The sequence below is a fragment of the Mesorhizobium kamtschaticum genome, from assembly GCF_056174585.1.
In genome coordinates this window covers 1-56702 of record NZ_CM149691.1, presented here as the reverse complement: position 1 = coordinate 56702, position 56702 = coordinate 1, and the positions used below count along the sequence as shown (strand labels likewise).

At 63.5% G+C, this 56702-nt stretch carries 48 protein-coding genes and 6 pseudogenes (1 of these 54 running past the window's edge); 39 read left to right on the top strand and 15 right to left on the bottom strand.

The window, feature by feature from the left end:
- The 7 genes and pseudogenes from AC0V7N_RS00270 to AC0V7N_RS00240 all read left to right on the top strand — a co-directional run.
- Positions 1-1095, top strand: partial view of an ABC transporter substrate-binding protein gene (locus tag AC0V7N_RS00270; protein ID WP_475453702.1) — the 3' portion only. Its footprint begins 549 nt before the window's first position; the window shows 1095 of its 1644 coding nt (coding positions 550-1644); its start codon lies beyond the left edge, outside the window; the stop codon is at positions 1093-1095.
- Between the two features lie 18 nt (positions 1096-1113).
- Positions 1114-2174: pseudogene (locus tag AC0V7N_RS00265) on the top strand (ABC transporter permease).
- Positions 2171-3090: pseudogene (gene nikC / locus AC0V7N_RS00260) on the top strand (nickel transporter permease). Before AC0V7N_RS00265 ends, nikC begins: the two co-directional pseudogenes overlap by 4 nt.
- Complete coding sequence (locus AC0V7N_RS00255) at positions 3087-3932, top strand: ABC transporter ATP-binding protein (RefSeq protein WP_475453698.1); 846 nt, start codon at positions 3087-3089, stop codon at positions 3930-3932. Before nikC ends, AC0V7N_RS00255 begins: the two are co-directional and overlap by 4 nt.
- Positions 3929-4678, top strand: a complete 750-nt coding sequence (locus AC0V7N_RS00250; RefSeq protein WP_475453696.1) for an ABC transporter ATP-binding protein — start codon at positions 3929-3931, stop codon at positions 4676-4678. The genes AC0V7N_RS00255 and AC0V7N_RS00250 overlap by 4 nt, the downstream gene beginning before the upstream one ends.
- 44 nt (positions 4679-4722) lie before the next feature.
- Complete coding sequence (locus AC0V7N_RS00245) at positions 4723-5037, top strand: hypothetical protein (RefSeq protein WP_475453694.1); 315 nt, start codon at positions 4723-4725, stop codon at positions 5035-5037.
- 89 nt (positions 5038-5126) lie between these two features.
- Positions 5127-5471 carry a VOC family protein gene (locus AC0V7N_RS00240; RefSeq protein ID WP_475453692.1) on the top strand — a complete coding sequence of 115 codons (345 nt, stop codon included), beginning with the start codon at positions 5127-5129 and terminating at the stop codon, positions 5469-5471.
- Positions 5472-5486: 15 nt separating this feature from the next.
- Here AC0V7N_RS00240 and AC0V7N_RS00235 read toward each other — a convergent pair whose 3' ends face one another.
- From AC0V7N_RS00235 to AC0V7N_RS00225, 3 genes are read right to left on the bottom strand one after another with little or no spacing between them, the layout of a single operon-like run.
- On the bottom strand, positions 5487-8588 hold the full coding sequence (locus AC0V7N_RS00235) for an efflux RND transporter permease subunit (RefSeq protein ID WP_475453690.1): 3102 nt from the start codon (positions 8586-8588) through the stop codon (positions 5487-5489).
- Complete coding sequence (locus AC0V7N_RS00230) at positions 8588-9664, bottom strand: efflux RND transporter periplasmic adaptor subunit (RefSeq protein ID WP_475453688.1); 1077 nt, start codon at positions 9662-9664, stop codon at positions 8588-8590. Before AC0V7N_RS00230 ends, AC0V7N_RS00235 begins: the two co-directional genes overlap by 1 nt.
- The gene (locus tag AC0V7N_RS00225; protein WP_475453686.1) at positions 9661-10800 is read right to left on the bottom strand and encodes an efflux RND transporter periplasmic adaptor subunit; all 1140 of its coding nucleotides are present in this window, start codon (positions 10798-10800) and stop codon (positions 9661-9663) included. The genes AC0V7N_RS00230 and AC0V7N_RS00225 overlap by 4 nt, the downstream gene beginning before the upstream one ends.
- A gap of 232 nt (positions 10801-11032) precedes the next feature.
- Here AC0V7N_RS00225 and AC0V7N_RS00220 point away from each other — a divergent pair, with 232 nt between their 5' ends.
- The gene (locus AC0V7N_RS00220) at positions 11033-12310 is read left to right on the top strand and encodes a 4-aminobutyrate--2-oxoglutarate transaminase (RefSeq protein ID WP_027043559.1); all 1278 of its coding nucleotides are present in this window, start codon (positions 11033-11035) and stop codon (positions 12308-12310) included.
- A 119-nt stretch (positions 12311-12429) separates the two neighbouring features.
- On the opposite strand, the gene AC0V7N_RS00215 is transcribed toward AC0V7N_RS00220, so the two are convergent.
- Positions 12430-13683: an NAD(P)/FAD-dependent oxidoreductase gene (locus tag AC0V7N_RS00215; RefSeq protein WP_475453684.1), complete on the bottom strand. Its 1254-nt coding sequence runs from the start codon at positions 13681-13683 to the stop codon at positions 12430-12432.
- A 433-nt stretch (positions 13684-14116) separates the two neighbouring features.
- Between AC0V7N_RS00215 and AC0V7N_RS00210 the strand changes: the two genes are divergently transcribed.
- The 18 genes and pseudogenes from AC0V7N_RS00210 (at position 14117) to trmB (ending at position 31341) form a co-directional block, all read left to right on the top strand.
- Complete coding sequence (locus tag AC0V7N_RS00210; protein WP_475453682.1) at positions 14117-15406, top strand: imelysin family protein; 1290 nt, start codon at positions 14117-14119, stop codon at positions 15404-15406.
- Positions 15407-15470: 64 nt separating this feature from the next.
- Positions 15471-15782 carry a (2Fe-2S)-binding protein gene (locus tag AC0V7N_RS00205; protein ID WP_475453680.1) on the top strand — a complete coding sequence of 104 codons (312 nt, stop codon included), beginning with the start codon at positions 15471-15473 and terminating at the stop codon, positions 15780-15782.
- Positions 15748-16233, top strand: a complete 486-nt coding sequence (bfr, locus tag AC0V7N_RS00200; protein ID WP_475453678.1) for a bacterioferritin — start codon at positions 15748-15750, stop codon at positions 16231-16233. The genes AC0V7N_RS00205 and bfr overlap by 35 nt, the downstream gene beginning before the upstream one ends.
- A 12-nt stretch (positions 16234-16245) precedes the next feature.
- On the top strand, positions 16246-17841 hold the full coding sequence (locus AC0V7N_RS00195) for a di-heme oxidoreductase family protein (protein ID WP_475453676.1): 1596 nt from the start codon (positions 16246-16248) through the stop codon (positions 17839-17841).
- On the top strand, positions 17841-18920 hold the full coding sequence (locus AC0V7N_RS00190) for an imelysin family protein (protein WP_475453674.1): 1080 nt from the start codon (positions 17841-17843) through the stop codon (positions 18918-18920). The genes AC0V7N_RS00195 and AC0V7N_RS00190 overlap by 1 nt, the downstream gene beginning before the upstream one ends.
- Before the next feature lie 2 nt (positions 18921-18922).
- On the top strand, positions 18923-20026 hold the full coding sequence (locus AC0V7N_RS00185) for a DUF1513 domain-containing protein (RefSeq protein ID WP_475453672.1): 1104 nt from the start codon (positions 18923-18925) through the stop codon (positions 20024-20026).
- Between the two features lie 96 nt (positions 20027-20122).
- The gene (gene tsaB, locus AC0V7N_RS00180) at positions 20123-20800 is read left to right on the top strand and encodes a tRNA (adenosine(37)-N6)-threonylcarbamoyltransferase complex dimerization subunit type 1 TsaB (protein ID WP_475453670.1); all 678 of its coding nucleotides are present in this window, start codon (positions 20123-20125) and stop codon (positions 20798-20800) included.
- A gap of 61 nt (positions 20801-20861) precedes the next feature.
- Positions 20862-21356: a ribosomal protein S18-alanine N-acetyltransferase gene (rimI, locus tag AC0V7N_RS00175; RefSeq protein WP_027043551.1), complete on the top strand. Its 495-nt coding sequence runs from the start codon at positions 20862-20864 to the stop codon at positions 21354-21356.
- A gap of 27 nt (positions 21357-21383) precedes the next feature.
- Complete coding sequence (olsA, locus tag AC0V7N_RS00170) at positions 21384-22184, top strand: lyso-ornithine lipid O-acyltransferase (protein WP_475453668.1); 801 nt, start codon at positions 21384-21386, stop codon at positions 22182-22184.
- Positions 22185-22259: 75 nt separating this feature from the next.
- Positions 22260-23669: a tRNA (N6-isopentenyl adenosine(37)-C2)-methylthiotransferase MiaB gene (gene miaB / locus AC0V7N_RS00165; protein ID WP_496627636.1), complete on the top strand. Its 1410-nt coding sequence runs from the start codon at positions 22260-22262 to the stop codon at positions 23667-23669.
- 83 nt (positions 23670-23752) lie between these two features.
- A pseudogene (locus AC0V7N_RS00160) lies at positions 23753-24744 on the top strand (PhoH family protein).
- 18 nt (positions 24745-24762) lie between these two features.
- On the top strand, positions 24763-25263 hold the full coding sequence (gene ybeY, locus AC0V7N_RS00155) for an rRNA maturation RNase YbeY (protein WP_475453666.1): 501 nt from the start codon (positions 24763-24765) through the stop codon (positions 25261-25263).
- Between the two features lie 27 nt (positions 25264-25290).
- Positions 25291-26384, top strand: a pseudogene (locus tag AC0V7N_RS00150) (hemolysin family protein).
- A 16-nt stretch (positions 26385-26400) separates the two neighbouring features.
- Positions 26401-26871 (top strand): VOC family protein, encoded by a 471-nt coding sequence (locus AC0V7N_RS00145; RefSeq protein ID WP_475453664.1) that lies wholly within the window; start codon positions 26401-26403, stop codon positions 26869-26871.
- Between the two features lie 162 nt (positions 26872-27033).
- The gene (lnt, locus tag AC0V7N_RS00140) at positions 27034-28623 is read left to right on the top strand and encodes an apolipoprotein N-acyltransferase (protein ID WP_475453662.1); all 1590 of its coding nucleotides are present in this window, start codon (positions 27034-27036) and stop codon (positions 28621-28623) included.
- A 139-nt stretch (positions 28624-28762) separates the two neighbouring features.
- The gene (locus AC0V7N_RS00135) at positions 28763-29182 is read left to right on the top strand and encodes a helix-turn-helix domain-containing protein (protein WP_027032979.1); all 420 of its coding nucleotides are present in this window, start codon (positions 28763-28765) and stop codon (positions 29180-29182) included.
- A 168-nt stretch (positions 29183-29350) separates the two neighbouring features.
- A complete protein-coding gene (gene metK / locus AC0V7N_RS00130) occupies positions 29351-30616 on the top strand; it encodes a methionine adenosyltransferase (protein ID WP_258585952.1) in 1266 nt (421 codons plus the stop codon).
- Positions 30617-30640: 24 nt separating this feature from the next.
- Positions 30641-31341, top strand: a pseudogene (gene trmB, locus AC0V7N_RS00125) (tRNA (guanine(46)-N(7))-methyltransferase TrmB).
- A gap of 28 nt (positions 31342-31369) precedes the next feature.
- Here trmB and AC0V7N_RS00120 read toward each other — a convergent pair.
- Positions 31370-31534: a hypothetical protein gene (locus tag AC0V7N_RS00120; protein ID WP_475453658.1), complete on the bottom strand. Its 165-nt coding sequence runs from the start codon at positions 31532-31534 to the stop codon at positions 31370-31372.
- Between the two features lie 289 nt (positions 31535-31823).
- On the opposite strand from AC0V7N_RS00120, the gene rimP reads away from it, so the two are divergent.
- The 10 genes from rimP to AC0V7N_RS00070 all read left to right on the top strand — a co-directional run bounded on the left by rimP (position 31824) and on the right by AC0V7N_RS00070 (position 44088).
- On the top strand, positions 31824-32471 hold the full coding sequence (gene rimP / locus AC0V7N_RS00115; RefSeq protein WP_475453656.1) for a ribosome maturation factor RimP: 648 nt from the start codon (positions 31824-31826) through the stop codon (positions 32469-32471).
- Between the two features lie 49 nt (positions 32472-32520).
- Positions 32521-34116: a transcription termination factor NusA gene (gene nusA, locus AC0V7N_RS00110; protein ID WP_475453654.1), complete on the top strand. Its 1596-nt coding sequence runs from the start codon at positions 32521-32523 to the stop codon at positions 34114-34116.
- Positions 34117-34154: 38 nt separating this feature from the next.
- Positions 34155-34805 carry an RNA-binding protein gene (locus AC0V7N_RS00105; RefSeq protein ID WP_475453652.1) on the top strand — a complete coding sequence of 217 codons (651 nt, stop codon included), beginning with the start codon at positions 34155-34157 and terminating at the stop codon, positions 34803-34805.
- Positions 34802-37384: a translation initiation factor IF-2 gene (gene infB, locus AC0V7N_RS00100; RefSeq protein WP_475453650.1), complete on the top strand. Its 2583-nt coding sequence runs from the start codon at positions 34802-34804 to the stop codon at positions 37382-37384. The genes AC0V7N_RS00105 and infB overlap by 4 nt, the downstream gene beginning before the upstream one ends.
- A gap of 173 nt (positions 37385-37557) precedes the next feature.
- Positions 37558-38010, top strand: coding sequence for a 30S ribosome-binding factor RbfA (gene rbfA, locus AC0V7N_RS00095; RefSeq protein ID WP_475453648.1), 453 nt, complete (start codon positions 37558-37560; stop codon positions 38008-38010).
- Between the two features lie 48 nt (positions 38011-38058).
- On the top strand, positions 38059-38988 hold the full coding sequence (gene truB, locus AC0V7N_RS00090; RefSeq protein ID WP_496627635.1) for a tRNA pseudouridine(55) synthase TruB: 930 nt from the start codon (positions 38059-38061) through the stop codon (positions 38986-38988).
- A gap of 44 nt (positions 38989-39032) precedes the next feature.
- A complete protein-coding gene (gene corA, locus AC0V7N_RS00085; protein ID WP_475453644.1) occupies positions 39033-40127 on the top strand; it encodes a magnesium/cobalt transporter CorA in 1095 nt (364 codons plus the stop codon).
- 183 nt (positions 40128-40310) lie between these two features.
- Positions 40311-40580, top strand: coding sequence for a 30S ribosomal protein S15 (gene rpsO, locus AC0V7N_RS00080; RefSeq protein WP_006202929.1), 270 nt, complete (start codon positions 40311-40313; stop codon positions 40578-40580).
- Between the two features lie 280 nt (positions 40581-40860).
- Entirely contained in the window at positions 40861-43008 is a 2148-nt protein-coding gene (gene pnp / locus AC0V7N_RS00075) for a polyribonucleotide nucleotidyltransferase (protein ID WP_172219814.1), read from the top strand.
- 69 nt (positions 43009-43077) lie between these two features.
- Positions 43078-44088 carry a class I SAM-dependent methyltransferase gene (locus AC0V7N_RS00070; protein WP_475453640.1) on the top strand — a complete coding sequence of 337 codons (1011 nt, stop codon included), beginning with the start codon at positions 43078-43080 and terminating at the stop codon, positions 44086-44088.
- A 15-nt stretch (positions 44089-44103) separates the two neighbouring features.
- On the opposite strand, the gene AC0V7N_RS00065 is transcribed toward AC0V7N_RS00070, so the two are convergent.
- From AC0V7N_RS00065 to fabA, 4 genes are all read right to left on the bottom strand, one after another.
- Positions 44104-45648, bottom strand: coding sequence for a putative bifunctional diguanylate cyclase/phosphodiesterase (locus AC0V7N_RS00065; RefSeq protein WP_475453638.1), 1545 nt, complete (start codon positions 45646-45648; stop codon positions 44104-44106).
- Between the two features lie 163 nt (positions 45649-45811).
- Positions 45812-46615, bottom strand: a complete 804-nt coding sequence (gene fabI, locus AC0V7N_RS00060; protein WP_475453636.1) for an enoyl-ACP reductase FabI — start codon at positions 46613-46615, stop codon at positions 45812-45814.
- A 33-nt stretch (positions 46616-46648) separates the two neighbouring features.
- A complete protein-coding gene (fabB, locus tag AC0V7N_RS00055) occupies positions 46649-47869 on the bottom strand; it encodes a beta-ketoacyl-ACP synthase I (protein ID WP_475453634.1) in 1221 nt (406 codons plus the stop codon).
- Positions 47870-47918: 49 nt separating this feature from the next.
- Complete coding sequence (gene fabA / locus AC0V7N_RS00050; RefSeq protein ID WP_475453632.1) at positions 47919-48434, bottom strand: 3-hydroxyacyl-[acyl-carrier-protein] dehydratase FabA; 516 nt, start codon at positions 48432-48434, stop codon at positions 47919-47921.
- Positions 48435-48676: 242 nt separating this feature from the next.
- On the opposite strand from fabA, the gene irrA reads away from it, so the two are divergent.
- Entirely contained in the window at positions 48677-49126 is a 450-nt protein-coding gene (irrA, locus tag AC0V7N_RS00045; protein WP_475460675.1) for an iron response transcriptional regulator IrrA, read from the top strand.
- 10 nt (positions 49127-49136) lie between these two features.
- The gene (locus AC0V7N_RS00040; protein WP_475453631.1) at positions 49137-49517 is read left to right on the top strand and encodes a DUF4260 domain-containing protein; all 381 of its coding nucleotides are present in this window, start codon (positions 49137-49139) and stop codon (positions 49515-49517) included.
- Here AC0V7N_RS00040 and AC0V7N_RS00035 read toward each other — a convergent pair.
- Positions 49507-50066 (bottom strand): annotated as a pseudogene (locus tag AC0V7N_RS00035) (SH3 domain-containing protein). The gene AC0V7N_RS00040 and the pseudogene AC0V7N_RS00035 overlap by 11 nt on opposite strands.
- A 171-nt stretch (positions 50067-50237) precedes the next feature.
- Here AC0V7N_RS00035 and AC0V7N_RS00030 point away from each other — a divergent pair.
- Positions 50238-51215, top strand: a complete 978-nt coding sequence (locus AC0V7N_RS00030; protein ID WP_496627634.1) for an NAD(P)-dependent oxidoreductase — start codon at positions 50238-50240, stop codon at positions 51213-51215.
- Here the strand turns inward: AC0V7N_RS00030 and AC0V7N_RS00025 are convergent.
- From AC0V7N_RS00025 to dnaA, 5 genes are all read right to left on the bottom strand, one after another.
- Positions 51176-51718: a GNAT family N-acetyltransferase gene (locus AC0V7N_RS00025; RefSeq protein ID WP_496627633.1), complete on the bottom strand. Its 543-nt coding sequence runs from the start codon at positions 51716-51718 to the stop codon at positions 51176-51178. The genes AC0V7N_RS00030 and AC0V7N_RS00025 overlap by 40 nt on opposite strands.
- Before the next feature lie 14 nt (positions 51719-51732).
- Positions 51733-52485, bottom strand: coding sequence for a molybdopterin-synthase adenylyltransferase MoeB (locus tag AC0V7N_RS00020; RefSeq protein ID WP_475453625.1), 753 nt, complete (start codon positions 52483-52485; stop codon positions 51733-51735).
- A 31-nt stretch (positions 52486-52516) separates the two neighbouring features.
- Positions 52517-53656, bottom strand: coding sequence for a DNA replication/repair protein RecF (gene recF, locus AC0V7N_RS00015; RefSeq protein WP_475453623.1), 1140 nt, complete (start codon positions 53654-53656; stop codon positions 52517-52519).
- Positions 53657-53733: 77 nt separating this feature from the next.
- Positions 53734-54852, bottom strand: coding sequence for a DNA polymerase III subunit beta (gene dnaN / locus AC0V7N_RS00010; protein WP_475453621.1), 1119 nt, complete (start codon positions 54850-54852; stop codon positions 53734-53736).
- Between the two features lie 305 nt (positions 54853-55157).
- Complete coding sequence (gene dnaA, locus AC0V7N_RS00005) at positions 55158-56702, bottom strand: chromosomal replication initiator protein DnaA (protein WP_496627632.1); 1545 nt, start codon at positions 56700-56702, stop codon at positions 55158-55160.

Sequence of the window (56702 nt, the reverse complement as noted above, 5' to 3'; positions counted from 1 at the left end):
GTGGTCGACGCCAAGCTGGTCAAGGAACACGTCGCGGCGGTAACGCCGAGCGCCGACTACAAATGGGACAATGATTTCGGCAATGCCTGGCTGAAGACCGGCTATGCCGGCTCCGGCGTTTACAAGCTGCGCGAATGGCGCGCCAACGAAGCCGTCGTCATGGAGCGCAACGACAATTATTATGGCGAGAAGGCCAAGCTCGCCCGCGTCATCTACCGCAACATGAAGGAAAGCTCGGGCCAGCGCCTGGCGCTCGAAGCAGGCGACATCGACGTTGCCCGCAACCTCGAGCCGAACGATCTCGACGCCATTGCCAAGAACGCCGACCTCACCACCACCAGTGCGCCGAAGGGCACGGTCTATTACATCAGCCTCAACCAGAAGAACCCGAACCTGGCCAAGCCCGAGGTCCGGCAAGCCTTCAAATATCTGGTCGACTACGATGCGCTGAGCACGACCATCCTCAAGGGCATCGGTGAAATCCACCAGTCCTTCCTGCCCAAGGGCGACCTGGGCACCGTGGACGACAACCCGTTCAAGCTCGACGTCGCCAAGGCCAAGGAACTGCTCGCCAAGGCCGGCCTGCCCGACGGCTTCAGCGTCACCATGGACGTGCGAACGGGACAGCCGACGACAGGCATGGCGGAATCGATCCAGCAGACGCTGGGACAGGCCGGCATCAAGCTGGAGATCATTCCTGGCGACGGCAAGCAGACGCTGACCAAATACCGCGCCCGCAATCACGACATCTATATCGGCAATTGGGGCCAGGATTATTTCGATCCGAACTCCAACGCCCAGACCTTTGCGTCGAACCCCGATAATTCGGATGCCGGCAAGTCGCACACGCTCGCCTGGCGCAACAGCTGGGACATTCCGGACCTGACCAAGGAAACGGAAGCGGCTCTGCTGGAGAAGGATTCCGGCAAACGCGCCGACATGTACAAGGATCTGCAGAAGAAGATCCTCGACACCAGCCCCTTCGTCATCATTCACCAGCAGTTGGAAGTGGTTGGCCTGCGCAAGAACCTCAAGGGCCTCGTGCTCGGCCCGAGCTTCGACACCAATTTCGTCGGGTCGGTCTCCAAGGAATAATGCGGTCGGACGCGCCGCATGAGCGCGGTTGAAAACGAGAGCGGGCGCGGCAGCGCCCGCGCCGTCGCCCTTGCATCGGCGATCGGCCGCTTCCTGGTCATCGCGGTCACGACCTATCTTGGTCTGCTCGCGGTCACCTTCTTCATTGGCCGGGTCATCCCGATCGATCCGGTGCTGGCGGTGCTCGGTGATCGCGCGCCTCTCAATGTCGTCGAACGCACGCGCCGCGAGATGGGTCTCGACCTGCCGCTGATCGAGCAGTTCTACATCTATGTGAAAAATGCCCTGAACGGTGATTTCGGCACCTCGGTGCTGACCACCAATCCGGTCATGAGCGACATCCGCCGCGCGCTTCCGGCAACGACGGAACTGGCGACGCTGGGACACTGATCGGCGCGCTGTTTGGCGTACCGCTCGGCGTGCTGGCCGCGGTCAAGCGCGGCAGCCTCATCGACCAGGTCGTGCGTGTCATTGGCCTGATCGGTTACTCGGTACCCATCTTCTGGCTCGGCCTGCTGGGCTTGGTGCTGTTCTACGCCAAGCTGCAATGGGTGGCCTTCCCGGCCCGGCTCGACGTCGTCTACGAATACACCTTCACGCCGATCACCGGCTTCTACCTTCTCGATTCGGCGATGCAGGGTCAGTGGGATGTCTTTTACGACGCCTTCCGGCACATCATCCTGCCGGCCTCGCTGCTCGGCTATTTTTCGCTCGCCTATATCAGCCGCATGACGCGCTCGTTCATGCTCAACGAACTGACGCAGGAATACATCGTCGCGGCGCGCGCCAAGGGCCTGTCGGAAACCCGCATCATCTGGGGCCACGCGCTGCGCAATGCCGCGGTGCCGATGGTCACGGTGATCGCGCTTTCCTATGCTGGGCTGCTCGAAGGTTCCGTGCTGACCGAGACCGTCTTCTCCTGGCCGGGCATCGGCCTCTACATCACCAACTCGCTGCAGAACGCCGACATGAACGCCGTGCTCGGCGGCACCATCGTCATCGGCTCGGTGTTCATCGGCATCAATCTCCTGTCCGACCTGCTTTACCGCGTGCTCGATCCAAGGACGAAATCCGCATGAGCGCCGAAGCGATCCAGAGCCGTCGCGATTGGCTGCTCAGTGAGCGGCCGGCCTCGCGCATGCAGGCGAGGCTTGGCCGCGCCTATGTCGCGTGGCGGCGTTTCTCCGCCAACCGGCTGGCCTTTCTCGGCCTGCTGATCATCATCGCCCTGCTGGTCATCGCCGCCCTTGCCGGCGTGCTGGCACCCTATTCGCCGACATTCGGCGATCTCAGAATTCACGGCTGCTGGCGCCGAGCGCCGAACACTGGTTCGGCACCGACGATCTCGGCCGCGATATCCTGTCGCGCATCCTCTACGGCTCGCGCTGGACGCTCTACGTGGTCATCCTGGTCGCCATCATCGCCGCACCCATCGGCCTGCTGGTCGGCACCGTCGCCGGCTATGCCGGCGGCTGGACCGATGCCATCCTGATGCGCATCACCGACATCTTCCTCGCCTTCCCCAAGCTGATCCTGGCGCTGGCGTTCGTCGCCGCTCTCGGTCCGGGCATCGAGAACGCCGTGCTCGCCATCGCCATCACCTCCTGGCCGCCTTACGCCCGCATCGCGCGCGCTGAAACGCTGACGGTGCGCAATTCCGATTACATCAAGGCCGTGCAATTGATGGGCGCCTCGCCCTTCCGCATCGTGCTGCGCCACATCATGCCGCTCTGCATCTCCTCGCTGATCGTCAGGGTGACGCTCGACATGGCCGGCATCATCCTGACCGCCGCCGGCCTTGGTTTCCTCGGCCTCGGCGCGCAGCCGCCGCTGCCCGAATGGGGCACCATGATCGCGTCGGGCCGCCGCTTTGTGCTCGACCAGTGGTGGGTCGCCGGCGCGCCGGGCTTCGCCATCCTGATCGTCAGCCTCGGCTTCAACCTGCTTGGCGACGGCCTGCGCGACGCGCTTGATCCCCGGAGCGGCGACCAATGAGCAGGGAGACGAAGACACTTCTCGACGTTGACGATCTGCGGGTCACCTTCCCGACCCGCACCGGGCTGATCGAAGCGGTGCGCGGCGTCTCCTTTTCGCTCGGCCGCGAACGGCTCGGCATCGTCGGCGAGTCCGGCTCGGGCAAGTCGCAGACCGGCCGCGCCATCATGGGTCTGACGCCACCGCAGGCCAGGATATCGGCCAACAAACTGGCCTTCGACGGCATCGACCTGCTCAGCGCTTCGCCACGTGAGCGCCGGGCGCTGCGGGGCAACCGCATCGCCATGATCCTGCAGGATCCGAAATACTCGCTCGACCCGGTGATGAGCATCGGCCGCCAGATCGTCGAAACGCTACGCACGCATGAAAGAGTCTCCAAGGCGGAGGCACGCGAGCGCGCGCTGGCCATGCTGGAGGCGGTGCAGATCCGCGATCCCAAGCGCGTCTACGACCTGCATCCGCACGAAGTCTCCGGCGGCATGGGTCAGCGCGCCATGATCGCCATGATGCTGATCGCCGGGCCGGAGATGATGATCGCCGACGAACCGACCTCGGCGCTCGACGTCACGGTGCAGCTCGACGTGCTCGGCATTCTCGACCGGCTGGTCAGCCAGCGCGGCATGGGGCTGATCTTCATCTCGCACGATCTGCGCCTGGTCTCATCCTTCTGCGATCGCGTCATCGTCATGTATGCCGGCAAGGTGGTCGAGCAGCTCAAGGCCTCCGAACTCGGCCAGGCCCAGCACCCCTACACGCGCGGCCTGCTCAACTGCATGCCTAGGATCGGCTTCGAACGCCATCCGCTGCCGGTGCTCGACCGCAAGCCGGAGTGGGCGGCATGACAGCTGCGATCACCGTCGACGGGCTGGAAGTGATCTACGACCGCTTTCGCGCGCTGAAAGGCGTCAGCCTCGAAGTCAGGTCAGGCGAATCCTTCGGCCTGGTCGGCGAATCCGGCTCCGGCAAATCGACGCTGCTCAGGGCGATCGCCGGCCTCGCGCCCGTCGCCTCGGGCAGCATCACCGTCAATGGCAAGAAGCTTGGCGCGCGCCGCGACAAGGCCTTTTACCGCGAGGTGCAGATGGTCTTCCAGGACCCGTACGGCTCGCTGCACCCGCGCCAGACCGTCGACCGTCTGCTGCAGGAACCGCTGGCCATCCATGGCTTTGCCGACGGCGAAAAGCGCATCCAGCAGGCGCTTGACGAGGTTGGCCTCGGCAACGGCTTTCGCTTCCGCTACTCGCACCAATTGTCGGGTGGTCAGCGCCAGCGGGTCGCCATTGCCCGCGCGTTGATCCTCGAACCATCGATCCTGCTGCTCGACGAGCCGACCTCGGCGCTCGATGCCTCGGTGCAGGCCGAAGTGCTCAACCTGCTGGAAGAGGTCCGCCGGCGGCGCAAGCTGACCTTCCTGATGGTCAGCCACGACCTCGCCATCATCACCCACATGTGCGAGCGCCTGATGGTGATGCAAAGCGGCGAGGCGGTCGAGAACCTCACGGCGGCCCAACTTGTCGCGCACCGCGTGACAGAGGATTATACGCGCAACCTGCTCAGGGCCAGCGAGGGGTTTGTGAGAACCGCGTGAAACCTTCTGGCAGCCCACATAACCAACTGGTTCAGGGAATTCCCATGGAGGAATGGAAGTTTGCAGATCCACCCAATGTCGCGGTGTTTGTAGATCGGGGCATAGTTACCCGAGGCGATTGGATCGCATACGTCTCACATGACGATGACGACGGTAGCTGGCAATTTCACAACAGCGAAACTGGACCTGTCGGCGAAGGCGACATAATGATCATCAGCTTGCAAAACGTTGTGAAGCGGGATGAAAGCATTTCGGCCTTGGCCGACTTGCCGGAAGGCTGGCACGCCTGGCGCAGCTCAAAATCGTCGCCTTGGCAACGCGCCAAATCACGCCCTGTACCCTCCAACGACAACGAGTGATCCGCGGCGACCAAAATCATTTGGAGGAAGCGTCATGCTCGATCATATCTTTCTCTCGGTCAGCGATATTGACCGTTCGATTGCCTTCTATGAGAAGGCGCTGGCGCCCCCTCGGGATAACGCAACGGCTGGACTATGATGGGAAGGACGGCCCTCCCGGTCACCCGGACCTGAAAGGGTTTGGCGCGAAGAACCGCCTCTTCTTCTGGCTTCGCGAGGGCGTGGTCGAAGGCAGGGCTATTCATGTCGGCTTCGTCGCGGATTCGCGCGAGCAGGTCGATGCAGCTTACGCCGCTGCTCTGTCAATGGGAGCTACCGACAACGGCCCTCCCGGCATCCGGTCCTATTATGATCCGCGATATTATGCGGGCAACGTGATCGATCCTGATGGCTACAGTCTCGAATTCGTCTTCAAGAACTGGCAGCACGCGTAGTCTAAGTGGTCCAAATTACACGTGCCCCTCGAGCGGTTCGCCCTGCCCGGCGCTGCAGTCGCTCTCCGCCGCCGCCTTCGGCTCCTTGATCCGGAACCACGTCACATAAAGCGCCGGCAGGAACAGCAGCGTGATCGCTGTACCCGCGATGATGCCTCCCATCATGGCATAGGCCATTGGCCCCCAGAACACTTCGCGGGCGATCGGGATCAGCGCCAGGCTGGCGGCGGCCGCGGTCAACGCGATCGGCCGCATGCGGTGTTCTGTCGCCTCGATGACGGCCGCCCAGCGGTCCTTGCCCTCCCTGACAAGGTCCTCGATCTGGACGATCAGGATGACCGAGTTGCGGATCAGGATGCCGATCAGCGCCAGCACGCCGAGGATGGCGACGAAGCCGAGCGGTGCGCCGCTCGGCACCAGGGCCGCCACCACGCCGATCAGCCCGAGCGGCGCCACCGCCACCACCAGGAACAGGCGCTGGAAGCTTTGCAACTGCACCATCAGGATGGTCGCCATGACGAACAGCATCAACGGCACCACGGCGGCGATCGGTCCCTGGCTTTTGCCGCTTTCCTCGACCGAGCCGGCGGTCTCGACCGAATAGCCCGGCGGCAGCTTGGCGATGAAGGCACCGACCGATGGCTTCAGCTCGTTGACGACCGTGGCCGGCAGTACGTCGCCGACCAGGCCGGCGCGCACGGTGATCGTCGGAATGCGGTCACGCCGCCACACCGTCGGCTGCTCGAGGTCGTAGCGGAAGTTGGCGACGGCCGCGAGCGGAATGGCCTCGCCGGTGCTGGTCGGCAACTGCATGTTCTGCAGCGTGCCGATCGAACCGCGCTCGGCCTCGCGTGAGCGCGCCACGACATTGATCAGATAGGTGGCGTCGCGCACTTGCGTGATGGTGGCGCCGCCGACCGTGCTGTTGAGCGCGCTGGCGATGTCGGATGAGGTGATGCCGAGCTGGCGCGCCTTGTCCTGCAGCACGTCGACCCTCAACACGCGCTGCGGCTCGTTCCAGTCGAAGGTCGGTGCGGCAAGCTTTGGGTTGGCGGAGATGACGCCGGCGAATTGCTGCGCCAGCTCGCGCACCTTTTGGATATCGGGTCCGCCGACGCGGTACTGCACCGGGCGGCCGACCGGCGGCCCGAGCTCCAGCGGCTTGACGAAAGCGTCGGTGCCAACGAATTCCGCGCGCAGCAGCTTTTCCAAAGCCGGCTTCACCTTGTTGCGGGCCTCGATGCTCTTGGTGACGATGACCGTCTGACCGAAATAGGGGTTGGCCGGCTGCACGTCATAGGCCAGCACGAAGCGCACCGCGCCCTGGCCGATATAGGACGAGAAATGGTCGATGTCGGGATTGCCGACCAGCGCCCGCTGCTCGAACCGCTCCATCTGGTCGCGCGTGTCGGCGATCGAGGAATTCTGTGGCAGGTTCCAGTCGACGATCAGCTCCGGCCGGTCGGACGGTGGGAAGAACTGCTGTTGCACCAGGCCGAAGCCGGCGATCGAGCCGGCAAACAACAAAACCGTGACGATGATGGTCAGCCAGTGATGGCGCACCGAGCCGACAAGCACGCGCCGGAATAGCGCGGTGAAGCGGCCGGGCTGGTCGTGATGCTTTGCCTTCATCGTCGCCGGCAGGATGGTGACGCCGAGCAGCGGCGCAAACAGCACCGCTACGATCCACGACACCAGCAGCGACACGGCGATGACGACAAACAGGGTGAAGGTGTATTCGCCGGCAGCGCTCGAGTTGAGGCCGATCGGAATGAAGCCGGCGACCGTCACCAGCGTGCCGGTCAGCATCGGAAAGGCGGTCGATGTGTAGACATAGGTCGCCGCCTTGCGCAGATTGTCGCCGACCTCCAGCCGCGCCACCATCATCTCGACCGCGATCATCGCGTCGTCAACCAGCAGGCCGAGCGCGATGATCAGCGCGCCGAGCGAAATGCGCTGCAGCGAGATGCCGAGATAGGCCATGACCGTGAAGGTGATGGCCAGAACCAGCGGGATCGACAGCGCCACGACGAAGCCGGCGCGCATGCCGAGGCTGATGAAGGACACCGCGAGCACGATGGCGACCGCCTCGGCCAGCGCCCGGGTGAAGCCCGAAACCGCTTCCTCGACGATGACAGGTTGGTCGGCGACCAGATGCACTCCGACGCCGACCGGTAGGTCGCTCAGCACCTCTTTCATTTCCTTTTCCAGCGCCGCGCCAAATTCGAGCAGATTGGCGTTGGGCTTCATGCCGATGGCCAGCCCGATCGCATCCTGGCCGTTGAAGCGAAACAGCGCCGTCGGCGGATCGACATAGCCGCGCGTGATCGTCGCCACGTCGCTCAGCCGGAAGAAGCGATCGTTGACGCGCAGATTGATGGCGCGAAGGCTGTCCTCGGAGGTGAACTGGCCGCCGACGCGCACACTGATTCGCTCCGGTCCGGACTGGATGACACCGGACGGTGTGATCGCGTTCTGCGCCTGCAGGCTTGCCACGATCGCTTGCTGGTTGAGGCCAAGGGCGGCGATCTGGCGGGTCGAGAATTCGAGATAGATGGCTTCGTCCTGCGCGCCGACGAGATCGACCTTGCCGGCATTCGGCACGGTCAGGATCTTGGTGCGGACATCCTCGACATAGTCGCGCAATTGGCGCGGCGTCAGCCCGTCCGATGTGAAGGCGTAGATGTTGCCGTAGACATCGCCGAAGCGGTCATTGAAGAACGGTCCCTGCACGCCTTGCGGAAACTGCGTCTTGATGTCGTTGACCATGTTGCGCACCTGAATCCAGTTCGGCACGACATCGCGCGCCTTGGTGGTGTCCTTCAGGTTGACGAAGATGACGGTCTGGCCGGCGGTGGTGACGGATTTGGTGTAGTCGAGACTGTCGAGCTCCTCGAGCTTCTTCTCGATGCGATCGGTAACCTGTTGCAATGTCTCCTTGACCGACGCGCCCGGCCAGTTGGCCTGGATGATCATCGTCTTGATGGTGAAGTTGGGGTCTTCCTCACGGCCGAGATTGAGGTAGGAGAAGATGCCGGCCACCACGAAGACCAGCATGAAATACCAGACCATGGAGCGGTGGCTGAGCGCCCAGTCGGAGAGATTGAAACCCTTCATCAGACGCCGCCTTCCGGCACTTTGACCTTCTGGCCTTCGCTCAGGCTGTGGACGCCCGCGGTGACGACGCGCATGCCGGCCTCCAGCCCCTCGGTGACGGTGAAGGTTGCGGCACCCTTGGCGGCCACCTTGATCTCTTTCGCGCTCACGCTCGAGGTTTGTGGGTCGACGATCCACACCTTGTCCGCACCGTTCTTTTCGAGCAGCGCCGAGATGGGTAGTTCGATCGTCGGCGCCACCTTGGTCACGCGGGTCGCCGTCACCGTCGAGCCGAGCCGGAAGGCCTGCGGCGGATCGGTGAGTGTCAGCTTGACGCGCCGCGTGCGCGTCGAGCCCTCGGCTTGTGGCGCGATCTCGCGCAGCTTGGCCTCGGTCTGGATCGTCGGCAGCGATTGCAGGATGACCTGGAACGGCGTGCCGGCGGTGAGATCGCCGGTTAGCTGGTCGGGAATATCGACCACCGCTTCGCGCAGATCGGAGCGCGCCACGGTGACGACCGTCTGGCCGGCCGAGACGGTCTGCCCGACCTCGGCGCCGACAGCGGTGACGACACCGTCGAAGTCCGAGAACAGCCTGGCATAGCCAAGCTGCTCCTGCGATTTGGCAAGCGCGGCCTTGGCCCGCTCGACACTCGCTTCTGCTGCTTTGCGCGCCTGCTGGGCGGTATCGAAGACGGCCTGCGTGGTGTTGGCGGAGGCAAGCAGCTGGCGCTGCCGCTCCTCGCTCGCGGCGGCATTGGCGAACTGTGCCTCGGCATTGGAGAGTTCGGCATTGGCCGCCTGGACGGCCAGCTCCAGCGCGGTCGGGTCTAGTGCGGCGATCGTCGTGCCCTTGCTGACGATGTCGCCGACCTTGACGTCGCGAGAGACAACCCGGCCGAGCAGGCGGAAGGCGAGGTCGGCGCTGACCTGCGGCTCGACCGAGCCGGCAAAGCCATAGATCTGCGTGGTGCGCGGCTCGATGACCACCGACAGCACCGGCCGGATGACCTCCGGCGGCGTTTCATCCGATTTCGAGCAGGCGGCGAGCGCGCCAAGCGCGAACAGGCCAAGCAGCATGCGCGACAGCCGGTTCATTGCCCCGCCCCCGATATCTCGACCGTCTGCCCGGGACTGAGCAATTGTCCGCCTGCGGTCACGACGCTTTGGCCCTCGTTCAGCCCGCCGGCGATGACGACCGTGCCCGAATCGTAGGCCAGCACCTCGACCGGCGTCGTCGCCACCGCCTTGGTCGACGGATCGACGATCCAGACCGCCGTTTTGCCGGCGCTGGACGTCAGCGCCTGCCAGGGCAACAGGATCGCCTTCGCCGGCTTGGCGCTGACCGAGCCGATGACGGCCGCCCCCAGCGGCATGCCGGCCGGTGTATCGGGAATGCCGATCTTGACCCGGATCGAACCGGAGGCCTGGTCGACCGCCGGCGCGATTTCGCGCACCGTGCCTTTTGCCCGGACCTGCGGGTCGGACAACAGCGTGATCGTCACCGCCGGCGAGGGCGGCGTCTTGGCGACCAGCGTCTCCTGGACGTTGAACACCGCGTCGCGGTCGCCGTCCTCGGCGACGGTGAAGACGGTTTGCGCGGCCTGCACCACCTGTCCGGCTTCGACCTGGCGGGCGGTGATGACGCCGGGGGCGCCGGCCTTGAGCTCGGTGAAGGACAGGTTTTGCTGGGCATTGGCGAATGCGCTCTGCGCGGCGTCGACACTGCCTTGCGCCACCTTCAGCGCCTGGTCGGCGGCGTCATAGTCGCGCCTGGTGGTGAAGCCCTGGGCAAGCAGCGTCTTCTGCCGTTCGAAGGCGGCGGCGGACTGGGTCAACTGGGCCTGCGCAGCGTCAAGATCGGCCTGTGCCGATCGCAAATCGGATTGCTGCTCCTGCGGATCGATGCGCGCAAGCACCGCGCCCTGGTCGACATGCTGGCCGACATCGACAAGCCGCTCGGCCACCCGGCCGCCGACACGGAACGACAGATTGTTCAGCGTGCGCGCCGCGATCACCCCGGTCAGCGAGGTTCGCGGCGCATAGTCGGCCATCGCCACCGTTTCGGTGCGCACCATGACCGGCAGTTTCTTGTCGGCCGCTTCCTGCTTCTGGCAGCCAGCCAGCAGCAATGCGGCTGTGCAGACGCACACTGCCGATACGGTTGGAAAGGACAAAAGGCTGGAGGTTCTGACGGATGGTAGCGAGACGGACGATGTCACGTTCCTGCTCATGGGCTCCCCCAGCCGCAGGTCGCTCGCTGATCGCGATGCCTAGCGGATATCGGGAGGATAATCGATCTCCGGAAAAAGGGAACCTGTCTCGTACGCGTATCGGACGACTGGTTAAGGAGGCACCGAGGTCAGGCCCAATCGCCTGCCGGTGGTGCCGACTTGAGGAAAACGTGAAATAAGGTCAGAAGACATCTGATCAACTAGAACGGGCGCCGGCCCGATGAGGGATATCATGAAGAATTCAGCCATTTCCGAACGCAAGAACCAGTCGATCTCGCGCGGCGTCGGCATGACCACGCAGATTTATGCCGACCGGGCTGAAAATTCGGAAATCTGGGATGTCGAAGGCCGCCGCTACATCGACTTCTCCTCCGGCATCGCCGTCGTCAACACCGGCCACCGCCATCCCAGGGTAATCGAGGCGGTCAAGGCGCAGCTCGACCGTTTTACCCACACCTGCCACCAGGTCGTGCCCTATGAGAGCTATGTGCGGCTGGCCGAACGGCTGAACGCCATGCTGCCCGGCAAGTTCGAGAAGAAGACGATCTTCGTCACCACCGGCGCCGAGGCGGTCGAGAACGCCATCAAGATCGCCCGCAACGCCACCGGCCGCCAGGCCGTCATCGCTTTCGCCGGCGGTTTCCACGGCCGCACCTTCATGGGCATGGCGCTGACCGGCAAGGTCGTGCCCTACAAGGTCGGCTTCGGCGCCATGCCGGGCGACGTCTACCACGCGCCGTTCCCGGTGCCGCTGCATGGCGTATCGGTCGCCGATTCGCTGGCCGCGCTCGACCGGCTGTTCAAGGCCGATGTCGATCCGGCCCGCGTTGCCGCCATCATCATCGAGCCGGTCCAGGGCGAGGGCGGTTTCTACGACGCGCCACGCGAATTCCTGACGGCACTTCGCAAGCTCTGCGACCAGCACGGCATGCTGCTCATCGCCGACGAGGTACAGACCGGCTTTGCCCGCACCGGCAAGATGTTCGCGATGGATCATCATGAAGTCGCGGCCGACATCACCACCATGGCCAAGAGCCTGGCCGGCGGTTTCCCGCTGGCGGCGGTCACCGGCCGCGCCGAGATCATGGATGCGCCAGGCCCCGGCGGTCTCGGCGGCACCTATGGCGGCAGCCCGATCGGCGTCGCCGCCGCGCACGCGGTGCTCGATGTGATCGAGGACGAAAAGCTGTGCGACCGCGCCAACACGCTGGGTGCGCGGCTGAAGCAGCGCCTGCAGTCGATCCGCGACGACGTGCCCGAGATCGTCGACATAAGGGGCCTCGGCTTCATGAACGCGGTCGAATTCAACGACGTCAAGAAGGGCCTGCCGTCGGCCGAGATCGCCAATGCCATCCGGCTGAAGGCGCTCGACAAGGGCCTGATCCTGCTGACCTGCGGCGTCTACGGCAACGTCATCCGCTTCCTGGCGCCGATCACCATCCAGGACGAGATCATGAACGAAGCGCTCGACATCCTGGAAAGCTCGATCCGCGAAGTCTGCGCTGCCTGAGCGTTCTACCTCCCCCTTGTGGGGAGGTCGGACCGAAGGTCCGGGTGGGGGGCTTGGCGCTGACCCCCACCCCGCTGCTTTGCAGCGACCCTCCCCACAAGGGGGGAGGGTAAGCGTATCTAGCCCGCAGCCCTTGCCGGCTCATCCTGCTGAAACGCTGCCAGCGCCGCTTTCAATCCTTCGGGACCCATTGCCACCGTTTCCGGCGTCGGCGAGAAGCCGGCGCCGAGCATCTTGCGGCCGAGCATGTGGTCGCCGGGGCGGTTGACCGATTCGATGCCGAGCAGCCGGTCGCCGGCATAGTGGTAGATCGAGAACTTGTTGTCGGGCAGGTCACCCAGCACGACATGGCTGTCGCCGCCGGCGGTCAGTCCGACCATCTGCAGCTTCATGTCGCCAATGTCGGACCAAAACCATGGCACCGCCGAATAGGCATCGGCGTGGCCGGTGATGGTGCGGGCGGCAAGACGCGCCTGGTCGGTGGCATTCTGCACCGATTCCAGCCGCACGTCGCCGCCGGTGAACCAGTGCCGGTAGGAGGCAGCGTCGCCGATGGCCAGGATTTCCGGCACCGAACTGCGCATATGGTGGTCGACGCGGATGCCATTGGCGATGGTGAGGCCGGCTTGCTGAGCCAGTTCGACATTGGGCACGGCGCCGATGCCGACGATGACCATGCGCGCCGGCAACCTTTCGCCTGACGAGGTGACCGCAGCCACGACATGGCCGTTTTCGCCTTCGAGTTTTGAAATCGAGGTGCCAGTCAGGATGCGCACGCCGGTCGCTTCCAGCCTTTGCCGGACATGGCTCGCTACCACCGGCGCCACGGCGCGGCCGAGCAGCCGGTCGACCGCTTCCACCACCGTCACCGTGCGGCCGGCCGCGCGTAGCGTCGCGGCGATCTCCAGCCCGATGAAGCCGCCGCCGAGGATGACGACATCTTCGCTCTGCGCGTTCAGCTCCCGGATCCGTCGCGCATCGGCCAGCGACCGCAACGACAAAACGCCGGACAGATCCGCGCCCGGCAGCGGCAATACGCGTGGGCGCGATCCAGTCGCCAGGATCAGATGGTCGAAGGCAAGCGTGCCGCCGCCGGCGATGTCGAGGCGGCGTCCGCCGGCATCGATGCGGTCGATCCGGATGCCCGGCCGGTAGTCGATGGCGTTGCCGGTGTAGAAGGCCTCGCCACGCAAGGGTTGCGGTTTGGCCTCGGCATCCTTGATGAAGGTCTTCGACAGCGGCGGCTTGTGGTAGGGCAGTTCGTTCTCGTCACCGATGAGGATCACCGGGCCGTCATAGCCGTCCTCGCGCAGACTGGCGGCCGCCTGCACGCCCGCATGACCCGCACCGACAATGACCACACCGTTCTTCATCGCATTCCGATCCTGATTCGATCCTAGGACGTCTCGCCAAGTGGCAATTGTCTGGCGCCGCCACAGGACAGCGTTTGCGGGTCGCACCCGGGATGGCGGCTGTCAATCGTACAGTTCCGCGGCGAGGTCGGTGCAGCAAGGGTGTAAAGTTGAGCGTTGTAGTTTAGAATAATTCTAAACTGTTGTTTCGATTGGCTTTTCCCGTCGATTTTCATTGACTTCCACCGATGTCGAAGCTTTATGGAAGCCTGCGCATTGGCGCATCCCTTTGATGTCTGGGCCTTGAACCCGTTCGATTGGAGGCATTTTGGTGTCTTTCTTCCCTGAACCGCGCCATGGCGCGGCAAGTCTTGGCGCATTTGGCATCGACGTGGCCTGGCGCCGGCAGCCGCGCGCGCCTTTTATGGAATTTCCGAGAAACTGGAGAGCGATAATGACAGCACGATACGGCGGCAGGCTTGCGGCGATTGGTGCCACGGCGCTGCTGACTGCGGCGGTGTTTGTGCTGCCTGCCAAGGCCGAAACCGACGCAAAGGCCGTTATCAAGACCTATGTCGACATCGGGCTCGCCAAATACGAGGATTCGCTGACCACGGCGCAGGCCCTCGACAAGGCGGTCGACGCGCTGCTCGCTAAGCCTTCGGCGGAAGCGCTCGATGCCGCCCGCCAGGCCTGGAAGGCCGCGCGCGTGCCCTACCAGCAGACCGAGGTCTACCGCTTCGGCAACAAGATCGTCGACGATTGGGAGGGCGAGGTGAATTCCTGGCCGCTGGATGAAGGCCTGATCGACTATGTCGCCAAGAGCTACGGTACGGAATCGGACGCGAATTCGCTCTATACGGCCAATGTGATCGCCAACAAGGAGATCGAGATCAACGGCAAGAAGGTCGACGCTTCGAAGCTGACGCCTGAATTCCTCTCCGGCACCTTGCAGCAAGCCGGCGGCATCGAGGCCAATGTCGCCACCGGCTATCACGCCATCGAATTCCTGCTCTGGGGCCAGGACCTGCACGGCACCGGCCCGGGCGCCGGCGAGCGTCCCTACACCGACTATGATCTCAAGAACTGCACCGGCGGCAATTGCGACCGCCGTGCCGAATATCTGAAGTCCGCCACCACCCTTCTGGTTTCGGACCTGCAGAAAATGGTCAACGACTGGAAGGAGGACGGCGCCGCACGCAAGAACCTGGTCGATGGCGAGCCGAACACGGCCATCTCGATCATCTTTACCGGCATGGGCTCGCTGTCCTACGGCGAACTAGCAGGTGAACGCATGAAGCTCGGCCTGCTGCTGCATGATCCGGAGGAGGAGCAAGACTGCTTCTCCGACAACACCTACAATTCGCATCTCTACGACGCCATCGGCATCCGCGCCGCCTACCTCGCCAGCTATGTCAGGCTCGACGGCACCGTCGTTTCTGGACCTTCGGTGCACGACATGGTCAAGGTGGCCGATCCGGCGATCGACAAGGAACTGTCTGACAAGCTCGATGTCACTGTCGCCAAGATGGAGGCAATCAAGGCGCGGGCACTGGCCGGCGAGGCTTATGACCAGCAGATCGCCGAAGGCAATACGGCAGGCAACGCCACGGTGCAGGCGGCAATCGACGCGCTGATCGACCAGACCAAATCGATCGAACGCGCCGTTGGCACCCTCAAGCTTAACGCCATCGCCTTCGAGGGCTCCGACAGCCTCGACGCACCAGACAAGGTATTCAAGTAAGCGCCGTCAGGGTAAATACCAGCCAAACGGCGCGGGAGGCGCCGTCAGCCATCTGAGCAAACGTATGCTGATCTGCCATTGCAACATCATTACCGAGAGGGAGATCGAGCAGACGATCGTCGGCCTGCTGGACCAGGATCCCTGGCAACTCATCGTGCCGGCCAAGGTTTACCACGCCATGCAAAAGCGCGGCCGGTGTTGCGGCTGCTTCCCAAATGTGGTCGAAACGATCATTCGGGTCACCGAGAATTACCACGCCCGTTCGGAGGCGAGCGACGTGGATATCGTTTCACATCTGGATCGCGTCAGAGGCCTGCGCGTCCAATACGGGAGCAGAACCCATGAAAGGCGAAAGTCAGATCATCGAGCGGCTTAACGAGGCTCTTTTCCTGGAGCTCGGAGCCGTCAATCAATATTGGGTGCATTTCCGTCTGCTCGAGGATTGGGGGTACACCAAACTGGCCAAGAAGGAGCGGGCCGAATCGATCGAGGAGATGCACCACGCCGACAGGCTCATCGCCCGCATCATCTTCCTTGAAGGCCATCCGAACCTGCAGTCCGTGGCGCCGCTGCGCATCGGGCAGAACGTCAAGGAAGTGCTCGAATCCGACCTTGCCGGCGAATATGACGCGCGCACTGCCTACAAGCGTTCGCGCGAGATATGCCACGAGATTGGTGATTACGTGACGATGAAACTGTTCGAGGATCTGCTGGCTGACGAGGAAGGTCATATCGACTTCCTCGAGACGCAGCTCGACCTGCTCGCCTCGATCGGCGAGGAGAAGTATGGCCAGCTCAACGCCGACGCGGCCAACGAGGCGGAGTAAAGGCATGCGGGAATGCGGCGCCTCTTAGAACTCCTGCGCCGCTCGCGGCGGGCCGCTGGCTCGCCGCTTCTCCTGAAAAGACCAGCCGGACTGGCGCGTCGCACCGTTCTTGTGTTGGCGCTGACATCGTCGGCGATTGCCGGCGACCTTCAGCCAGCCGGGCTAGCCACCATACGCGGCGACCTGAATCAGAAAGACCAGGCGCGCGTCATCGCCGTCACCAGGCCGACCACGGATTTCTCCAAACCCGAGCCGTTCGAGTTGATGCAAGGTGGCGCCGGCACCTCTGAGAAGGACGTCGATCGCGACGCCTTCTCGCAATCCTCGGCCAACATCACCTTCGAAGAAGAGGGCACTTTCAAGCTCGGCAACGCTTTGTTCCGCAAGAACTGGGTCTCGTCGCCATCCTCGACGCAGGCGTCCGACGGGCTTGGTCCGCTGTTCAACGAACGCGCCTGCCAGAACTGCCATTTGAAAGATGGCCGCGGCCGTCCGCCGCAAGGCGATACCGGCACCACCTCGATGTTCCTGCGGTTGGCGCGCGACGCCAGCAACGCCGAGGAGAAAGCAGCCCTTGCCAGCCACCAATTGCTCAATTTCCCCGACCCGGTCTATGGCACGCAGTTGCAGGAGCTCGCGGTGCCTGGCTTGCGCGGCGAAGGCCGGATGCGTGTCGATTATCAGGAACGTAAGGTGGAACTGACGGACGGCACCGTGGTTTCCCTGCGCAAGCCCAGTTACTCCGTTACCGATCTCGCCTATGGGCCGCTCGATCCGCACACCACGCTGTCGCCGCGCCTGACCCCGCCGATGATCGGCCTTGGCCCGATCGAGCAGATCGCGCCGGCTGACATTCTGGCCAATGCCGATCCAGACGATCGAAACGGCGATGGCATTTCCGGCAGGCCGAACATCGTGCGCGACGGCCAGAGCGGGGAGCTGACGCTTGGCCGCTTCGGTTGGAAGGCGCAGACCGCATCGATCCGCCAGCAGGCGGCGGACGCCTTTGCCGGCGACATCGGCATCTCGACGCCGGAAGAACCAAGACACTGGGGCGACTGCACCGCGGCGCAAGCAAAATGCCTCGCAATGCCGAATGGCGTCCAGGCGCGGCTCGGCCCGGTCGAGGCGCCGCCGCCGGTGATGGATCTCGTCACCTTCTATTCGCAGAACCTCGCCGTGCCGGCGCGCCGCGATCTCGCTGCGCCTGCTGTGCTCGCCGGCAAGAAGATCTTCTATGAAATCGGCTGTGTTTCCTGCCACACGCCGAAATTCGTCACCCGCCGCGACGCGCCCAACAAGGCGCAGGCCTTCCAGCTGATCTGGCCCTATTCCGACTTCCTGCTGCACGACATGGGTCCCGATCTGGCCGACGGCCAGGTTGTGGGCGATGCGACAGGCAGCGAGTGGCGCACCCCGCCGCTGTGGGGTATTGGCCTCACCGAGACCGTCAACGGCAACTCTTTCTTCCTGCACGATGGCCGCGCGCGCAGCCTGACCGAAGCGATCCTGTGGCATGGTGGCGAGGCGCAAAAGGCGCGCGACCGCTTCGCCGCCGCCAACGCGACCGAGCGCGATGCCCTGGTCAAATTCCTGGAGTCACTGTGATGCTGAAGCGCTCTGCCCTGGTTCTCGTTCTTCCGCTGGTTCTGCTGGGCGTTTTCCCGGCATCGGCGGCGGTGAAAGCCTCCGACATCATCCAGCGGGCGATCGACGGCTTTGTCCGCCCGGCCTATGCCGACCTGCACCAGCATGCGGAAGCCTTGACGCAAGCGATGCACAAGCTCTGCGAAGCGCCTTCGCAAGCGGAACTCGACGCGGCGCGGTCCGAATTTTCCGCCACAGTCCATGCCTGGTCGTCAGCAGAGATCATCGGCTTTGGGCCGATCAAGGAGAACAACCGGCAGGAGCGCATGCTCTACTGGCCGGATCGCAAGAGCCTCGGCCTGAAACAGGTGCAGACGGCACTATCCGCCAAGGACCCGACCGCCACCGATCAGGCGCAGCTCGCCGGCAAGAGCATTGCTCTGCAAGGGCTGGGAGCACTGGAATTCGTGCTTTTCGGCGATGGCGCCGACGCGCTGACGGTCAAGGACGAGCCCTATCGCTGTGCTTATGGCGCGGCCGTTGCCGGCAATATCGAAACCATGGCCGGTGAAGTCAGCGCAGCTTGGAACAAGCCGGACGGCTTTGCCGCGCTGTGGGCCAATCCGGGGCCGCAGAACGCCCTTTACCGCGATGGCAACGAAGCGGTGACCGAACTGGTCGGGGTCTTCGTCAAAGAGTTGGAAATGGTGAGGGATGTCCGCCTGAAAGGCTTCCTCGGCGGCAAGCCCGAGGCGGACAAACCGAAACAGGCGATCTACTGGCGGTCGCAAAACACCGCCAATTCGCTGGCCGGAAATCTCGCCGGCATCGACGCGCTGTTCCAGGTCTCGAAGCTTGGCGATGCCTTGCCGTCCGATGCGCGCTGGGTGGCTGAATCGATCCATATCCAACTGGCCAATGGCGTCGCCACCGCGAAGTCCATTAATGGCCCGATCGACAAGGCGCTCGCCGACCCGGCGCTGCGCGAAAAGCTCGAGCATTTCGCCCTGGTCACCTCCAGCCTGTCGACTTTGATCGGCACCAAGCTGACCACTGAATTCGGCCTGACCGCTGGGTTCTCCTCGCTGGACGGGGATTGATCATGCGTACGCCGCTCATCGACCGCCGGGATTTCCTCAGAGCTGCAGGCATCGGCTTTGCCGTTGCAATGACGCCGTCGGCCTGGGCGAAGACGCTTGCTGCCGACGCCGTTTTCGCCACCGCTTTCGTCAAGCGCGATGGCCGTTTTGGCGCCGCCGTCCTGTCCGAGGCCGGCAAGGTGCTGCATGCGATCGACCTGCCCGATCGCGGCCATGATGTCACCTTTGATCCCATATCGAAGCGCTCGGTGGTCTTCGCCCGCCAGCCCGGCACCTTCGCCGTGGTGTTCGATCACACCGGCCGCGACGCCCCGCTGACCATCGCCAGCATCACCGGCCGGCATTTCTTCGGCCATGGCGTCTTCTCGCCCGATGGCGCCCTGCTCTATGCCACCGAGAACGATTTCGACAACGCCGCCGGCGTCGTCGGCGTCTATGATGCACGGGCGAAATTCAGCCGCATCGGCGAATTCCCGACCTACGGCATGGGGCCGCACGAGCTTCTGCTGCTTGGCGACGGCAGGACGATCGCGGTCGCCAATGGCGGCATCGAGACCCATCCGGACTACGGCCGCGCCGAGCTCAACATCGCGACCATGAAGCCGTCCTATGTGCTCATCGACCGCGTCTCTGGCGACTTGATCGAAAAGCACGAATTGCCAGCTTCCCTGCACCAGCTGTCGATCCGCCACATGGACACTGACCCATCGGGCACCGTCTGGTTTGGCTGCCAGTACCGGGGGCCGGGCACCGATCGTCCGCTGCTGGTCGGCCGCGCCGCGCGCGGCAAGGAGTTGCAGCTTCTCGACATGCCGCAGGACGTATTGTCCGGCTTTCGCAACTATATCGGTTCGGTCGCCGCCAATCCGATAGCCGGCACCGTCGCCGTCTCTTCGCCGGAAGGCAATTCGCTTGTGGTGATCGATGCGGCCGGCGGGCGGGTCGTCTCGTTCAGCGCGCTGGTCGAGGTCTGCGGCCTGGCCCCGGACGGATCGGGCTTCATGGCCACCACGGGCGCCGGCGAGATCATCGGCGGCAGCGGCGCGACACGGGTAGAGCCGGACTATGTCTGGGACAACCACATGCTGCGCATCGAACAGGTTTGACATCGGCCCTGGGAACCGAAGCCGCTTAACAAATTATGCTTGCGGTGGCGCGCTGTGGCGGGCACAGGGGAGGTGTTTCTCGGAACCGGTCGTTTCATGAAAGTGCTTGCCATCGACTGTGCCGCCAGCCTCTGTGCAGCCTGCGTCTACGACGCGGCGGCTGGGCGGGAGCTTGGCCGCTCGGTGCTCGATCTCGGCAAGGGCCATGCCGAGCACCTGATGGCCGTCATCGCCGAAGCGCTGACGGCGGCCGAAACCGACTATGCCGGCCTTGGCGCCATTGCCGTCTCTGTCGGCCCCGGTTCCTTCACCGGCCTGCGCGTCGGCGTGTCGACAGCGCGTGGCCTGGCGCTGGCGTTGAAAATTCCGGCGATCGGTGTGACAACGCTCGAAGCACTCGCGGCTGAAGCAGCGGCGGCATTTCCCGGCCGTGCAGTCCTGGCGGCGCTCGATGCCGGGCGCGAGGAAATCCATGCCGCCCTATACGACAAAACGTTAGTTTTGACTTACGGTCCCGCGGTGACCACATTGCCGGAAGCTACTGCCTTGGCGATGGAGAACTCTGCGGTGCTTGCCGGCACCGCGGCGGTGCAGATCGCCGCTTCGGCCGGGCGTGGTTTCGATATTGGGCCAGAAATGGCCACCGCCGACATTCTCACCTACGCTCGTCTAGCCGCCGCCAAAGGCGAGGGCGAAAGGCCGAAACCACTTTATTTGCGCGGCGCGGATGCAAAGCCGCAAGCCGGATTTATTCTTTCAAGGCTCAGACCATGATCCCGAAAAGTGGAAGCCGGTTTTCGGAAAAGATCATGGTCAAACAAGAAAACGAAAATTAATGCGCATACCTTTTCTCCAGCCGCGCCGCCGGGACTATGCTCTCGAGCCGCTCAGGATCACCGACAGCCCGGCGGTCTCGTTGCTGCATCGAGAGGATTTCGTCCGCCCGTGGACCGATGGCGAGTTCGCCGCCTTGCTCGAGCAGGACACCGTGTTCGGCTACGCCGCGCGCGAAACCGGGCAGGGCGCCAAACCGCCTGTCGGCTTCGTGCTGGCGAGGCTGGCGGCAGGCGAGGGCGAGATCCTGACCGTCGCGGTGGCGCGATCGCATCGCCGTCAGGGACTGGGCTGGCAGTTGATGGACGCGGTGCTGCGCGAACTGCATGTGCAGCGCGCCGAAGCGCTGTTCCTCGAGGTCGACGAGACCAATGTCGCCGCGATCGCCCTCTATCGCCGGCTGGGCTTCCGCGAAGTCGGCAAGCGCCCGGATTACTACAAGTCGCCCGATCGTGGGCCGACCGGCGCGCTTGTCATGCGCCGCGATCTTCGTTAGCGAGAGATCGGGTAGGACCAGGACGGTATGATCGGAAAAATCAGGATTTTCCTGGCCCTGGGCCTTGTCGTCGCCGGTTCGCTGGTCCTGGTGCCATTGCAGATCCTGTCGATGAAGACCGGCTGGTGGCCGGAAACCGTCATTCTCAAGATCTGGCACAGGCTGATCCTCAGGGCGCTCGGCATGCGCGTCCATGTCAAGGGGGCGCTGTCCGACAAACGGCCCTTGCTGGTTGCCTCGAACCACATCTCCTGGACCGACATCATGGTGCTGGGCTCTTTTGCCGATGTGAAGTTCATCGCCAGGGCCGATATGGAAGGCTGGCCGCTGATCGGCATGCTGTCCAAGTTGCAGCGCACCGTTTTCATCGAGCGCGAACGCAAGCGTTCTTCGGGCGATCAGGCCAGCGAGATCGCCAGTCGCATGGCCAAGGGCGACGCCATGGTGCTGTTCGCCGAGGGCTCGACCGGTGACGGCAACGCCGTCCTGCCGTTCAAGAGCACGCTGTTCGGCGCTGCCTCGATGGCGATTTCCGAGGGTGCTGCCGAGCAGGTCTTCATCCAGCCGGTGGCGATCGCCTATACACGCCTGCACGGCGTGCCGCTCGGCCGCCGCCACCGACCGATCTCGGCCTGGATTGGTGACGAGGATTTGATGCCGCATCTGAAAGTGCTGATGGCGGAAGGCGCGCTCGACGTCGAGGTGCATTTTGGCGAGCCGATCGCCTTTGCCAAGGGCTCGAACCGCAAGGAAACGGCCCGGTTGATGGAAAGCCAGGTGCGCGAGATGATGCAGGCGGCACTCGCCGATCCGCGCCCGAGCCGCTGACCGGGCCGCGCGCCCAAGCGGCGCATACCGAGAATCGTCTGTTTTTTGTCATCGAAAGGCGTTAGAAGCCGCCGGATGGACTTGAACACGATTGAAAGCGACGACATCGGTACCGTGGCCGGACAGCCGGCTGTGCGCGCCACGGCAGCGAAAAAGGTCTTCATCAAGACCTATGGCTGCCAGATGAACGTCTATGATTCACAGCGCATGGGCGATGCGCTGGCCGCCGACGGCTATACCGCGACCGACGCCATCGACGAGGCCGATCTGGTGCTGCTCAACACCTGCCACATCAGGGAAAAGGCGGCGGAAAAGGTCTATTCCGAACTCGGCCGCATCCGCGACATGAAGGCGGAGCGCGCCATTGCCGGCCGCGAATTGCTGATCGGCGTCGCCGGCTGCGTGGCGCAGGCCGAAGGTGCGGAGATCATCCGCCGTTCGCCGGCCGTCGATCTGGTCATCGGGCCGCAGACCTATCACCGTCTGCCCGACGTGCTGGCGAGAGTCCGCAACGGCGAAAAGATCGTCGAGACCGACTACGCCATTGAAGACAAGTTCGAGCATTTGCCGCAGCCGAAGCGCGCCGAGGTCATCAAGCGCGGCGTCACCGCCTTCCTCACCGTGCAGGAAGGCTGCGATAAATTTTGCACCTTCTGCGTCGTGCCCTATACCAGAGGCTCGGAAGTGTCGCGGCCGGTGGCGCAGATCGTCGCCGAGGCCGAGCGTCTGGCCGATGCCGGCGTGCGCGAGGTGACGCTGCTTGGCCAGAACGTCAATGCCTGGCACGGCCAGGGCGAAAATGGCGAGGAATGGGGCCTTGGCCGCCTGCTGTTCCGGCTAGCCGAAATCCCCGGACTGGCGCGGCTGCGCTACACCACCAGCCATCCGCGCGACATGGACGATGAGTTGATCGCAGCCCACCGCGACCTGCCGGCTCTGATGCCGTACCTGCATCTGCCGGTGCAATCGGGGTCCGACCGCATCCTCAAGGCGATGAACCGCAGACACACGGCCAGGGATTATCTGGCGCTGCTCGACCGCATCCGCGCGGCACGGCCGGACATCGCGCTGTCCGGCGATTTCATTGTCGGCTTCCCCGGCGAGACGGAAGCCGATTTCGAGGCGACCATGGAATTGGTGCGCCAGGTGAACTACGCCTCGGCCTTTTCGTTCAAATATTCGCCGCGCCCCGGCACGCCGGGCGCCGACATGCCTGACCATGTGCCCGAAACGGTCAAGGACGAGCGCCTGCAGCGCCTGCAGGCATTGCTCCTGAAACAGCAGCAGGATTTCGGTTTGAGCCTTGTCGGCAGCACCATCGACACGCTGATCGAGAAGCCCGGACGGCAGGCCGGCCAGAAGGTCGGCCGCTCACCTTGGCTGCAGCCGGTTATTGTTGATGAAAAGGCCGGCGAAATCGGTGACATTATCCAAGTGCGAATCACGAAGACGGGCTACAACAGCCTGTTCGCCGAATTGGCCTGATGGTCTCGGCAGATGAGGAGAGACGGTTGAGCGCAGCAGAGCTGAAGAACCTGCCCCCGGTACCGGCATCTGGGGCTTCTGACATGGCGCACATCGTTCTGACTTTCGACAACAACAAGCTTGCCAGCGCCCTTTACGGTCAGTTCGACGAAAACCTCGCCCGGCTTGAGCAGAAGCTTGGCGTCGATATCCGCTCGCGCGGCAACCAGTTGACCATCAAGGGGTCCGCTTCTGCCGCCGAACAGGCGCGCCGCGCCTTGGACAATCTCTACGGGATCTGCAGAAGGGCGTCGATATCGGCCAGTCCGATGTCGATGGCGCCGTGCGCATGGCGGTCGCCGCCGACGATCAACTGACGTTGCCGACGCTGGAACGCAAGGGCAAGGTTTCCGCTGCCCAGATCGCCACCCGCAAGAAGACGATCTATGCCCGTTCGCTGAACCAGGACGCCTATATGCGGGCGCTGGAACGGTCGGAACTGGTGTTCGGCATCGGTCCGGCCGGTACCGGCAAGACCTATCTGGCGGTGGCGCATGCGGCGATGCTGCTTGAACGCGGCATGGTCGAACGCATCATTCTCTCGCGGCCGGCCGTCGAGGCCGGCGAACGGCTGGGCTTCCTGCCGGGCGACATGAAGGAAAAGGTCGATCCGTATCTGCGGCCGCTCTATGACGCGCTCTACGACATGATGCCGGCCGACAAGGTCGAGCGCGCCATTGCCGCGGAAGTGATCGAAATCGCGCCGCTCGCCTTCATGCGCGGCCGCACGCTGGCCCATGCCGCGGTCATCCTCGACGAGGCGCAGAACACCACGCCGATGCAGATGAAGATGTTTCTGACCCGTCTCGGCGAGAACTCGCGCATGATCGTCACTGGCGATCCGACCCAGATCGACCTTCCTCCGAGCACCAAATCGGGCCTGGTCGAAGCCTTGCGTGTCCTCGACGGCGTGGCCGGCGCGGTCACCGTGCGCTTCAACGATATCGACGTTGTTCGCCATCCGCTGGTGGCGGAAATCGTCAGGGCCTATGACCGCGACGCCAAATTGGCCCGCGGCCTGGGCGCCGAGAATTGATCTTGACGATGCGGCTTCATGCCTGAGGACAAAATATTCGTCGACGGGAATCTCCCCGTCGACATCGATATATTGGTCGAAGCGGGCGACTGGCCCGATGAGGCCAGCCTGACGCGGCTGGTCGATCGCGCGGTTGAGGCTGCTTTTGCCGAGACCGGCTTGACCGGCCGTTCCGAACTCAGCATCGTTTTTTCCGACGACGCCCATATCCGGACCCTCAATGCCGACTGGCGCGGCAAGGACAAACCCACCAACGTCTTGTCTTTCCCGGCTTTTCCGTTTGTACAAGGCGGCCCACTGCCGCCGATGCTGGGCGACATCGTGCTCGCCGCCGAGACGGTTTCACGCGAAGCGGCACTGGAAGACAAGCCGGTGCAGAACCATATCACCCATCTCGTCATCCACGGCCTGCTGCATTTGCTGGGCCATGATCACGAGACCGACGCCGAGGCCGAGGAGATGGAAGCCATCGAACGCGCAGCCCTTGCAAGGCTTGCCATTCCCGATCCCTACGCGTAACTACATCTGACAATTGACCGGACGACGATGAACGACAAACCAGAAACTGCCGCCCGCCCCGACGCCGGCAGTGCGCCCAAGGCTTCCGATACGTCGGAAGAGGGATCAAGTCCGAGTACCGTTACCCCTGCTGTTGCCAACACCGGCAACGCTGCCAGCGAGCATTCGCCCGCCGGACCTTCCCTGTTCGACCGCGTTTTGGGCCTGTTCAGGCAACGAAACGGCACCAGCCTGCGTGAGGAAATCGCCGGCGCGCTGGCCGAGGCGGCCAGTGACGCCGATCTTTCTCGCCTGGCGAGCGCGCCATGCTCAACAACATCCTGCGGCTGCGCGAGGTGCGCGTCGAGGACGTCATGGTGCCGCGCGCCGACATTGAGGCGGTCGAGATCACCACGACGCTCGGCGACCTCCTGGGCACCTTCGAGCAGTCCGGCCATTCCCGCATGCCGGTCTATTCCGAGACGCTCGACGATCCGCGCGGCATGGTCCACATCCGCGACGTGCTGGCCCACATCACCAAGCTCGCGCGCGTCAAGAAGGGCCGCACGACCAGAAAGACCCCCGTCGCCACGCAACTGGATCTCGCTCAGGTCGACCTCGCCCGCACCATCGGCGAGCTCAATCTGATCCGCCAGGTTCTGTTCGTGCCGCCATCGATGCTTGCTTCCGACCTGATGGGCCGCATGCAAACGACGCGCACGCAGATGGCGCTGGTTATCGATGAATATGGCGGCACGGATGGGCTTGTGTCGCTCGAGGACATTGTCGAGATGGTCGTCGGCGATATCGAGGACGAGCATGACGATGACGAGCCGATGATCACCCAGGCCGGTGACGGCGTCTTCATCGTCGACGGCAAGGCCGAGATCGACGAGGTCGCCAAGATGATCGGCGAGGACTTCGCCGCCGGCGAACATGGCGAATATGTAGACACCATTGGCGGCATGATCTTCAACACGCTCGGCCGCGTGCCGGCGCGCGGTGAGGTGGTGCAGGCCATTCCGGGCTTCGAGTTCCATGTCCTCGACGCCGATCCGCGCCGCGTCAAGCGCGTGCGCATCGTGCAGAGCCAGAAGGGCGAGCGCCGCCGGCGCGTCACGGCGCGCACCGAACAGGCGTGAGCTTTCCGCTCGCCCGATGACGATCGACGACCCGTTCAAGCACGCTAGTCTGGGGTCCGGTGTCTTCTACCGGGATCCTCGTGCCGCGCTGGCGTGGCTGGAAGCGGCTTTCGGCTTCGAGCGCAGCATGGTGGTCAGCGATGCCGCCGGAAAGCTCGTCCATGCCGAAATGCGGTTTGGCGATTGCTATATCATCGTCGATTCCGAATGGAGTGAGTATGTCGTGAGCCCGGCATCGGTCTCGGGCAAGAACACGCAATCGGTCTATGTTAGGCTCAAGGACGGCCTGGATGCGCATTGCGAACAGGCGAGGGCGGCGGGCGCTGACATAATCCAGGAGCCGACGGACCAGTTCTACGGCGAACGCCAGTACCGGGCCCGCGACCCCGAAGGCCATGTCTGGACCTTCACCCAGCCTATCCGTTCCGTTTCCCGCGAAGAGGCCGAGCGGTTGAGCGGCCTGCGTATCGAGGGCTGGCACCGGTAGAGCAATTCCAGGAAAAGTGTGAAACGGTTTTTCCGTCCGGAATTGCGTCAAAAAATGAGATAAAGCAGCGATCGGGTCATCGCGGCTGACAGGCCGGCGTTTGGAGCACGGGCCGCGGCCTGATAAATCTTGCGTCCTGATTCGCGCGACTCGGAAGTATGCATGGAGCGCCTGGCCGGCCGGATAATTCTGCTTTGGGGTTGGCGGCGCGCGCTCGTGGCGTTTCTTGCAGGCGCCCTGGCGGTGCTTGGCCAGGCGCCCTATGATTTTTTTGCCGCTTGTTTCATCTCGTTTCCGCTGCTGGTCTGGCTGCTCGACGGCGCGACCGGCGAGGTCTCCGGCAGCCTGTTCCGGCGCTTGCGGCCGGCCTTCGCCGTCGGTTGGTGGTTCGGTTTCGGCTATTTTCTCGCCGGTCTCTGGTGGATAGGCTCCGCGCTGCTGGTCGAGGCCGACGACTTTGCCTGGGCGCTTCCCTTCGCCGTGATCGGCATTCCCTTCGCGCTCGCCTTTTTCTACGGCTTCGCAACGATGGTCGCCCGGCTGCTGTGGAGCAGCGACATCGGCCGCATCGCCGCCCTTGCCTTCGGCTTCGGGCTGACCGAGTGGCTGCGCGGGTTCCTGTTCACCGGCTTTCCCTGGAATGCCATCGGCTACGCGGCGATGCCGGTGCCTCTTCTCATGCAGAGCGTGTCGGTGACCGGCATGATCGGCATGAACGTGCTTGCCGTGTTCCTTTTTTCCTTGCCGGCGCTGCTGGCGGCGCGCCGGCACCTTCGCTTGGGCGCCGCACTGTTCGTCGCGCTTGCATCAGCCCATGCCGGCTTCGGCTATGTCAGGCTCACCGCCCCTGAAAAGCCGGCGGAGCGCAGCCTGGATGTCCGCATCGTCCAGCCTGCCGTCGACCTCAGTGAAAAATGGGACGCCTCGGTGCGCGACCGCATCTTCGCCACTTTGCTCGGCCTGTCGGCCAAGGCGCCGGACCCCGGTCACGGCAAGCCACAACTCATTCTCTGGCCGGAAACCTCGGTGCCGTTCCTCTTCACCGAGCGACCGGACGCGTTGACGGCGCTGGGCGACATGCTGGCCGACGGCCAGATGCTGATCGCCGGCGTCGTTCGCGAGGAAGGCGGCTCGGCGGCCGCCGACAGCCGCTATTACAACTCCGTGGTGGCGATCAACGACAAGGGCGAAATCGCTGACGCCGTCGACAAGGTCCATCTGGTGCCGTTCGGCGAATACCTGCCTTTCGCCGACCTGCTTAACCGTTTCGGCATCGCGCAGCTTGTCGCCGGTCCGGTGACCTTCGCCGCCGGCAACGAGCGCCACGCCATCACGCTGCCGGGCGGCCTCCGTGCCCTGCCATTTATCTGCTATGAGGTGATCTTTCCCGATCTTGTGGCAGTTGACGCTACGTCAGCGCAGCTTATTGTGAACGTTACCAATGATGCCTGGTTCGGGGACACGCCGGGACCGTATCAGCATTTCAGGCAGGCCCAGATTCGTGCGGTGGAGAACGGATTGCCCTTGCTGCGTGCTGCCAACAACGGCATCTCGGCCGTCGTCGATCCACACGGGCGCATCGTCGATGCGTTGGCGATCGACGCGCGCGGAGCCATCGATGTGAAGGTGCCGATTTCCGGACAGACGGTCGTTTCCCCGGGCCAGCGGCGCATTAACGGAATGCTGATCATGTTGCTGTTTGCGCTCGTGGGGGCGCTGTTGAACGTAAGGCAAAGGCTACGGGTGAATTGACAGTCGACACATTAGAAACTCATACTGTATCGCCTGAAAATTTCTCGAAGCCGGTGGATCGTTCTGTTGGGGCAGTCGCCTCCGGCTTTGTTTGGGCGGGAAAAAAATCACAAAGCCGAAAAAATTCGGCGAGGAAAAAATGACAGAAGAAAACAAGAAGAAACCGAATCCCATCGACATCCACGTTGGAAGTCGCGTCCGGCTTCGGCGCAACATGCTCGGAATGAGCCAGGAAAAGCTGGGCGAGAATCTCGGCATCACATTTCAACAGATCCAGAAATATGAAAAGGGCACCAACCGCGTCGGCGCCAGCCGGCTGCAGGCGATAGCCTCCATACTCGGCGTGCCCGTTGCCTTCTTTTTCGAGGATGCGCCTGGCCAGGAAGCGGTGGCCGGCCGTGGCTTTTCGGAGGACGCATCGATGGCTTTCGCCGTTGAGTTCTGCGGCAGTCCCGAAGGCCTTCAGCTCAACCGGGCCTTCGTCAAGATCGCCGACGTCAAGGTGCGCCGCAGGATCATCGACCTGGTGAAGTCGCTCGCCGCAGACGATCTCGACTGACCCTCAATGCGCCTCGAACCGGCGGCATTCGCCGCCGGTGGCACAAGATATCGACATCGACAGTCGTGCCAGAATGGCGGCAACGCTTGACGAGCGGCGCTTTGCCCCGCTAACACGTGGCGCGCCAAAATCGGCAGCCTGCCGATCGTTTTTCAAGAGGGGACACCCGTGACGCGGCAGAACTACTTCTTTACCTCGGAATCCGTTGCCGAGGGCCATCCCGACAAAGTCTGTGACCGGATCTCCGACGAGATTGTCGATCTGGTCTACCGCGAAGCCAAGAAGACCGGCATGGACCCATGGAAAGTCCGTGTCGCCTGCGAGACCTTGGCGACCACCAACCGTGTCGTCATCGCCGGCGAAGTGCGCGTCCCCGAGACGCTGCTGAAGAAGGACAAGGCCGGCAATATCCTCAAGGATGCGGCCGGACATTCGATCATCAACCCAGCCAAGTTCAAGTCGGTCGCCCGCAAGGCGATTCGCGAGATCGGCTATGAACAGGCCGGTTTCCACTGGAAGACCGCCAAGATCGAAGTCCTGCTGCATGGCCAGTCGCCCGACATCGGCCAAGGCGTCGACAACGCCGCCGACCGCCAGGGCGAAGAAGGTGCCGGCGACCAGGGCATCATGTTCGGCTATGCCTGCCGCGAGACGCCGGACCTGATGCCGGCGCCGATCTACTACAGCCACAAGATCCTCGAACTTCTGGCCGCCGCCCGTCACGAAAACAATGGCGAGGCCGGCAAGCTCGGCCCGGACGCCAAGAGCCAGGTCACTGTCCGCTACATCGACGGCAAGGCCGCCGAGGCAACGCAGATCGTGCTGTCGACCCAGCATCTCGACGCGACTTGGGATTCGAAGAAGGTTCGCAAGGTCGTGGAACCCTACATCCGCGAGGCATTGGGCGACCTCAAGATCGCCGACGATTGCATGTGGTACATCAATCCGACCGGCAAGTTCGTCATCGGCGGCCCGGACGGCGATGCCGGACTGACCGGCCGCAAGATTATCGTCGACACCTATGGTGGCGCTGCTCCCCACGGCGGCGGCGCGTTCTCGGGCAAGGACACCACCAAGGTCGACCGTTCGGCGGCTTACGCGGCGCGCTATCTGGCCAAGAATGTCGTGGCGGCGAAGCTTGCCGACCGCTGCACCATCCAGCTTTCCTACGCCATCGGCGTCGCCCAGCCTCTGTCGGTCTATGTCGACCTGCACGGCACCGGCAAGGTCGACGAGGCAAAGCTCGAGGACGCGCTGCGCACCGTGATGGACCTGTCGCCGTCAGGCATCCGCCGCCATCTCGACCTCAACAAGCCGATCTACGCCAAGACGTCGTCTTACGGCCATTTCGGCCGCAAGGCTGGCCGCGACGGGTCTTTCTCCTGGGAAAAGACCGATCTCGCCAAGGCGCTTAAGGATGCTGTCGCGGCCTGAGCGCCACGACAGACCTGCGACCAGATGAGCCCGCAAGACAGGCCAAGCCGTGCGACCGAAGCTTTTTTCGGTCGCCGGCGCGGCAAGCCCGTTCGCCCGCAACAGGCAGCGGCCTTGGAAAGCGGGCTTGGCGCTTACCGACTCGATTGACGGCTGAAGCGCCGTCGGATCTGCGCACTCTGTTTGAAACTGACGTTTCGGCTGTCCGGCTCGAGATCGGCTTTGGCGGCGGCGAACATCTTCTGCACCGGGCGATCGAGGCGCCGGCGACAGGCTTCATCGGCGTCGAGCCCTTCGTCAACGGCATGGCCAAGATGATGATGGCGGTGCGGGCAAGGCCACTGCCCAATCTCGGGGTCCATGACGACGACGCCACCCGGCTGCTCGATTGGCTGCCGCCGGCCTCGCTCGACGGCATCGACCTTCTCTACCCCGATCCCTGGCCGAAAAAGAAGCACTGGAAGCGGCGTTTCGTCAGCCCGGTCAATCTCGACCGTTTCGCGCGCGTCCTGAAGGCGGGTTCAAAATTCCGCTTCGCGTCCGATATCGACACGTATGTGAACTGGACGTTGCTGCATTGCCAGGCGCATGCCGCCTTCGCATGGCAGGCCGCGGAGGCGGCGGACTGGCACCGTCCCTATGATGGCTGGCCGGGCACGCGTTACGAGGCGAAGGCCATTCGCGAGGGCCGGCGGCCCGCCTATCTGACCTTCGTCAGGAAATAGGCGACTCACGCCGCCTATCCGCAGATCTCTAGAAACGGCCGATCCTGTTGAAAATAGCCGGATCCATACCGAGTTTGTGCAGATCGTCGGAGCGCGGCTTGCGGCCGGCTTCCACGGCACGCGACGCTGCGACCGCGCTGCCGAAAGTGGTGAAGAGATCGCCCAAGGCGGTAAATAGTCTGCGGTTGCTCATGATCTTGTCCTTTCGCACGCCACCGCGTGCCCGTTCAGTTCGTGTCGTGGCTAACAAATAAGAGCGCCCTGCCGGCTCTCACAGGGGGATTACCGCATGGCGGCCATGCGCCTGGAGCAATGCTGATGCTGTCAGGGCTTTTGCCGGCCCGGCACGGCGGGCTTGAAACACCGGCCGTGTTCGTTTATATCAGCCTCAAATTCTTGGTCGGTATGACGAAGAGTGGGTCCACCCGGTCCCGCTCTTTTTATTACCTGCCGATAGGTTCGAAACGAACGACAGGTACTTGATGACTGCAACGGCAAGCGAAGGTGACGACCGCATCATCCGCGAAAGCGGCATCGATGCGCGCATTGCGCTGATCGTCCAGCCGGTGCTGCGCGGCATCGGCTTTCGCCTCGTGCGCGTGCATCTGTCGGGCCAGAACGGGCTGACGCTGCAGATCATGGCCGAACGCGAGGACGGCACCATGACCGTCAAGGATTGCGAAGAGGTCAGCCGCGCGGTGTCGCCGGCGCTCGACGTCGATGATCCGATCGAAAAGGCCTATCATCTCGAAGTCTCTTCGCCCGGCATCGACCGGCCGCTGGTGCGCAAATCGGATTTCGTCACCTGGACCGGTCACCTGGTGAAGATGGAAACATCGGTCGTCGTCGCCGATCGCAAGCGCTTCAAGGGCAAGATCGCCGAGGCGGGTGAGAACGATGTGCTGATCGAGCGCGACAAGGCGGCCTATGGCGAGGAGCCGACGGTGCGCGTGCCCTATGACGCGATCGCCGATGTGCGGCTGATCCTTACCGACGACCTCATCCGTGAGGCGTTGTCGAAGGACAACCGGGCGCGCAAGGAAGCCAAGAAACGTCGCGGCGAGCCGGACGACGACGTGCCCGAGGGTACGGAAGCGGACGCCACGGAAGAACACGAACAGGAAAGTTGATTGAGCTGCCGGGCGTAAAAGTCCGGCAAACAGGCTCGGGAGAAAAAACATGGTTGTAAGCGCCAATAGACTTGAACTGCTGCAGATTGCCGACGCGGTCGCGCGTGAAAAGTCGATCGACAAGTCGATCGTCATCGCCGCCATGGCCGATGCGATCCAGAAGGCGGCGCGCTCGCGTTATGGCCAGGAAACCAACATCCGCGCCGACATCAACCCGAACACCGGCGAGATGAAGCTGCAGCGGCTGATGGAAGTGGTCGAAAAGGTCGACGACTACGCCACGCAGATCGCCATTTCCTCGGCCCGCGAGCGCAATCCCGACGCCCAGCTCGGCGACTTCATCGCCGAACAGCTGCCGCCGATGGATTTCGGCCGCATTGCCGCCCAGTCGGCCAAGCAGGTCATCGTGCAGAAGGTGCGCGAGGCCGAGCGTGACCGCCAGTACGACGAATACAAGGACCGCATCGGCGAGATCGTCAACGGCACGGTCAAGCGCGTCGAATACGGCAACGTCATTGTCGATCTCGGCCGTGGCGAGGCGATCATCCGCCGCGACGAGCTGATTCCGCGCGAGAATTACAAGTACGGCGACCGCGTCCGCGCCTATGTCTACGACGTGCGCCGCGAGCAGCGCGGCCCGCAGATATTCCTGTCGCGCACCCATCCGCAGTTCATGGCTAAGCTCTTCACCATGGAAGTGCCGGAAATCTATGACGGCATCATCGAGATCAAGTCTGTTGCCCGCGATCCGGGCTCGCGCGCCAAGATCGCCGTCATCTCGCGGGATAGTTCGATCGATCCGGTCGGCGCCTGCGTCGGTATGCGCGGCAGCCGCGTCCAGGCCGTCGTCGGCGAATTGCAGGGCGAGAAGATCGACATCATTCCGTGGTCGCCTTCGGCCGCCTCCTTCATCGTCAATGCGCTGCAGCCGGCGGAAGTCGCCAAGGTCGTGCTCGACGAGGACGCTGAGCGCATCGAGGTGGTGGTTCCCGACGATCAGCTGTCGCTGGCCATCGGCCGCCGCGGCCAGAACGTGCGTCTCGCCTCGCAGCTCACCGGCTGGGACATCGACATCCTGACCGAGGCCGAGGAATCCGAGCGCCGCCAGAAGGAATTCGTCGAGCGCTCGGCGCTGTTCATGGAAGCCCTCGATGTCGACGAGATGGTCGGCCAGGTCCTGGCCTCAGAAGGCTTCACCAGCGTCGAGGAAGTCGCCTATGTCGACTCTGGCGAAATCGCCTCGATCGACGGCTTCGATGAAGACACAGCTTCGGAAATCCAGACCCGCGCCCGCGAGTATCTGGAGAAGATCGAGGCCGAGCATGACGACAAGCGCAAGGCACTGGGCGTGACGGACGAATTGCGCGAGATCCCCGGCATCACCACCGCCATGATGGTGACGCTCGGCGAGGACGGCGTGAAGACCATCGAGGATTTCGCTGGCTATGCCGCCGACGACCTGACCGGCTGGAAGGAACGCAAGGACGGCGAGACCAAGGTATTCCCGGGCGTGCTCGCCAATCACGGCGTGTCGCGCGCCGATGCCGAGCAGATGGTTCTCAATGCCCGCCTCAAGGCCGGCTGGATCACCGAAGACGAGCTTGCAGCCGAAGAAGTGTCGGCTGACGAAGCCGTTGGTGCGTGAGGTGAAACCGCATCGCACAGAACCCGCCCCTGGACGAGATGAACGATCGCACCTGCATCGTCACCCGCAAGCAGGCCGAACCGGATGATCTGATCCGGTTCGTCGTCGGCCCGGATTCGGCCGTCGTTCCTGATCTCAAGAGAAATCTGCCCGGCCGTGGTTGCTGGGTGAGCGCCGACCGCCTACATATCGACAAGGCGGCGGCCAAGAACCTTTTTGCCCGCGCCTTCAAGGCACAGGTGGTCGTGCCGCCCGATCTTGGCGGCATGGTCGATGGGCTGCTTTCCAGATCCGCTCTGGGCATGCTGGGTCTCGCCCGCAAGGCAGGCGCGATTTCTCTTGGTGCTACCAAGGTAGAGAGCGCGGTGCGCGGCGGGCTGGCGCTTTTCGTGCTCCACGCAACCGAAGCGTCCGACGACGGCGTGCGCAAGATCAGCCAGGCGCGACGGGCGACCGTCCATCTCGGCGGCCCTTCCATCCTTGCCTACAAACTTTTCTCCGAGGCCGAGTTGAGCTTGGCATTGGGGGGCACAAATGTGATACATGCTGCCGTCCTCGCGGGAGACGCGGGTAAGGCGGTCCAGAAGCGCATGGTTGCGCTCGACCGATATCGGGGCGGTACCCCGGACGATCTGGCAATGCTTGCGGCCGTTGCTGACGAAGATGAGCCCGCAGAGGATATGGAATGAGCGATACGAAATCGGGCGACGACAATACGCTGAGTGTGACGCCGAAGAAGACCTTGACGCTGAAGCGCCCCGGCATGGAGCAGGGCACAGTGCGTCAGAACTTCTCGCACGGCCGCACCAAGCAGGTCGTCGTCGAAACCAAGAAGCGCAAATTTTCGATGCCCGGCGACAAGCCGGAGCCGGTCGCGGCTCCCGTCTTCACACCGAAGCCGGTGGTTGTGGCCGCGCCTGTCGTGCAGGAAGCGCCAAAGGCGCCACCTCCTCCTCCGCCGCGGCCAGCACCAGCTCCGGTCGAACGCGGCGGTATGGTGCTGAACGAATTGTCGCGCAGCGAAATGGAAGCGCGCCGCAGGGCGCTTGAGGGGTCGAAGGTCCGCGAGGTCGAAGACCGCCAGCGCGCCGCCGAAGACGCCAAGCGCCGCGCCGATGACGAAGAGCGCCGCAAGCGTGAACGCGAGGACTCCGCGCGCCGCCAGGCCGAGGAAGAGGCACGGTTGCAGACCGAGGCCGAATCCCGCCGCCGCGCCGAGGAAGAGGCGCGCCGCCGCGCGCCGCAAGCCGCTGAATTGGCAACCGCCGATGACGAGGAAGAGGTCAAGCCGAAGCGGGCTGTAGCCGGTGCGCCAGTGCGCCGTCTGGTCACGCCCGAAGTGGCGCGTCCGGCCAAGCCGACCAAGAGCGAGGAAGACCGCCGTCGTGGCAAGCTGACGCTGAATTCCGCGCTATCCGACGAGGATGCGCGGGCCCGTTCGCTGTCGTCGATGCGTCGTCGCCAGGAAAAATTCAAACGCGCGATGCACAATGAGCCGCGCGAGAAAGTCATGCGCGAAGTGATCCTGCCGGAGACCATCACCATCCAGGAACTGGCGCAGCGCATGTCCGAGCGTGCGGTCGATCTGGTGAAGTACTTCATGAAGCAGGGCCAGATCCTGAAGCCGGGCGACGTCATCGACGCCGACACGGCCGAGCTGGTCGCCACCGAATTCGGCCATACGGTCCGCCGCGTTGCCGAGTCCGACATCGAGGAAGGCCTGTTCAACATCGCCGACAATAGCGAGGACCTGGTGTCGCGTCCGCCTGTCGTGACCATCATGGGCCATGTCGATCACGGCAAGACCTCGCTGCTCGACGCGATCCGCAATGCCAATGTCGTCTCCGGTGAAGCCGGCGGCATCACCCAGCATATCGGCGCCTATCAGGTCGAGAAGAATGGTCACAAGATCACCTTCATCGACACGCCCGGCCACGCCGCCTTCACGGCGATGCGCGCCCGTGGCGCCCAGGCCACCGACATCGCCATCCTGGTGGTGGCGGCCGACGACAGCGTCATGCCGCAGACGATCGAATCGATCAGCCACGCCAAGGCGGCCGGCGTTCCGATCATCGTGGCGATCAACAAGATCGACAAGCATGATGCCGATCCGCAGAAAGTACGCTCCGAGCTGCTGCGTCATGAGGTCTTCGTCGAATCCATGGGCGGCGAAGTGCTGGACGTCGAGGTGTCGGCGACCAAGGGCACCAATCTCGACAAGCTGCTCGAGGCGATCCTGCTGCAGGCCGAAATCCTCGACCTGAAGGCCAATCCGGACCGTACCGCAGAGGGCGTCGTCATCGAGGCGCAGCTCGACAAGGGCCGTGGCCCCGTCGCCACAGTGCTGGTGCAGACCGGTACCTTGATGCCCGGCGACATCCTCGTTGCCGGTAACGAATGGGGCCGCGTGCGTGCGCTGGTCAACGATCGCGGCGAACAGATCAAGGAAGCGCCGCCGGCGATGCCGGTCGAGGTGCTCGGCCTTCAGGGAACCCCGCAGGCCGGTGACCGCTTCGCCGTGGTCAACAACGAGGCCCGCGCCCGCGAGATCACCGAGTATCGCCAGCGTCTGGCGCGTGAGAAGGCGGTGGCCAAGCATGCCGGCCAGCGCGGCTCGCTCGAACAGATGATGTCGCAGCTGCAGACGAGCGGGCTGAAGGAATTCCCGCTGGTCATCAAGGGCGACGTGCAGGGTTCGATCGAAGCCATCAACGCCGCGTTGGACAAGCTCGGCACCGACGAGGTGCGTGCGCGCATCGTCCATGCCGGTGCCGGTGCCATCACCGAAAGCGATGTGTCCCTGGCGGAGACTTCGGGTGCGGCGATCATCGGCTTCAACGTCCGTGCCAACGTGCAGGCACGTGCCGCAGCTGCGGCCGCGGGCATCGAAATCCGCTATTACTCGATCATCTACAATCTTGTGGATGATGTGAAGGCGGCTCTGTCGGGCCTGCTGTCGCCGGAGCGTCGCGAGACCTTCATCGGCAATGCCGAGATCCTCGAGATCTTCGACATCACCAAGGTCGGCAAGATCGCCGGCTGCCGTGTCACCGAAGGCAAGGTCGAGCGTGGCGCGGGCGTGCGCCTGATCCGCGACAACGTCGTCATCCACGAAGGCACGTTGAAGACGCTCAAGCGCTTCAAGGACGAGGTTTCGGAAGTCCCCGGCGGCCAGGAGTGCGGCATGGCCTTCCAGAACTACGAGGACATGCGCGTCGGCGACGTCATCGAGTGCTTCCGCGTCGAGATGGTGACCCGGACGCTTTGAGTTCGCGTGACTTGTCCATGCCAGGCGGTGGTCGAATGACCGCCGCCTGGAGTTTATTGTGAAATTACGCATCGTGCTTTTCGAAACCGAATTCGATTTCGGGCCGGTGCGTTGACATATGAGACATGCGGCACGGTCCTATCCCGCGCCTCACGCTTTCAGGATTGAGAAAAATGCCCCGTCCAACCACATCCAGCCCGTCCCAGCGTATGCTGCGCGTTGCCGAACAGGTGCGCCATGCGCTCTCCGAAACCTTGCAGCGCAGTGAGATCATCGATCCGCTGATCGAGAACACCGTCATTTCGGTGTCGGAAGTGCGTATGTCCACCGATCTGAGGGTCGCTACCGCATTCGTCTCGCCGCTTGGCGCCAAGGATACCGACGCAGTGGTCGAGGCGTTGAACAAGCATGCGAAATTCGTCCGTGGCCGTGTCTCGGGCGCACTGCGGCAGATGAAGTTCATGCCGGAGTTCCGCTTCAAGCTCGACACATCCTTCGACAATTTCGCCAGGATCAACGATCTCCTGAAGTCGCCCGAGGTGGCGCGTGATCTGGGTGCCGAGGGGCAAAACGACGACGACCAGGCCAAAGACGACAAGGCCAAAGATATCAAGGACAGCGAATAATGGGGCGTCGCGGCAAGAAAAAAGGGCCGGCCGATCTCGGGCTGGGTGGTGCTGGACAAGCCGGTCGGCATGGGCTCGACCGAGGCCGTGTCCAAGATCAAATGGCTGTTCCAGGCGGAAAAGGCCGGCCATGCCGGCACGCTCGATCCGCTGGCGTCCGGCATGCTGCCTATCGCGCTCGGTGAAGCGACCAAGACCGTGCCTTACGTGCAGGACGGCGCCAAGATCTATCGCTTCACCGTTGCCTGGGGCCAGGAGCGCTCCACCGATGATCTTGAAGGGCCGGTGACGAAGAGTTCCGATCTGCGTCCGGCGGAAGCCGAGATCAAGGCGCTGCTGCCGAAATACACCGGCGTCATCATGCAGACGCCGCCGCAATTCTCGGCCATCAAGATCGCGGGCGAACGCGCCTATGACCTCGCCCGCGAAGGCGAGACGGTCGACATTCCCGCGCGCGAGATCGAGATCGGGCGTTTGGATGTCATCGAGCACCACGCCGACGACACCGTTTTCGAGGTCGAATGCGGCAAGGGCACCTATGTGCGCTCGCTGGCCCGCGACATGGGTCGCGACCTCGGCTGCTTCGGCCATATTTCCAACCTGCGCCGGGTCGAGGTCGAGCCGTTCACGCCGGAGGATTTCGTCACCATCGCCGAACTCGAGGCGGCTCGCTTCGGCGTGCAAGGCGAGGACAAGCCTGAGTCTGCCGACGATGCTGATGCAATTGAAGTGCCGGTGGACTTCGGCGCCATCGACGCGCTTCTTGTCGATACCTCAGCAGCTCTCGACTGCCTGCCGCAGATCGCCATCAGCGACGATGCGGCGACAAAGATCCGGCTTGGCAACCCGGTCATCATTCGTGGACGCGATGCGCCTGTCGAGGCGGAAGAAGCCTGCGCGACGGCACGCGGCAAGCTGGTTGCCATCGGCGCGATCGAGCAAGGCATGTTCAAGCCCAAGCGGGTCTTTGCCGGCTGACAGCTCTCGGCTAACTTCACGTCGACTCTACGCTCGAGGGACACATGGCAAAGGCCGAGGCAGTCAAGAAGCGGGCGCCGGTGAAAACGCGGCGGCCACCGGTCGGCGCTTCGCCGGGCACGCTGATCGCCGACCCGGCGGCGCGCCGCTCCGAGCTCAGGCTGACGCTGATCTCGCCCGAAAAATTCGAGACCATCGACAATGCCAGCATCGATGATCTCAACACCCATTGCGACAGCTGGCCGGTCGTCTGGCTGGATTGCACGGGCCTCGCCAACATCCAGCTGATCGAGGAGATCGGCCGGATCTTCAGCCTGCATCCGCTGGCGCTGGAAGATGTCGTCAACACCGGCCAGCGGCCGAAGGTCGATTTCTTCGAGGACCACGCCTTCGTCGTCATGCGTATGATCGACGACGTCAAGGTGCATCGCTATGAGCAGATCGCGGTGTTCTTCGGCAAGAATTTCGTCGTCACCTTCCAGGAGCGCGAAGGCGATCCCTTCGATCCCGTGCGCAAGCGCATTGCCGCCTCGCTGCCCAACCGGTTGCGTTCGCGCGGTGCCGACTATCTTGCCTATGCGCTGATCGATGCCATCGTCGACAGCTATTTTCCGCCGATCGAGACGGCGAGCGACATGGTCGACGGAATCGAAGACCAGATGCTGAACACAACGCACAAGCATCAGATGCGGCAGCTGCACGAATTGCGGCGCGACGCCAATGTGCTCAAGGGCGTGCTGTGGCCGATGCGCGATGCGCTGGCGACGCTGATCCGCAACGACGTGCCCTATGTGAAGGCCGAGACCAAGATTTTCTTCAACGACACGCTCGACCATGCCCTGCGGCTGATCGAACTGGTCGAGAACCAGCGCGACATGCTGACCGGCCTGATCGAAATGCATCTGTCGCTGAGCCAGGCGCGCACCAACGACGTCATCTCCTACCTGACCATCGTCTCGGTGATCTTCATGCCGCTCACCTTCCTGGTTGGTGTATGGGGCATGAATTTCGACCCCGAGAGTTCGCCGTGGAATATGCCGGAACTGAAGGCCTATTATGGCTATCCGGCTTCGCTGCTGTTCATGCTGGCCGTTGCTGTCGGGCTGATCGTCTTCTTCAAACGGAAGAAGTGGCTTTAAAGGCGAAAAACTTGCCGTTTTGGCGTGAAAAGCCGGCTTGGTGAATTGGGCTGGTGTTTTGCCGGGAATTGCACTATATGCGCCGCAGCATAGCGCCAAGACGCTTTTGCTTGCACCGGCCCCTGCTGGACGACATCCCGGCTGAGGGCGACCCGTTTCCTCAAACAGATAAGGAAAAACACGATGTCGATTACTGCCGAGCGCAAACAGGAATTGATGGGTGAATTCGCAACCGCCAAGGGCGATACCGGGTCTCCGGAAGTCCAGGTGGCCATCCTTTCCGAGCGCATCAAGAACCTGACCGACCACTTCAAGGACCACAAGAAGGATAACCATTCCCGCCGTGGTCTGCTCGCTCTCGTCTCCCAGCGCCGCAGCCTGCTTGATTACCTCAAGCGCAAGGATGACGCGCGCTACCAGACGTTGATCGAGAAGCTCGGTCTGCGCCGTTGACGAATTGACCGGCGGGCTTTCTTCGGAGAGCCCGCCGGTCGCGCATTCTGCCAGTCGAATAGATTGGCCAGACCCGGTTTCGAGCGCGCAGAGGGCCACTCGAAACCGCCCATGGACGGTCATGGGGCAGGATTGCAGGACGCTCGTGCGCTTAGCCCGCGCCGAAATTTACCCGAGCTTCCCGTTGTCTTGCCCGTGGCTGCCCGAGAAAGGAAGCCAGGGAAAGGGCATCCGCGCACCGTGAAACGGCGCGGCCCTTTCCGCTTATTAAGGACAAGACATGTTCAATCAGCACAAAGTGGAAATCGAATGGGGCGGTCGCCCGCTCATCCTCGAAACCGGCAAGATCGCGCGTCAGGCTGACGGCGCGGTGCTCGCCACCTACGGCGAGACCAAGGTTCTGGCCACCGTCGTTTCGATGAAGGAGCCCAAGCCCGGCCTCGATTTCTTTCCGCTGACCGTCAACTACCAGGAAAAGACCTATGCCGCCGGCAAGATCCCGGGCGGCTATTTCAAGCGCGAAGGCCGTCCGAGCGAAAAGGAAACGCTGGTTTCCCGTCTCATCGACCGCCCGATCCGTCCGCTCTTCGCCGCTGGCTACAAGAACGACACCCAGATCGTCGTCACCGTCGTCCAGCATGATCTCGAAAATGACCCGGACATCCTGTCGATCGTCGCCACCTCGGCCGCTTTGACCCTGTCGGGCGTTCCCTTCATGGGCCCGATCGGCGGCGCGCGCGTCGGCTACATCAACGGCGAATACGTGCTCAACCCGCATGTCGACGAGATGCAGGAATCCAAGCTCGACCTCGTCGTCGCCGGCACCGCCGACGCCGTGCTGATGGTCGAGTCCGAAGCCAAGGAACTTGGCGAAGAGCTGATGCTCGGCGCCGTCATGTTCGGCCACAGGGGCTTCCAGCCGGTGATCGACGCCATCATCAAGCTGGCCGAGGTTGCCGCCAAGGAGCCGCGCGACTTCACCGCGCCGGACTATTCCGCGCTTGAAGCCGAGATGCTGAAGATCGTCGGCGACGAACTCAGCGCTGCCTACAAGAACGTCGACAAGCAGAAGCGCTACGCCGCCGTCGACGCTGTCAAGGCGAAGGTCAAGGCCGCGTTTGCTCCGGCCGAAGGCGAAGACGCCAAGTACACATCCGAACAGATTGGCTCCGTGTTCAAGGAACTGCAGGCCAAGGTCGTGCGCTGGAACATTCTCGACACCGGCTCGCGCATCGATGGTCGCGACCTGAGCACGGTTCGCAAGATCGTCTCCGAAGTCGGCGTTTTGCCGCGCACCCATGGTTCGGCGCTGTTCACCCGCGGCGAGACCCAGGCGCTGGTCGTTGCCACGCTCGGTACCGGCGAAGACGAGCAGTATGTCGATTCGCTGACCGGCATGTACAAGGAGAAGTTCCTCCTTCACTACAACTTCCCTCCCTACTCCGTCGGTGAGACCGGCCGCATGGGTTCGCCGGGTCGCCGCGAAATCGGCCACGGCAAGCTCGCCTGGCGCGCTATCCGTCCGATGCTGCCGAGCGCTGACCAGTTCCCCTACACGCTGCGCGTTGTCTCGGAGATCACCGAGTCCAACGGTTCGTCGTCGATGGCCACGGTTTGCGGCACTTCGCTGGCGCTGATGGATGCCGGCGTGCCGCTGGCGAAGCCCGTTGCCGGTATTGCCATGGGCCTGATCAAGGAAGGCGAGCGCTTCGCCGTGCTCTCCGACATCCTTGGCGACGAGGATCACCTCGGCGACATGGACTTCAAGGTCGCGGGCACCGAAGGTGGCATCACCTCGCTGCAGATGGACATCAAGATCGATGGCATCACCGAAGAGATCATGAAGATCGCGCTTGGCCAGGCCAAGGACGGTCGTCTCCATATCCTCGGTGAAATGGCGCATGCCCTGACCGGCGCCCGCCCCGAACTCGGTGAGTTCGCGCCGCGCATCGAGGTCATGCACATTCCGACCGACAAGATCCGCGACGTCATTGGTTCGGGCGGCAAGGTCATCCGCGAGATCGTCGAGAAGACCGGCGCCAAGATCAACATCGAAGACGACGGCACGGTCAAGATCGCTTCCTCGAACGCCAAGGAGATCGAGGCGGCGAAGAAGTGGATCCACACCATCGTTGCCGAGCCGGAAGTCGGCGAAATCTACGAAGGCACGGTCGTCAAGACCGCCGACTTCGGCGCCTTCGTCAACTTCTTCGGTCCGCGTGACGGCCTCGTCCACATCTCGCAGCTTGCCAACGACCGGGTCGCCAAGACCTCCGACGTTGTCAAGGAAGGCGACAAGGTCTGGGTCAAGCTGATGGGCTTCGACGAGCGCGGCAAGGTCCGCCTGTCGATGAAGGTCGTCGACCAGGCCACCGGCAAGGAACTCGCTCGCGACAAGAAGACCGAAGGCGAAGAAAACGCCGCCTGAGCGGTCTGACAGGAAATCGGAGCGGGCGCGGCTTAGGTCGCGCCCGTTTTCGTTTGGAAGGTAGAGGGAATGTCCGCTGAGGCGCTGAAGACGCTTTTCCATCCGTTCGAGGCCGAGGCTCTTGCCTTGCCGCGAAAGGGCGAGCGCATCCTTTTCCTCGGCGCCGAACCGGGCTTTCGCCTGCCAGAAGGCTTCGAGGCCGAGCTCCACCTCGTACAGGGCTTCCGGCCGCACTTTCGCGCGCTGCAGGCATCTGGTGCCGCCGTCACGCCGCAAGCGGAAGGCGGCAGCTTTGATATGGCGCTTGTGTTTGCCGGCCGTCATCGTGGCCAGAACGAGCTGCGCATTGCCGACGCCCTCGAGCGCGTGGCGCCGGGCGGATTGATTGTCATTGCCGGCGGCAAGGACGATGGCATTGCCAGTCTGCGCAGGCGCGTCGACGAGCTGGTGCCGCTCGACGGCCATATGCCGAAATATCATGGCATCGCCTTCTGGCTGCGGCGCCCGGTGGATATGCAAGCTGCCGCGGCACTTCGCGCCGCCAACCCGGCGCAACTGGTAGAGGGCCGGTTCCACACCGCACCTGGCATGTTCTCCTTCGATCGCGTCGATGCCGGTTCGAAGCTTCTGGTCGACAACCTGCCCGGTGACCTGCGCGGCAGCGCGGCCGATTTCTGCGCCGGCTGGGGTTATGTGGCGGCTGAGATGGTCGCCCGTTGGTCAGGCCTGTCGGCCCTCGATCTCTACGAGGCCGATTTCGATGCGCTGGAGGCGGCCAAGGGCAACCTCGCCAACAGCGTGGCGCAAGGCTTCTTCTGGACGGATCTGCTCGCCGAGCCGGTCGAGCGCCGCTACGACGTCATCGCCATGAACCCGCCCTTTCATCGCAGCCGTGCGGCGGAGCCGGAGATCGGCGCCGGCATGATCCGCGCGGCAGCCAAGGCGTTGAAGCCCGGTGGCAGGCTGTTCATGGTTGCCAACCGCCAGCTTCCCTACGAGCCCGTGCTGTCGGCCGCCTTTGCCAGCCATGCGGAACTCGCCCGCGACGGTATGTTCAAGGTGTTTTCTGCGCGGCGGTGAAACGATGCGTATCGTTCAGTGCAGATTGGCGACGCGTCTGACCTCGTCGGTGGCATATCCGTCGCCAGCGCTGAACTTGAGCGGTGCCGGACGGCCGAACAGGTAGCCCTGCACCACCTCGCAGCCAGCGGCGCGCAGCAAAGTCGCCTGGTTCTCGGTCTCGACGCCTTCGGCAATGATGCTGACGCCGAGCGCACGCGAAAGCCCGACAATGGTCGACACGACGGCGCCGGAGCTGGAATCGGTATCGATGCGGCTGACGAAGGAGCGGTCGATCTTGAGCTTGCCGAACGAAAAATCGATCAGGTAGCTCAGGTTGGAATAGCCGGTGCCGAAATCGTCGACGGCAACGGAGATGCCCATGTCGGCAAGCTCTTTCAGGATAGCGGCCGCGCGGTCGCGGTCCTGCATCATCGCCGTCTCGGTGACTTCCAGCTCCAGCCGCGACGGCTTGATGCCGGTGGCCCGCATTGTGTCGCGCACGATGCCGACGAAATCCTTGGTCATGAACTGAACCGGCGAGATGTTGACGGCGACGAAACAGTCTTCCGGCAAATGGCGGGCATCGCTGCAGGCCTTGCGCAGAACCCATTCGCCGATCGGGTTGATCATCCCGGTTTCCTCGGCGATCTGGATGAACTCCATGGGCGGGATCATGCCGCGTTCGGGATGGTTCCAGCGGATCAGTGCCTCGTAGCCGATGATACGGCCGGTCGGCAGGTCGAGCTGCGGCTGATAGTGCAGGTCGAAGTCTCCGCGTTCGAAAGCGGTGTGCAGTTCGGATTCGACCCATTGGCGATAATCGGCGACACGCCCCATCTCGCTGTCGAACACCGACCAGTTGCCGATGCCGCTGGCGCGCGCATTCTGCAGCGCCAGGTTGGAGCGGCGCAGGATAAGGACCGGATCGACGCCATCCTTGGGCATGGCGACGATACCCACCGACAGACCCACCGATTGCTGATGGCTGCTGAGTTCATAGGGCTCCATCATCTCGTCGATGAGCCTTTCGACCATGCTTTCCAGCGTTCCCTGGATCTGATGATCCGGAAGCAGCACGGCGAACTCGCCGGCGCCGATGCGCCCGATCAGGGCGCGTGCGGGCACACAGCCCTGCAGCCGCGAGGTGAAGGCGCGGATCAGCTCATCACCCTGGCTGTAGCCGATCGCGTCGTTGATGTGCTTGAAACGGTCGATGTCGATGTCGATCAGGAACATCGGTTCCCCGGTTCGGCTTGTCGCGCACGCAGCCTCGGCGATCTTGCCGACCATTGCCGGGCGCGCCAGCAGTCCGGTCAGCTTGTCGAAATGGGTTTCGTTGAAGACGAAATCCGCCGATTCATCGACGCCGGCGAAGAAGGACATTGCCGCCACCGACGCCGCCAGCGCGCAAAGCGCAGCCATGATGGCGACCATCATGTCCGCTGATATGCCGGCAAAACCACCACCGAGGCCAAGCTTCAGGCCCCAGATGCCGAGGATGAAACTGCCAATGCCCGAGCTCGCTATCGTGAGCAGTCGGAACACCGGTGTTCGCTTCGGGTTGCTGACGGCAGACATTCAAAGGTCCCCAGATTGCGGGACTTATAGCGGAAATCTTCTTAAAATGAGTTTCCGCGAATGCATCCAATTTTACTGGAGAAGACTATTTTTTTACTGGAAATGGGCCATTTCTCCGAAACGGTTGCCCAAAGCGTGTCGCCTTGACCCGTTTCAGGGCCGGTTAGCCATCCGTCTGCTTCAACTCATCGAGCGTCGGCATCGAGACGATGTGATAGCCGGAATCGACATAGTGGATTTCGCCGGTGACGCCGGAGGCGAGGTCGGACAGCAAATAAAGCGCCGAGCCGCCGACCTCGTCGATGGTGACGGTACGGCGCAGCGGCGAGTTGCGCTGCTGGTAGGAGAACATGTGGCGGGCGTCCGAAATGCCGGCGCCGGCGAGCGTGCGCACCGGGCCTGCCGAGATGCCGTTCACCCGGATGCCGCGCGGACCGTAGTCGTTGGCAAGGTAGCGCACGCTGGCCTCGAGGCCAGCCTTGGCGACGCCCATGACATTGTAGTTCGGCATGACGCGGACTGAACCGGCATAGGTCAGCGTGATCATCGAGCTGCCCTGCGTCATCAGTGCCGCCGCGTTGCGGGCCACTTCGGTGAAGGAGTAGCAGGAGATCACCATGGTGCGGACGAAATTGTCCCGGCTGGTGTCGGCGTAAAGGCCCTTCAACTCATTCTTGTCGGAAAACCCGATGGCATGGACGACGAAGTCCAGTCCGCCCCAGGCGTTGCCAAGCGTCTCGAATGTGGCGGCGACCGAAGCGCTGTCCTCGACATCGCAGGGCACGACCAGCGAGGCGCCGAGCTTGTCGGCGAGCGGCTTGACCCGGCGGCCGAAGGCCTCGCCCTGGTAGGTGAAGGCGAGCTCCGCCCCATGTTCGGACAATTTCTGGGCGATGCCCCAGGCGATCGAATGATCGTTGGCGACACCCATGACAAGCCCGCGCTTGCCCTTCATCAGTCCGTCCATGGCTGGCAAATCCTTTTAGAAAAAACGCAGGCCTTATGCGGAATAGCGCTGGAAAACGAGCGTTGCGTTGGTGCCACCGAAACCGAAGGAATTTGACAGGACGGTGTCGATCTTGGCGTTGTCGATGCGCTTGCGCACGATCGGCATGCCCTCGAATTCGGGGTCGAGGGTCTCGATATGGGCGCTTTCGCCGATGAAGCCACCTTGCATCATCAGGATCGAATAGATCGATTCCTGCACGCCGGCCGCGCCCAGCGAATGGCCGGTCAGCGATTTCGTCGAGGTGATGAACGGCATCTTCTCGCCGAACACCTCGCGGATGGCGCCCATTTCCTTGGAATCCCCCACTGGCGTCGAGGTGCCGTGGGTGTTGATGTAGTCGACCGGCGTGGAGACCGTCGCCAGCGCCTGGCGCATGCAGCGGACCGCGCCTTCGCCGGAAGGCGCGACCATGTCGTAGCCGTCCGAGGTCGCGCCGTAGCCGACGATCTCGGCGTAGATCTTGGCGCCGCGCGCCTTGGCGTGTTCAAGTTCCTCCAGGATGAGCACGCCCGCGCCGCCAGCAATGACGAAGCCGTCGCGATTGGCGTCATAGGCGCGGGAGGCGGCGGAAGCCCGGTCGTTGAACTTCGACGACATGGCGCCCATGGCGTCGAACAGGTCCGACATCGTCCAGTCGAGATCTTCGTGGCCGCCGGCAAACATTACATCCTGCTTGCCCCACTGGATGAGCTCATAGGCGTTGCCGATACAATGCGCCGAGGTCGAGCAGGCCGACGAGATCGAATAGTTGACGCCGTGGATCTTGAACCATGTGGCCAGCGTTGCCGACGCGGTCGACGACATCGCCTTCGGCACGGCAAAGGGGCCGATACGCTTGGGGCTGCTGTTCTTCAGCGTCGTTTCGGCCGCCTCGACGATGGTGCGGGTGGAGGGGCCACCCGAACCCATGACGATGCCGGTGCGCTCATTGGTGATGTCGCTTTCACCGAGGCCCGCATCGGCGATCGCCTGATCCATGGCGACATGGTTCCAGGCAGCACCCTGGCTCAGGAAGCGCATCGCGCGGCGATCGATCATGGCGGACGGGTCGAGCGTCGGAGCGCCCCAGACCTGGCAACGGAAGCCGTGCTCGGCGAAGGAATCGGAAAAGCTGATGCCGGATCTGGCGTCATGCAGCGAGGTCTGCACCTCGTTGGCATTGTTGCCGATCGACGACACGATGCCGAGGCCTGTGACTACGACACGTCTCATTCGCAACTCCTTCCAGGGATGCTGGCCAGTGGGTCGGCCAGGACTGCGGTCAAGCGACCGCCGACTGCTTGGACAGACCGACCTTCAGGTCCGTCGCCGCATATATGGGCTCGCCATCCGCCTTCATCCAGCCATCGGCGATGCCCAGAACCAGCCGGCCGCGCATCACGCGCTTGAAATCCACGCCATACTCGACCTTCTTGACCGATGGTGTGACCATGCCCTTGAACCTGACCTCACCGGTCGACAACGCCATTCCCTTGCCGGGTTCGCCGAGCCAGCCGAGGTAGAAGCCGGTCAACTGCCACAAGGCGTCCAGACCGAGGCATCCTGGCATGATCGGATTGCCGATGAAATGGCAGGCAAAGAACCACAGGTCCGGCTTGATGTCGAATTCCGCGCGGATGAAGCCCTTGTCGAAGGCGCCGCCGGTCTCGCTGATCTCGGTGATGCGGTCGAACATCAGCATGGGCGGGTAGGGCAGCTGGGCATTGCCCTCTCCGAACAGCTCGCCGCGGGCGCAGGCCAGCAATTCTTCGTAGTCGTAGCTGGATTTACCCGCCATCAATCTCGTCCCCATATCGTCCGGGCGGTAGCGCGCCCTTGTCGTTGGTGTCCTAACACAATCTGTTTCAGGCCGGAAACCGGCGTTTGCGCTTAACCCGCCAGTCTGTCCGGGTCAATGCGCGCTATTGATCGCATTCGGACGACAGAATATATGTCAACAGGGGTTCGGTTTCGGCAGACATTCATTTTTTTGCCATTCTGGGCGTGTCTTGAAGCGGGACTGTGAGCTTGGAAGACCAGATAGACCGGGGCTGCCGGAAGGAAAATGTCGCTGTGGACAAGCGGGTACGTGAAGCCGGCCTGAGGCCGACGCGGCAGCGCATCGCGCTGGCCGACCTGCTTTTTGCCAAAGGCGACCGCCATTTGTCGGCCGAGGAACTGCACGAGGAGGCGCTGGCCGCCGGCGTGCCGGTGTCGCTGGCCACTGTCTACAACGCGCTCCACCAGTTCACCCAGGCGGGGCTGCTGCGCATCCTCGCCGTCGAGGGTGCCAAGACTTATTTCGACACCAACACCTCCGACCACCACCATTTCTACATTGAAGGCGAAAACCGGATTTTCGACATCGCCAACGGCCCGGTGACGGTCACCAACCTGCCGGAGCCGCCCGAGGGCATGGAAATCGCCAATGTCGACATCGTGGTGAGGCTGAGGCCGAAGCGCCAGGAACGACCGGCAGGGTCAGAATAATCGGCCAGAAATGAAACCCCTCGACCTGATAATCAGGCTCGAATGGGCTGCCGTGGCGGTCGCCGCTGTTGTCTTCTACGCTTGGTCAGGCGTTTCCTGGTGGCTCTTCGCAGTGCTCGTCCTGGCGCCGGACCTGTCGATGTTTGGCTACCTCGGCGGGCCGCGCATCGGTGCCATCGCTTACAACGCCCTGCACGTCCTGATACCACCGGTGCTGCTGCTGCTCGTCGGGTACCTGACCGGCCATGCGGCGGCAATCGCGGTCGCGCTGATCTGGATCGCCCACATCGCCATCGACCGTGCGCTGGGCTACGGCCTGAAGCTGCCAACCGGTTTTCAGGACACCCATCTCGGCCGAATCGGGCGTAAGCGTAACGACCTCAGTCCTTGACTCGCTCGCCGGGATAGGCACCCAGACCGCCGCCTGGGCGAGCCAGCCGGTGTGGCCGTCAAGCGTCATTTCGCACCATTGGCCGTCGCAGGACTTGATAGTGCCCATGACGCCCGGCTCGACGATCGCCACCACGCTGGCATCCTTGTCGGGGCTTCTGAGCATATTGATCTGGGCGCCCTTGCCGCGCTGCCATGGCGCGATGATCGCGGTGCGCCGGCCCGACAGCAGCGACTGGTTGATCCAGCCTTCCGAACCGTCGGCATCGCGCACGCGGCGCCACGTGTCGAATTCCTGGATGATCTCCATCGGCAGGCCGGCCTTCATATACATCCAGTCGACCGAATAATTGGCGCCCGGGCCGACGCGCGAGTTGACGCGGCCGGATTTCAGGCTGACGAATCGCGGCAGCGGCAGGCCGCTCGGCCCGAGCGTGACGGCGCTCTGGGCGGGTGCGGCCGCGCTCTGTGCCGCGGCCAGCGGGGAATAGAGGAGAGCGCCGAGAAATGCTGCGCTGAGGGTCAGGCGAAGCGACGCGAAACCAGACACTTTCGTTCCTTTCGGCGCTTGCCTCTCGGCCTCGGCGCCCCTTTTTCTTTGTCTTCGGCGGCACCGCTTGTTACATGGGTAAATCGGCTACCGCGACCGGCTTTCAGTTTCGCCGGTCTTGGTTAAAGAGGTCTCAACGAGGGAAACAATGGTAGGCAAAAGAAGCCTCTCGTGGTCATCACGCGAAAGCTGCCCGACCCGGTCGAGACCCGCATGCGCGAGCTGTTCGACGCCAGGCTGAATGTCGAGGACCGGCCGATGACGCAGCCGGAACTGGTCGCCGCGGTCAAGGAGGCCGACGTGCTGGTGCCGACAGTGACCGACCAGATCGACGCGGCGCTGATCGCCCAGGCCGGCGACAACCTCAAGCTGATCGCCAATTTCGGCAATGGCGTCGACAAGATCGACGTGGCGGCAGCGGCCAAGAAGGGCATCACCGTCACCAACACGCCCAATGTGCTGACCGAAGACACCGCCGACATGACCATGGCGCTGATGCTGGCTGTGCCGCGCCGGCTGGCGGAAGGCGCCAACGTGCTCACCGGCGACAAGAAGTGGGCCGGCTGGTCGCCGACCTGGATGCTTGGCCGGCGCATCTGGGGCAAGCGGCTCGGCATTGTCGGCATGGGCCGCATCGGCACCGCCGTTGCCCGGCGCGCCAAGGCCTTCGGCCTTTCCATCCACTACCACAACCGCCATCGCGTGCTGCCGGCGGTCGAGGACGGGCTGGAGGCGACCTATTGGGAGAGCCTCGACCAGATGCTGGCCCGCATGGACATCATCTCGGTCAATTGTCCGTCGACGCCCGCGACCTTCCATCTCTTGTCGGCGCGGCGGCTGGCGCTGCTTCAGCCGACTGCCTACGTCGTCAACACCGCGCGTGGCGACATCATCGACGAGGAAGCGCTGGTCAAGCTGATCCAGGACGGCAAGATCGCCGGCGCCGGCCTCGACGTCTACGAGCATGAGCCGGCGCTCAATGCCAAGCTGCTCAAGCTCGCCGCCAGGCACAAGGTCGTGCTCTTGCCGCATATGGGCTCGGCGACGCTCGAGGGCCGCATCGACATGGGCGAGAAGGTCATCATCAACATCCGGGCATTCGTTGACGGTCACCGTCCCCCGGACCGAGTGCTGCCGCTCAGAACCTGACGATCTCGCTTAGATGTAAGCCAAAGCTTACGAAAGAGCTTGCGCATGGTGATCGAGGTCGGCCTGGCGTAGCCCTCATGCGCCGTCCGGTCGGTTTCGTGAAAGCCGAGGCGGGCAAAGGCGGCATGATTGGCGGTGAGCTCAATCCGCGTCTGAAGCTCCAGCGCCGCCTTGCCGAGGTCGAGCGCGAGACCTTCTACCGCCCGCATCAGCCGCCGGCCGATGCCTTGCCCCTGACGATCCGGCGCGACGGCGAGCTTGCCGACATAAAGATCGTCGGCCCTTTCAAGAGCAAAGACGCAGCCGACGATCCTGTCGCCGTCGAGGGCGACGAAGCCGCTCTCCCGCCCGGCCTTGTCGCGCAGTGTGTCGACGGTGAGCAGATGAGCGGAGGACGGCGGGTCGATGACGCCGTCCATGAAGGCGAAAGCACGCATGATCAGGGCAAGCACCTCATCCCAGCGGCCGAAAGCGGCCGGGATGCGGATGATGGAGAGCGGCATGGTCCGCTCCAAGATCAGCGCCTGGCGTAGCGGATCGTTTCGAAGCGCGCGGAGAGCGCATCGTAGAGCAGCAGCCGGCCGACCAGCGGCTCGCCGATGCCGGTGATCAGCTTGATCGCCTCCATCGCCTGCAGCGTGCCGACGACGCCGGTCAGCGCGCCAAGCACGCCGGCCTCGACGCAGGACGGCACCAGGCCCGGTGGTGGGGCTTCGGGAAAGAGATCGCGATAGCCAGGGTTCGGCTTGCCATCCTTGCCGTCCTCGAAAGGCTTCAGCACCGTCACCGAACCGTCAAAGCGGCCGACGGCGGCGTGCACTAGCGGTTTGCGCTCATTCGCGCAGGCGTCGGCCACCGCATAACGGGTCTCGAAATTGTCGGAACCGTCGACGGTGATGTCATAGCCGGCGATCAGGGCAGGGGCGTTGTCCGCGCCCAGCCGGACTGTGTGTGTCTCGACCGTGGTGTTGGGATTGATGCGGGCGATTGCCGCCTTGGCGCTGAGGGTTTTCAGCATGCCGACCGTATCGGTGCCGTGGATGACCTGGCGTTGCAAATTGGAGAGCGACACGGTGTCGTCGTCGACGATGCCAAGCGTGCCGACGCCGGCCGCCGCAAGATATTCCAGCACCGGCGCGCCCAGTCCGCCGGCGCCGATCACCAGGACCCGCGCTTGCTTGAGCTTCTGCTGGCCCGTGCCGCCGACCTCGGGCAGCACGATGTGGCGGGCATAGCGTTCGATCTCGTCAGCGGTGAGTACGGTGGTCATATCAGGACCATATAGCGGCTGAAAAACCTTGTCAGGCGTCTTCGGTTGGCCCAACCGTGCCGTGGTCGACGGTCAGGAATTGTGCACGCCCCTTGAGGCTGGAAAACAGCGCGGCATCGGTTCCCGTCATGAAGGCCTGGCAGTTCAATTCCTCCAGGATTGAAAACAGCGCCGCGCGCCGTCCGCCGTCGAGATGGGCGGCGATCTCGTCGAGCAGCAGGATTGGCGTCATGCCGGACATTTCGCCGGTCAGCCGGGCGTGCGACAAGACGATGCCGACCAGCAATGCCTTCTGCTCTCCGGTCGAACAGAGCTCGGCCGGCATTGCCTTGGGCCGGTGCCGCACCAGGAGGTCGGAGCGGTGCGGGCCTTCGAGCGTTCGTCCCGCGGCACGATCACGATCGCGGCCACCGGCAAGTGCCTGGCGGAACCGCTCCTCGACATCGACCGCTGGCGTGGTGGAGACCGCGGTTTCCAAGTCGCCTGAAAGGCTGATATCGGCCTGCGGGAACGGCCCCGTGTCGGGCAGCCTGTCGATCATGGCGGCGAGCAGGCGCACCAGTTCGGCGCGCGCCGCCGCGATGGCGACGCCGGTTTCGGCCATCTGTGTCTCGATCGCCTCGAACCAGCGGTCATCCCGCGATCCCTCGGTAAGCAGACGATTACGGCCGCGCATCGCCTTCTCGTAATCGAGCGCCCGCTGGCCGTGGCCGGGATCGATCGCCAGCACCAGCCGGTCGAGAAAGCGCCGGCGATCCGCGGCCGGTCCGGTGAACAGCGCATCCATGGCCGGCGTCAGCCACACCACGCGCAGCCACTCCAGCATGTCTTCGGCCGATCGGGCCGTCGCGCCATTGATACGAACCCGCCTGCCGCCTTCGCCCTCGCCAACCGAAATGCCCGTGCCGATCTCGATCTGGCCGTCGGGCCCGTCGAGCCGGGCGTGCAGGGCAAACCCGCCGTCGCCGCCTTCGCGTGCGACATCGGCGTAAGGCGCACGGCGCAGGCCGCGCCCGGGCGTCAGCAAGGAAATTGCTTCGAGGAGGTTGGTCTTGCCGGCGCCATTGTCGCCGGAAAACACCACGGCGCCCGGTGCGAGATCGATCGTCAGCGTCGCATAGTTGCGGAAATTAGTAAGTGTAAGCTTACTTATATGAGTCTGTGCCGGCAACCGCTATCCGCCTGTAGAAGTCGCCATTGTTTCCGCTGCCGGTCCCGTCGCAGAGCCGGATCGATGAGCCGTGCCGGCTATACCCGCATCGGCATCAGCACGTAAAGCGCGGTCTCGTCGGCCATGTCGTGGATCAGGGTCGGCGAACCGGCATCGGCCAGCATGAATTTGGCTTCCGTGCCGGTCAACTGCGCGGCGACATCGAGCAGATATTTGGCGTTGAAGCCGATCTCGATCGGGTCGGACGAATAGTCGGCCGCCAGTTCCTCGGTGGCGCTGCCCGAATCCGGGTTGTTGACCGCAAGCGTCACCTGGCCTTCGCTGATCGAAAGCTTCACCGCGCGGCCGCGTTCGGAGGAAATGGTCGAGACGCGATCGACGGCGGCGGCAAAGCTCTGGCGGTCGATGATCAGCTTCTTGTCGTTGCCGGTCGGAATGACCCGCTGATAATCGGGGAAGGTGCCGTCGATCAGCTTCGAGGTCAGGACCACGCTGCCGATGGTGAAACGGATCTTGGTGTCCGACAGCTCGGTGGTCACGGCGACATCAGGGTCGTCGACCAGCTTCTGCAGCTCGCTCACCGTCTTGCGCGGAATGATGATGCCCGGCATGCCCTCGGACCCCGCCGGCGCATCGATTTCGGCGCGCGCCAGGCGGTGGCCGTCGGTGGCCACCGAGCGCAGCTTCAGCTTGCCGCCGACCTCATGCGTGTGCAGGTAGATGCCGTTGAGATAATAGCGCGTCTCTTCGGTGGAAATGGCGAACTGCGTCTTCTCGATCAGCCCCCTCAGGGCAATCGAGTCGAGCCGGAAGATATGCGAGAAGGATCCGGCCGAAAGTTCGGGAAAGTCGGATTGCGGCAGGCACTGCAGCCGGAAGCTCGAGCGGCCCGACGTCACCGTCATGGCGTTGCCGTCCTCGTCCGTCTTCAGCATCACCTCGGCGCCGTCCGCGAGTTTGCGCACGATGTCGTAGAGCAGATGCGCCGGAACCGTCGTCGCCCCGCCGCGCTCCACCTTGGCGGGCGTCGCTTCCGTCACTTCCAGGTCGAGGTCGGTGGCCTTCATTTCGAGGCTGGCGCCCTCGGCGCTGAGCAGCACATTGGACAGGATCGGTATGGTGTTGCGCCGTTCGACCACTCGGTGGACGTGGTTGAGCGACTTCAGGAGATTTGACCGTTCCAGGATAACACGCATGACGAAACAGGCTCGCTTGAAAGGATGAGCGGGTCTCCGGCTGGCGGCGCCCCGCGAAAGGTCTGAACAGGCTCAGAATCTGCGTAAACTGACAGGAAAAAGCCAGCAAACGCAAGCCCGCGCCGCCGGTTCGGGCCGGCTGCGCGGGCTTTCTGGGGATAAAGGCCTAGATGACTGCCGGCCAGTGTGCTGAATCCCGAATCCAGATCGCCGCCGGCCGATGCCGCGAGCCTATTTCGGGGGCGCGGCCAGGTAGGCAAGCCATTGAATTCCAGCGCGGTTCTGGCTTGCCTGTTCCGGACCGGTCAGGCCTGGTCGTTGATCAACCGTCGCAGCAGCTCGAGTTCCTGTGCCAGCGTGTTGTCGTTGCCGGAAAGGTCCTCGATCTTGCGCACCGCGTGCAGCACCGTGGTGTGATCGCGGCCGCCGAAGCGCCGTCCGATTTCGGGCAGGGAGCGCGGCGTCATCACCTTGGACAGGTACATGGCGACCTGCCGTGGCTTGACGATCGTGCGCGTGCGCCGGTTGGACAGCAATTCAGTCTTCGACACGTTGTAGTGGCGCGCCACTATACGCTGGATATCCTCGATGCGGACCCGCTTCGGCTCGCCGGTTCGATAGATGTGGCCGAGGATCTCGTCGATGCGGTCGATGGTGATCTGCGGCTCGAACGACTGGCGAAACAGCAGCTGATTGAACGCGCCTTCCAGTTCGCGTCCGCTGCCGGTCACGGTGCGGGCGACGTGATTGAGGATTTCGTCGGAAATATCGAGCGATGCGTCGTCGACCCTGGCCGTGGCCAGGCGCAGTTTGAGCATGCCGAGGCGCATCACGAAATCAGGCGCCGACATTTCAAGCGCGACGCCGCCATTGAGGCGCGAGCGGACGCGCGGTTCGAGCGACTCCAGCTCCGACGGCGGCCGATCGGCGGCGACAACGACCTGCTTGGCGCTGTCAAGCAGCATGTTGATCAAGTGGCAGAATTCATGCTGGATCGACTTGCCCTGCAGGAACTGCATGTCGTCGATGATCAAGAGGTCGATGTCGCGCAGCTGCTCCTTGAGCGTCAGCGCATTGTTGTCGCGGATCGCGGTGGCGAAGCGCCACATGAAATACTCCGCGGTGAGATAGACGACGCGGGATTTCGGGTTCTGCTTCAGCGATTCCGCCGCGATGGCCTGCAGCAGGTGGGTCTTGCCGAGCCCGACGGTCGCGTGCAGGAAAAGCGGATTGAAGCGCACGGCGCTCGACTGCGATTCCGCCACGGCCTTGGCGGCGGCGAAGGCCACTCGGTTCGACGGGCCTTCGATGAAGGAGCCGAACGTGTAGCGCGGATCAAGCGGGGATCCCAGCACGTTGTGGCGGAACTCTGTCTCGACCGCAGCACCCGGGCGCGGCACGGGAGGCCGTTCCACCCTGCCGGGGCTCACAGTGCCGGCGGCCAGCGCCGTCTGCGTCTGTCGTGTCATCTTGCGCGCCGGCGCCAGTTCCGGTTCGACATGGCTGCGCCCCTGACGGGTGGCCGTGCGCACCACGATCTCGATCTTGAGGAGATCGGCATCCTCCTGCTTCCACAGCTCGGAGATGAGGTCGAGATAGTGGCCGTTGATCCACGAGCGCAGGAACGCGGTGGGCACCGAGATGCGGACAATGCCCTTGGACGCCTCCGCGACCTTCATACGGCCGAACCAGCTCGAATAGACTTCAGCCCCCAGACGCGCCTTCAACTGGGTCTTGACCCGGTCGAACTTCTGTTCCGCGTCGCTGGAGACCGCCATCTCGTTTGCTCCGATCAAAGTTCCAGGAAATGGGAGGTCGCCCGTAAGCTCCCTTTCGATGCCGCTCTGCAT

What these genes read in the sequence shown, in the direction of transcription:
- lnt (WP_475453662.1), top strand. Translation starts at nt 27,034, where the DNA reads ATGGAGCGCCTGGCCGGCCGGATAATTCTGCTTTGGGGTTGGCGGCGC.
- AC0V7N_RS00225 (WP_475453686.1), bottom strand. Translation starts at nt 10,800, where the DNA reads ATGAGCAGGAACGTGACATCGTCCGTCTCGCTACCATCCGTCAGAACC.
- AC0V7N_RS00255 (WP_475453698.1), top strand. Translation starts at nt 3,087, where the DNA reads ATGAGCAGGGAGACGAAGACACTTCTCGACGTTGACGATCTGCGGGTC.
- AC0V7N_RS00230 (WP_475453688.1), bottom strand. Translation starts at nt 9,664, where the DNA reads ATGAACCGGCTGTCGCGCATGCTGCTTGGCCTGTTCGCGCTTGGCGCG.
- AC0V7N_RS00120 (WP_475453658.1), bottom strand. Translation starts at nt 31,534, where the DNA reads ATGAGCAACCGCAGACTATTTACCGCCTTGGGCGATCTCTTCACCACT.
- pnp (WP_172219814.1), top strand. Translation starts at nt 40,861, where the DNA reads ATGTTCAATCAGCACAAAGTGGAAATCGAATGGGGCGGTCGCCCGCTC.
- rimP (WP_475453656.1), top strand. Translation starts at nt 31,824, where the DNA reads ATGACTGCAACGGCAAGCGAAGGTGACGACCGCATCATCCGCGAAAGC.
- AC0V7N_RS00025 (WP_496627633.1), bottom strand. Translation starts at nt 51,718, where the DNA reads ATGCCGCTCTCCATCATCCGCATCCCGGCCGCTTTCGGCCGCTGGGAT.
- AC0V7N_RS00145 (WP_475453664.1), top strand. Translation starts at nt 26,401, where the DNA reads ATGACGATCGACGACCCGTTCAAGCACGCTAGTCTGGGGTCCGGTGTC.
- AC0V7N_RS00210 (WP_475453682.1), top strand. Translation starts at nt 14,117, where the DNA reads ATGACAGCACGATACGGCGGCAGGCTTGCGGCGATTGGTGCCACGGCG.
- rbfA (WP_475453648.1), top strand. Translation starts at nt 37,558, where the DNA reads ATGCCCCGTCCAACCACATCCAGCCCGTCCCAGCGTATGCTGCGCGTT.
- dnaN (WP_475453621.1), bottom strand. Translation starts at nt 54,852, where the DNA reads ATGCGTGTTATCCTGGAACGGTCAAATCTCCTGAAGTCGCTCAACCAC.
- AC0V7N_RS00135 (WP_027032979.1), top strand. Translation starts at nt 28,763, where the DNA reads ATGACAGAAGAAAACAAGAAGAAACCGAATCCCATCGACATCCACGTT.
- AC0V7N_RS00040 (WP_475453631.1), top strand. Translation starts at nt 49,137, where the DNA reads ATGAAACCCCTCGACCTGATAATCAGGCTCGAATGGGCTGCCGTGGCG.
- AC0V7N_RS00065 (WP_475453638.1), bottom strand. Translation starts at nt 45,648, where the DNA reads ATGTCTGCCGTCAGCAACCCGAAGCGAACACCGGTGTTCCGACTGCTC.
- fabA (WP_475453632.1), bottom strand. Translation starts at nt 48,434, where the DNA reads ATGGCGGGTAAATCCAGCTACGACTACGAAGAATTGCTGGCCTGCGCC.
- rpsO (WP_006202929.1), top strand. Translation starts at nt 40,311, where the DNA reads ATGTCGATTACTGCCGAGCGCAAACAGGAATTGATGGGTGAATTCGCA.
- AC0V7N_RS00240 (WP_475453692.1), top strand. Translation starts at nt 5,127, where the DNA reads ATGAGAAGGCGCTGGCGCCCCCTCGGGATAACGCAACGGCTGGACTAT.
- AC0V7N_RS00020 (WP_475453625.1), bottom strand. Translation starts at nt 52,485, where the DNA reads ATGACCACCGTACTCACCGCTGACGAGATCGAACGCTATGCCCGCCAC.
- AC0V7N_RS00245 (WP_475453694.1), top strand. Translation starts at nt 4,723, where the DNA reads ATGGAGGAATGGAAGTTTGCAGATCCACCCAATGTCGCGGTGTTTGTA.
- ybeY (WP_475453666.1), top strand. Translation starts at nt 24,763, where the DNA reads ATGCCTGAGGACAAAATATTCGTCGACGGGAATCTCCCCGTCGACATC.
- AC0V7N_RS00220 (WP_027043559.1), top strand. Translation starts at nt 11,033, where the DNA reads ATGAAGAATTCAGCCATTTCCGAACGCAAGAACCAGTCGATCTCGCGC.
- dnaA (WP_496627632.1), bottom strand. Translation starts at nt 56,702, where the DNA reads ATGCAGAGCGGCATCGAAAGGGAGCTTACGGGCGACCTCCCATTTCCT.
- tsaB (WP_475453670.1), top strand. Translation starts at nt 20,123, where the DNA reads ATGAAAGTGCTTGCCATCGACTGTGCCGCCAGCCTCTGTGCAGCCTGC.
- AC0V7N_RS00235 (WP_475453690.1), bottom strand. Translation starts at nt 8,588, where the DNA reads ATGAAGGGTTTCAATCTCTCCGACTGGGCGCTCAGCCACCGCTCCATG.
- olsA (WP_475453668.1), top strand. Translation starts at nt 21,384, where the DNA reads ATGATCGGAAAAATCAGGATTTTCCTGGCCCTGGGCCTTGTCGTCGCC.
- AC0V7N_RS00070 (WP_475453640.1), top strand. Translation starts at nt 43,078, where the DNA reads ATGTCCGCTGAGGCGCTGAAGACGCTTTTCCATCCGTTCGAGGCCGAG.
- AC0V7N_RS00195 (WP_475453676.1), top strand. Translation starts at nt 16,246, where the DNA reads ATGCGGCGCCTCTTAGAACTCCTGCGCCGCTCGCGGCGGGCCGCTGGC.
- AC0V7N_RS00250 (WP_475453696.1), top strand. Translation starts at nt 3,929, where the DNA reads ATGACAGCTGCGATCACCGTCGACGGGCTGGAAGTGATCTACGACCGC.
- AC0V7N_RS00205 (WP_475453680.1), top strand. Translation starts at nt 15,471, where the DNA reads ATGCTGATCTGCCATTGCAACATCATTACCGAGAGGGAGATCGAGCAG.
- AC0V7N_RS00190 (WP_475453674.1), top strand. Translation starts at nt 17,841, where the DNA reads ATGCTGAAGCGCTCTGCCCTGGTTCTCGTTCTTCCGCTGGTTCTGCTG.
- AC0V7N_RS00105 (WP_475453652.1), top strand. Translation starts at nt 34,155, where the DNA reads ATGAACGATCGCACCTGCATCGTCACCCGCAAGCAGGCCGAACCGGAT.
- bfr (WP_475453678.1), top strand. Translation starts at nt 15,748, where the DNA reads ATGAAAGGCGAAAGTCAGATCATCGAGCGGCTTAACGAGGCTCTTTTC.
- fabI (WP_475453636.1), bottom strand. Translation starts at nt 46,615, where the DNA reads ATGGACGGACTGATGAAGGGCAAGCGCGGGCTTGTCATGGGTGTCGCC.
- corA (WP_475453644.1), top strand. Translation starts at nt 39,033, where the DNA reads ATGGCAAAGGCCGAGGCAGTCAAGAAGCGGGCGCCGGTGAAAACGCGG.
- fabB (WP_475453634.1), bottom strand. Translation starts at nt 47,869, where the DNA reads ATGAGACGTGTCGTAGTCACAGGCCTCGGCATCGTGTCGTCGATCGGC.
- nusA (WP_475453654.1), top strand. Translation starts at nt 32,521, where the DNA reads ATGGTTGTAAGCGCCAATAGACTTGAACTGCTGCAGATTGCCGACGCG.
- rimI (WP_027043551.1), top strand. Translation starts at nt 20,862, where the DNA reads ATGCGCATACCTTTTCTCCAGCCGCGCCGCCGGGACTATGCTCTCGAG.
- AC0V7N_RS00185 (WP_475453672.1), top strand. Translation starts at nt 18,923, where the DNA reads ATGCGTACGCCGCTCATCGACCGCCGGGATTTCCTCAGAGCTGCAGGC.
- infB (WP_475453650.1), top strand. Translation starts at nt 34,802, where the DNA reads ATGAGCGATACGAAATCGGGCGACGACAATACGCTGAGTGTGACGCCG.
- AC0V7N_RS00215 (WP_475453684.1), bottom strand. Translation starts at nt 13,683, where the DNA reads ATGAAGAACGGTGTGGTCATTGTCGGTGCGGGTCATGCGGGCGTGCAG.
- miaB (WP_496627636.1), top strand. Translation starts at nt 22,260, where the DNA reads ATGGACTTGAACACGATTGAAAGCGACGACATCGGTACCGTGGCCGGA.